The 55,809-nt window shown below is 71.8% G+C and carries 53 protein-coding genes, 1 pseudogene and 1 riboswitch (3 of these 55 cut by a window edge); of the genes and pseudogenes, 25 read left to right on the top strand and 29 right to left on the bottom strand.

Annotated features, from left to right (window positions below):
* Nucleotides 1–357, top strand: the final stretch of a protein-coding gene (locus ACIHCL_RS21095; RefSeq protein ID WP_399863891.1) for an aminoglycoside N(3)-acetyltransferase. Its footprint begins 504 nt before the window's first position; the window shows 357 of its 861 coding nt (coding positions 505–861); its start codon lies beyond the left edge, outside the window; the stop codon is at nt 355–357.
* Between the two features lie 136 nt (nt 358–493).
* Here ACIHCL_RS21095 and ACIHCL_RS21100 read toward each other — a convergent pair whose 3' ends face one another.
* Complete coding sequence (locus ACIHCL_RS21100; RefSeq protein WP_399863892.1) at nt 494–1,249, bottom strand: acyltransferase; 756 nt, start codon at nt 1,247–1,249, stop codon at nt 494–496.
* A 151-nt stretch (nt 1,250–1,400) separates the two neighbouring features.
* Between ACIHCL_RS21100 and ACIHCL_RS21105 the strand changes: the two genes are divergently transcribed.
* Entirely contained in the window at nt 1,401–1,943 is a 543-nt protein-coding gene (locus ACIHCL_RS21105) for a gamma carbonic anhydrase family protein (protein ID WP_399863894.1), read from the top strand.
* A gap of 220 nt (nt 1,944–2,163) precedes the next feature.
* Here the strand turns inward: ACIHCL_RS21105 and ACIHCL_RS21110 are convergent, their stop codons facing one another.
* Nucleotides 2,164–2,616 carry a DUF4442 domain-containing protein gene (locus ACIHCL_RS21110; protein ID WP_399863895.1) on the bottom strand — a complete coding sequence of 151 codons (453 nt, stop codon included), beginning with the start codon at nt 2,614–2,616 and terminating at the stop codon, nt 2,164–2,166.
* Nucleotides 2,617–2,781: 165 nt separating this feature from the next.
* Here ACIHCL_RS21110 and ACIHCL_RS21115 point away from each other — a divergent pair, with 165 nt between their 5' ends.
* Complete coding sequence (locus tag ACIHCL_RS21115; RefSeq protein WP_399863896.1) at nt 2,782–3,849, top strand: hypothetical protein; 1,068 nt, start codon at nt 2,782–2,784, stop codon at nt 3,847–3,849.
* Nucleotides 3,850–3,960: 111 nt separating this feature from the next.
* The gene (locus ACIHCL_RS21120; RefSeq protein WP_399863898.1) at nt 3,961–5,271 is read left to right on the top strand and encodes an MFS transporter; all 1,311 of its coding nucleotides are present in this window, start codon (nt 3,961–3,963) and stop codon (nt 5,269–5,271) included.
* On the opposite strand, the gene ACIHCL_RS21125 is transcribed toward ACIHCL_RS21120, so the two are convergent.
* From ACIHCL_RS21125 to ACIHCL_RS21140, 4 genes are all read right to left on the bottom strand, one after another.
* The gene (locus ACIHCL_RS21125) at nt 5,233–6,078 is read right to left on the bottom strand and encodes a spermidine synthase (RefSeq protein ID WP_399863899.1); all 846 of its coding nucleotides are present in this window, start codon (nt 6,076–6,078) and stop codon (nt 5,233–5,235) included. The two genes, ACIHCL_RS21120 and ACIHCL_RS21125, sit on opposite strands and share 39 nt — an antisense overlap.
* A gap of 22 nt (nt 6,079–6,100) precedes the next feature.
* The gene (locus ACIHCL_RS21130) at nt 6,101–6,946 is read right to left on the bottom strand and encodes a patatin-like phospholipase family protein (RefSeq protein ID WP_399863901.1); all 846 of its coding nucleotides are present in this window, start codon (nt 6,944–6,946) and stop codon (nt 6,101–6,103) included.
* Between the two features lie 74 nt (nt 6,947–7,020).
* Nucleotides 7,021–8,190, bottom strand: a complete 1,170-nt coding sequence (tuf, locus tag ACIHCL_RS21135; protein ID WP_399863903.1) for an elongation factor Tu — start codon at nt 8,188–8,190, stop codon at nt 7,021–7,023.
* Nucleotides 8,191–8,281: 91 nt separating this feature from the next.
* Nucleotides 8,282–8,638 carry a hypothetical protein gene (locus ACIHCL_RS21140; RefSeq protein ID WP_399863904.1) on the bottom strand — a complete coding sequence of 119 codons (357 nt, stop codon included), beginning with the start codon at nt 8,636–8,638 and terminating at the stop codon, nt 8,282–8,284.
* A 161-nt stretch (nt 8,639–8,799) separates the two neighbouring features.
* On the opposite strand from ACIHCL_RS21140, the gene ACIHCL_RS21145 reads away from it, so the two are divergent.
* Together ACIHCL_RS21145 and ACIHCL_RS21150 are read left to right on the top strand one after the other, a co-directional pair.
* On the top strand, nt 8,800–9,513 hold the full coding sequence (locus ACIHCL_RS21145; protein WP_399863905.1) for a TVP38/TMEM64 family protein: 714 nt from the start codon (nt 8,800–8,802) through the stop codon (nt 9,511–9,513).
* 270 nt (nt 9,514–9,783) lie between these two features.
* Complete coding sequence (locus ACIHCL_RS21150; RefSeq protein WP_399863906.1) at nt 9,784–10,656, top strand: undecaprenyl-diphosphate phosphatase; 873 nt, start codon at nt 9,784–9,786, stop codon at nt 10,654–10,656.
* Between the two features lie 139 nt (nt 10,657–10,795).
* On the opposite strand, the gene ACIHCL_RS21155 is transcribed toward ACIHCL_RS21150, so the two are convergent.
* On the bottom strand, nt 10,796–11,050 hold the full coding sequence (locus tag ACIHCL_RS21155) for a LapA family protein (protein ID WP_399863907.1): 255 nt from the start codon (nt 11,048–11,050) through the stop codon (nt 10,796–10,798).
* Nucleotides 11,051–11,256: 206 nt separating this feature from the next.
* Here ACIHCL_RS21155 and ACIHCL_RS21160 point away from each other — a divergent pair, with 206 nt between their 5' ends.
* Nucleotides 11,257–12,093 (top strand): universal stress protein, encoded by an 837-nt coding sequence (locus tag ACIHCL_RS21160; protein ID WP_399863908.1) that lies wholly within the window; start codon nt 11,257–11,259, stop codon nt 12,091–12,093.
* Nucleotides 12,094–12,184: 91 nt separating this feature from the next.
* Nucleotides 12,185–13,789, top strand: coding sequence for an apolipoprotein N-acyltransferase (gene lnt / locus ACIHCL_RS21165; protein ID WP_399863909.1), 1,605 nt, complete (start codon nt 12,185–12,187; stop codon nt 13,787–13,789).
* A gap of 38 nt (nt 13,790–13,827) precedes the next feature.
* Here the strand turns inward: lnt and ACIHCL_RS21170 are convergent, their stop codons facing one another.
* Nucleotides 13,828–14,727 carry a Gfo/Idh/MocA family protein gene (locus ACIHCL_RS21170; RefSeq protein WP_399863910.1) on the bottom strand — a complete coding sequence of 300 codons (900 nt, stop codon included), beginning with the start codon at nt 14,725–14,727 and terminating at the stop codon, nt 13,828–13,830.
* Nucleotides 14,728–15,126: 399 nt separating this feature from the next.
* On the opposite strand from ACIHCL_RS21170, the gene ACIHCL_RS21175 reads away from it, so the two are divergent.
* Complete coding sequence (locus ACIHCL_RS21175; protein WP_399863912.1) at nt 15,127–15,579, top strand: hypothetical protein; 453 nt, start codon at nt 15,127–15,129, stop codon at nt 15,577–15,579.
* Between the two features lie 54 nt (nt 15,580–15,633).
* Here ACIHCL_RS21175 and ACIHCL_RS21180 read toward each other — a convergent pair whose 3' ends face one another.
* From ACIHCL_RS21180 to ACIHCL_RS21215, 8 genes are all read right to left on the bottom strand, one after another.
* The gene (locus ACIHCL_RS21180; protein ID WP_399863913.1) at nt 15,634–16,119 is read right to left on the bottom strand and encodes a hypothetical protein; all 486 of its coding nucleotides are present in this window, start codon (nt 16,117–16,119) and stop codon (nt 15,634–15,636) included.
* Nucleotides 16,120–16,399: 280 nt separating this feature from the next.
* Complete coding sequence (locus ACIHCL_RS21185; protein WP_399863914.1) at nt 16,400–17,083, bottom strand: uracil-DNA glycosylase; 684 nt, start codon at nt 17,081–17,083, stop codon at nt 16,400–16,402.
* Nucleotides 17,084–17,171: 88 nt separating this feature from the next.
* Nucleotides 17,172–18,752 (bottom strand): ABC transporter substrate-binding protein, encoded by a 1,581-nt coding sequence (locus ACIHCL_RS21190; protein ID WP_399863916.1) that lies wholly within the window; start codon nt 18,750–18,752, stop codon nt 17,172–17,174.
* 116 nt (nt 18,753–18,868) lie between these two features.
* The gene (locus ACIHCL_RS21195) at nt 18,869–19,624 is read right to left on the bottom strand and encodes an SDR family oxidoreductase (protein WP_399863917.1); all 756 of its coding nucleotides are present in this window, start codon (nt 19,622–19,624) and stop codon (nt 18,869–18,871) included.
* A gap of 19 nt (nt 19,625–19,643) precedes the next feature.
* Complete coding sequence (gene fabG, locus ACIHCL_RS21200; protein ID WP_399863919.1) at nt 19,644–20,405, bottom strand: 3-oxoacyl-ACP reductase FabG; 762 nt, start codon at nt 20,403–20,405, stop codon at nt 19,644–19,646.
* Between the two features lie 297 nt (nt 20,406–20,702).
* A complete protein-coding gene (locus ACIHCL_RS21205) occupies nt 20,703–21,086 on the bottom strand; it encodes a DUF3037 domain-containing protein (RefSeq protein ID WP_399863921.1) in 384 nt (127 codons plus the stop codon).
* The gene (locus ACIHCL_RS21210; protein ID WP_399863922.1) at nt 21,083–21,955 is read right to left on the bottom strand and encodes a HipA family kinase; all 873 of its coding nucleotides are present in this window, start codon (nt 21,953–21,955) and stop codon (nt 21,083–21,085) included. Before ACIHCL_RS21210 ends, ACIHCL_RS21205 begins: the two co-directional genes overlap by 4 nt.
* Nucleotides 21,956–22,767: 812 nt before the next feature.
* Nucleotides 22,768–23,481 carry an SDR family NAD(P)-dependent oxidoreductase gene (locus tag ACIHCL_RS21215; RefSeq protein WP_399863924.1) on the bottom strand — a complete coding sequence of 238 codons (714 nt, stop codon included), beginning with the start codon at nt 23,479–23,481 and terminating at the stop codon, nt 22,768–22,770.
* Nucleotides 23,482–24,160: 679 nt separating this feature from the next.
* On the opposite strand from ACIHCL_RS21215, the gene ACIHCL_RS21220 reads away from it, so the two are divergent.
* Both ACIHCL_RS21220 and ACIHCL_RS21225 read left to right on the top strand, forming a co-directional pair.
* A complete protein-coding gene (locus tag ACIHCL_RS21220; protein WP_399863925.1) occupies nt 24,161–24,619 on the top strand; it encodes a hypothetical protein in 459 nt (152 codons plus the stop codon).
* Between the two features lie 70 nt (nt 24,620–24,689).
* Nucleotides 24,690–25,106: an SsgA family sporulation/cell division regulator gene (locus ACIHCL_RS21225; RefSeq protein ID WP_399863927.1), complete on the top strand. Its 417-nt coding sequence runs from the start codon at nt 24,690–24,692 to the stop codon at nt 25,104–25,106.
* A 341-nt stretch (nt 25,107–25,447) separates the two neighbouring features.
* Here ACIHCL_RS21225 and ACIHCL_RS21230 read toward each other — a convergent pair whose 3' ends face one another.
* Nucleotides 25,448–25,606: a hypothetical protein gene (locus ACIHCL_RS21230; protein WP_399863929.1), complete on the bottom strand. Its 159-nt coding sequence runs from the start codon at nt 25,604–25,606 to the stop codon at nt 25,448–25,450.
* A gap of 1,672 nt (nt 25,607–27,278) precedes the next feature.
* On the opposite strand from ACIHCL_RS21230, the gene ACIHCL_RS21235 reads away from it, so the two are divergent.
* From ACIHCL_RS21235 to ACIHCL_RS21255, 5 genes are all read left to right on the top strand, one after another.
* Complete coding sequence (locus tag ACIHCL_RS21235) at nt 27,279–28,118, top strand: M17 family peptidase N-terminal domain-containing protein (protein ID WP_399863930.1); 840 nt, start codon at nt 27,279–27,281, stop codon at nt 28,116–28,118.
* Between the two features lie 68 nt (nt 28,119–28,186).
* The gene (locus tag ACIHCL_RS21240; RefSeq protein WP_399863932.1) at nt 28,187–30,091 is read left to right on the top strand and encodes an amidohydrolase; all 1,905 of its coding nucleotides are present in this window, start codon (nt 28,187–28,189) and stop codon (nt 30,089–30,091) included.
* A 294-nt stretch (nt 30,092–30,385) separates the two neighbouring features.
* Nucleotides 30,386–32,029, top strand: a complete 1,644-nt coding sequence (locus ACIHCL_RS21245; RefSeq protein ID WP_399863933.1) for an MFS transporter — start codon at nt 30,386–30,388, stop codon at nt 32,027–32,029.
* A gap of 55 nt (nt 32,030–32,084) precedes the next feature.
* Complete coding sequence (locus ACIHCL_RS21250; protein ID WP_399863935.1) at nt 32,085–32,912, top strand: MIP/aquaporin family protein; 828 nt, start codon at nt 32,085–32,087, stop codon at nt 32,910–32,912.
* 360 nt (nt 32,913–33,272) lie between these two features.
* Entirely contained in the window at nt 33,273–34,250 is a 978-nt protein-coding gene (locus tag ACIHCL_RS21255; RefSeq protein ID WP_399863936.1) for a zinc-binding alcohol dehydrogenase family protein, read from the top strand.
* Nucleotides 34,251–34,902: 652 nt separating this feature from the next.
* Here ACIHCL_RS21255 and ACIHCL_RS21260 read toward each other — a convergent pair.
* From ACIHCL_RS21260 to ACIHCL_RS21270, 3 genes are all read right to left on the bottom strand, one after another.
* Nucleotides 34,903–35,505, bottom strand: coding sequence for a hypothetical protein (locus ACIHCL_RS21260; protein WP_399863937.1), 603 nt, complete (start codon nt 35,503–35,505; stop codon nt 34,903–34,905).
* 766 nt (nt 35,506–36,271) lie between these two features.
* Complete coding sequence (locus ACIHCL_RS21265; protein ID WP_399863938.1) at nt 36,272–36,613, bottom strand: PadR family transcriptional regulator; 342 nt, start codon at nt 36,611–36,613, stop codon at nt 36,272–36,274.
* 220 nt (nt 36,614–36,833) lie between these two features.
* Complete coding sequence (locus ACIHCL_RS21270; protein WP_399863939.1) at nt 36,834–37,214, bottom strand: hypothetical protein; 381 nt, start codon at nt 37,212–37,214, stop codon at nt 36,834–36,836.
* Between the two features lie 328 nt (nt 37,215–37,542).
* Between ACIHCL_RS21270 and ACIHCL_RS21275 the strand changes: the two genes are divergently transcribed.
* Nucleotides 37,543–38,016: a Rieske (2Fe-2S) protein gene (locus ACIHCL_RS21275; protein ID WP_399863940.1), complete on the top strand. Its 474-nt coding sequence runs from the start codon at nt 37,543–37,545 to the stop codon at nt 38,014–38,016.
* 336 nt (nt 38,017–38,352) lie between these two features.
* Here ACIHCL_RS21275 and ACIHCL_RS21280 read toward each other — a convergent pair.
* Nucleotides 38,353–38,958 (bottom strand): annotated as a pseudogene (locus tag ACIHCL_RS21280) (cysteine hydrolase family protein); the annotation flags it as partial.
* Between the two features lie 286 nt (nt 38,959–39,244).
* On the opposite strand from ACIHCL_RS21280, the gene ACIHCL_RS21285 reads away from it, so the two are divergent.
* Nucleotides 39,245–39,715, top strand: coding sequence for a pyridoxamine 5'-phosphate oxidase family protein (locus ACIHCL_RS21285; RefSeq protein ID WP_399863941.1), 471 nt, complete (start codon nt 39,245–39,247; stop codon nt 39,713–39,715).
* 216 nt (nt 39,716–39,931) lie between these two features.
* On the opposite strand, the gene ACIHCL_RS21290 is transcribed toward ACIHCL_RS21285, so the two are convergent.
* A complete protein-coding gene (locus ACIHCL_RS21290; RefSeq protein ID WP_399863942.1) occupies nt 39,932–40,846 on the bottom strand; it encodes a LysR family transcriptional regulator in 915 nt (304 codons plus the stop codon).
* Between the two features lie 73 nt (nt 40,847–40,919).
* Between ACIHCL_RS21290 and ACIHCL_RS21295 the strand changes: the two genes are divergently transcribed.
* On the top strand, nt 40,920–42,050 hold the full coding sequence (locus ACIHCL_RS21295; RefSeq protein WP_399863943.1) for an EamA family transporter: 1,131 nt from the start codon (nt 40,920–40,922) through the stop codon (nt 42,048–42,050).
* A gap of 339 nt (nt 42,051–42,389) precedes the next feature.
* Here the strand turns inward: ACIHCL_RS21295 and ACIHCL_RS21300 are convergent, their stop codons facing one another.
* From ACIHCL_RS21300 to ACIHCL_RS21310, 3 genes are all read right to left on the bottom strand, one after another.
* Nucleotides 42,390–43,343, bottom strand: a complete 954-nt coding sequence (locus ACIHCL_RS21300; protein ID WP_399863944.1) for a DMT family transporter — start codon at nt 43,341–43,343, stop codon at nt 42,390–42,392.
* A 159-nt stretch (nt 43,344–43,502) separates the two neighbouring features.
* Nucleotides 43,503–44,528: an EamA family transporter gene (locus ACIHCL_RS21305; RefSeq protein WP_399863945.1), complete on the bottom strand. Its 1,026-nt coding sequence runs from the start codon at nt 44,526–44,528 to the stop codon at nt 43,503–43,505.
* Between the two features lie 299 nt (nt 44,529–44,827).
* Complete coding sequence (locus tag ACIHCL_RS21310) at nt 44,828–45,379, bottom strand: Clp protease N-terminal domain-containing protein (RefSeq protein WP_399863946.1); 552 nt, start codon at nt 45,377–45,379, stop codon at nt 44,828–44,830.
* A 247-nt stretch (nt 45,380–45,626) separates the two neighbouring features.
* On the opposite strand from ACIHCL_RS21310, the gene ACIHCL_RS21315 reads away from it, so the two are divergent.
* From ACIHCL_RS21315 to ACIHCL_RS21325, 3 genes are all read left to right on the top strand, one after another.
* Nucleotides 45,627–45,830: a hypothetical protein gene (locus tag ACIHCL_RS21315; RefSeq protein WP_399863948.1), complete on the top strand. Its 204-nt coding sequence runs from the start codon at nt 45,627–45,629 to the stop codon at nt 45,828–45,830.
* A 78-nt stretch (nt 45,831–45,908) separates the two neighbouring features.
* Entirely contained in the window at nt 45,909–46,340 is a 432-nt protein-coding gene (locus ACIHCL_RS21320) for an SRPBCC family protein (RefSeq protein WP_399863949.1), read from the top strand.
* Between the two features lie 345 nt (nt 46,341–46,685).
* A complete protein-coding gene (locus ACIHCL_RS21325; RefSeq protein WP_399863951.1) occupies nt 46,686–47,504 on the top strand; it encodes a PhzF family phenazine biosynthesis protein in 819 nt (272 codons plus the stop codon).
* On the opposite strand, the gene ACIHCL_RS21330 is transcribed toward ACIHCL_RS21325, so the two are convergent.
* Nucleotides 47,494–48,273 carry a CPBP family intramembrane glutamic endopeptidase gene (locus ACIHCL_RS21330; protein ID WP_399863973.1) on the bottom strand — a complete coding sequence of 260 codons (780 nt, stop codon included), beginning with the start codon at nt 48,271–48,273 and terminating at the stop codon, nt 47,494–47,496. The two genes, ACIHCL_RS21325 and ACIHCL_RS21330, sit on opposite strands and share 11 nt — an antisense overlap.
* Nucleotides 48,274–48,677: 404 nt before the next feature.
* Entirely contained in the window at nt 48,678–50,183 is a 1,506-nt protein-coding gene (locus ACIHCL_RS21335; RefSeq protein WP_399863952.1) for a glutamate-cysteine ligase family protein, read from the bottom strand.
* Between the two features lie 482 nt (nt 50,184–50,665).
* Here ACIHCL_RS21335 and ACIHCL_RS21340 point away from each other — a divergent pair, with 482 nt between their 5' ends.
* Together ACIHCL_RS21340 and ACIHCL_RS21345 are read left to right on the top strand one after the other, a co-directional pair.
* The gene (locus ACIHCL_RS21340) at nt 50,666–51,259 is read left to right on the top strand and encodes a hypothetical protein (protein ID WP_399863954.1); all 594 of its coding nucleotides are present in this window, start codon (nt 50,666–50,668) and stop codon (nt 51,257–51,259) included.
* Between the two features lie 609 nt (nt 51,260–51,868).
* Nucleotides 51,869–52,075, top strand: coding sequence for a DUF5999 family protein (locus ACIHCL_RS21345; protein WP_399863955.1), 207 nt, complete (start codon nt 51,869–51,871; stop codon nt 52,073–52,075).
* Nucleotides 52,076–52,173: 98 nt separating this feature from the next.
* On the opposite strand, the gene gcvP is transcribed toward ACIHCL_RS21345, so the two are convergent.
* Nucleotides 52,174–55,059, bottom strand: a complete 2,886-nt coding sequence (gene gcvP, locus ACIHCL_RS21350) for an aminomethyl-transferring glycine dehydrogenase (protein WP_399863956.1) — start codon at nt 55,057–55,059, stop codon at nt 52,174–52,176.
* A gap of 193 nt (nt 55,060–55,252) precedes the next feature.
* A riboswitch (glycine riboswitch) is annotated at nt 55,253–55,347 on the bottom strand.
* Nucleotides 55,348–55,478: 131 nt separating this feature from the next.
* Between gcvP and ACIHCL_RS21355 the strand changes: the two genes are divergently transcribed.
* A protein-coding gene (locus tag ACIHCL_RS21355) for a PRC-barrel domain-containing protein (protein ID WP_399863957.1) crosses the window boundary here: on the top strand, nt 55,479–55,809 show its 5' portion. It continues 38 nt past the right edge of the window; 331 of the gene's 369 nt are visible here — the first part of the coding sequence; it begins with the start codon at nt 55,479–55,481; the stop codon falls past the right edge of the window.
* Nucleotides 55,772–55,809 carry the 3' end of a DNA polymerase IV gene (locus ACIHCL_RS21360; RefSeq protein WP_399863958.1) on the bottom strand. It continues 1,423 nt past the right edge of the window, so 38 of the gene's 1,461 nt are visible here — the last part of the coding sequence; the start codon falls outside the window, past its right edge; it ends in the stop codon at nt 55,772–55,774. The genes ACIHCL_RS21355 and ACIHCL_RS21360 overlap by 76 nt on opposite strands.

The raw sequence follows: 55,809 nt of genomic DNA on the forward strand, positions 1-55,809 counted from the left end.
CGGGCCCAGGTACTGCTGTTGGGCACCGGGTTCGACACGTGTACGGCGTTCCATCTCGGCGAGTACCGGATGCCGTCGCCGCCCCGCCGTCGCTACCGCTGTGTGGTAGGGGCCGGTGGCGGGCGCCGGTGGTGGGGATACGAGGACGTCGCGCTGGACGACGGCGATTTCGCCGCTCTGGGAGCGGACTTCGCGCGTGCGGACGGTGGTGCGGCGGTGCGGAGCGGCCCGGTCGGTTCGTCGGCCGGCCGGCTCTTCCGCCTGGACGCCGCCGTCGATTTCGCCGCCCACTGGCTGCCCTCGCACCGGACCGGTGCCCGTGCGCCGGGCCCCGTGCCCGGCGGAGGAACCCGGTGACACGGGTCTTCGGCGTACCGGCCCGCTTCACCGCCGCACCGGCGCCCTGACCGGTGCGGGCCGCGTTCGCTCCGGCAGGGGTGGTGCCACCGCCGTACCGCCGCCGTCGGACGGCCGTGTACGGGGGTGTGCGGCCTCAGTCGCCGGACGGGTGGGACGCCTCGCCGGATTCCGCCAACGCCAGCAGTTGCTCGGGCGTGACGTCCGAGGGGATCGGCACCGGGGCGGGAGTGCGCAGCGGCGGCTGCCAGCCCTTCTCCGGGTCCCAGCTGCGCACGACGCGGGCGGGGGCACCTGCCACCACCGCGTGGTCGGGCACGTGGCCCCGCACCACGGCGCCCGCGGCCACCACCACGTTGCGTCCGAGGGTGGCCCCCGGGAGGATCACCGATCCGGTGCCGATCCAGCAGCCGGGACCTATGGCGACCGGCTCCATGCGGGGCCACTGCCGGCCGATCGGCTCGTGCGGATCGTCGTAACTGTGGTTGGTGGACGTGATGTAGACGTAGGGCCCGCAGTAGGTGTCGGAGCCGATGGTGACGCTGGTGTCGGCGACGACATGGCTGCCCCGGCCGAGCACCACACCGTCGCCGAGGGTCAGGATCGGTTCGGGCCCGAGGTCCAGATCGGGCATGAGCCCGGCGGTCAGCGTGACCTGTTCCGCTATCACGCAGTGGGCGCCGAGTTCGATCCACGGCTCGCCGAAGACGGTGCCCTGCGGGAAGGCGAGCCGGGTACCGGCGCCGATCCGGCCGAACCGCAGTCCGCCGGGGTGCTCCGCGGTGATCGCCCCCCACTGCCGTACCCGGCGCCAGCCGTGGTGGACGGCGTGGGAGAGGACGCGCCGCCGCCAGGCGGCGAGGGAGGAGAACGCGTTCCTGTTCTTCGGCACCCGCTCACGGTAATCCGCGTCGTCCGGCCCGATGAGCGCGACCGCCTGTGATGTTCACCCCACTCGGCGGCCGACCGCCGGTCGCATACCGTTCCTTGGACGCGGTCGGAGATCCCCGAGCGCGCACCGGCCGAGCACACGGGAGCGGGCGATGACAGAACGGGCATGGGTGACGGAAGTCGGCGGCAAGCGGCCGGAGGTCGACGCGGACGCCTTCACCGCGCCGACCTCCGTCGTGGTCGGCGAGGTCACGTTGGAGGCGGGGTCCAGTGTCTGGTACCACGCCGTACTGCGCGCCGACTGCGGCCCCATCGTGATCGGCTCGGACAGCAACATCCAGGACAACTGCAGCGTCCACACCGACCCCGGTTTCCCGGTCACCGTCGGCGAGCGCGTCTCGGTCGGGCACAACGCGGTGCTCCACGGCTGCACCGTCGAGGACGACGTCCTGGTCGGCATGGGAGCCACCGTCCTCAACGGCGCCCACATCGGGGCCGGTTCACTGATCGCGGCGCAGGCGCTGGTACCGCAGGGCATGCGGGTACCGCCTGGTTCCCTGGTCGCGGGAGTGCCCGCCAAGGTCAAGCGGCACGTGACCGAGGAGGAGCGCGAAGGCATCCGGTTCAACGCGGCGGGCTACATCGAACTGGCCAAGGCGCACCGCCGGGCGCACGAGGACCGCCAGGAGGGCTGAGCGGGAGGACGGAGCGGCCTCGGTCCCTCCCCTCGGCCCGCTCTCCCGGACCGCTTCTTCGAACCGGCGTCGTCCGCCCGGAGGCCGGGCTGTGCGGCATCCGGCACTGCGGTCGCACAGCGGGGATGCGCCAGGTTCCGGCCTCCGGGCGGACGACGCGAAGAGCTGCCGCTCCCCTGTGGGCCGGGGGTGCGGCAGCCCGGTGCAGGCGGTCCTGGGATCAGGCGTTGGGGCGGAGCGTCCAGATGACGGTCATCTCACCGGTCACCGCGCCGTCCGCGCGCCGGATCTCGATGGCCACGGGGAATTCGGGCCGCTCCCCGCGGTCCAGTTCCGCAACCACGTCGGCCACCGGACGGCCCAGCGTCGCCGTCGCCGTGACCTCGCCCATGGCCAGCTTCTTGTAGCCGATCTCCGCCCGCACGGCCAGCGGTACGGCACGCGACAACTGGTCGCCGAAGGCGGCAAGGACGATCGCGCCGCTCGCCGACTCCGCCAGCGTGAACATCGCTCCGGCGTGGGGGCCGCCGATGTGGTTGTGGTATTCGGCCTGGTCCGGCAGTCGCACCACCGCACGTTCGGCGGTCGTCTCCAGGAACTCCAGGCGCAGGGTGCGGGCCATGGGGACCGTGGCGGCGAGCATCTCGCCGACGGTCGTCTGTTCAGCGCTCATGACCAGATGTTACTCACGGGTAGGACCGCTTGGCCATCCCCGGCACCTCGCCCCCGTTCCGCCCCGTTCCTCCCGGCCCCACAGCCCTCCCCTCCGCTTCTTTCACCATCCGCTCACGGGGGCGGGCGTAGCTGACCGGAGGACGCCCCCTTATCGTTACTCGGCATGTGGCCAGGACAGCAGCCGCCCGGGGGCGAGCAGAACCCGCAGGACCAGAACCAGAACCCGTATCAGCAGCCGGGGTACCAGCAGCAGAACCCCTATCAGCAGCCGGGGTACCAGCAGCAGGGACAACCTGGACAGCACCCGGGTCATCCGCAGCACGGGCAGCAGCCCGGCTACCCGCAGCCGAACCCGTACCAGCAGCCGACCGTTCCGCAGTACGCGGTCTCCGGTCCGCCCGGCGCGCCGAAGCCCGGTGACGACAAGAAGAAGACGGTGGCCGTGGCGATCGTCGCGGCCACCGCGGTCGTGGTGGCGGCCGTCGTCACCGGCGTCGTCGTGATGAACAAGGACGGGGACAAGGGGGAGAACGTCGCCGACGACAAGAAGTCCTCGGCCCCGGCCGAACCGTCCGAGTCCGCGGCCTCGCCGGAGGCGAACCCGCGCGCGGACGGCGAGGACGACAAGCCCCTCGTCGCGGGCTGGAAGGTGGTCACCAACCCCAAGTGGGGCACGCAGTTCGACGTGCCCGGGGACTGGGAGGTCGGCGCTCCCGGCACGTCCTCGTACTTCGAGGACGAGAAGAAGGGCGACCACTCGCCCTTGATCGGGTTCTCCGCTCCCTCGTACTTCAAGAAGCGGTGGTGCGTGGACGACTCCGACAAGGACGGCAACGAGGAGACCTCCAGCCTGGCCAGCGCCGGTACCAGGGGCGCCCAGGGCGCCACCGACGCCGCCAAGAACGCCCACAGCGAAGCCGGCACCTGGGTGTGGGGCGCGTTTGCGCAGCACATGCCGCAAAGCACCATCAAGTTCACCCCGGCCCGGCAGTTCACCACCAAGTCGGGACTCACCGGCCAGGTCGTCACCGCCACCGCCCCCGGTGTCACGAAGAAGAAGAAGTGCGACAGCGACGGCAAGTCGATCGCCTTCACCTTCAAGAACAAGAAGGGCGAGTTCGCGTCCTGGGTGCTGTACGCGGCCGCCGACGTCCCTGACGAACTCCCGGACGCCACGATCGAGAAGATCCTGAGCACCGTACGGCTCGTGGACGTCACGCCGTCCACCTGACCCGCCGGCCTTCCCCGGGGCCGGCGCGTGCGTCCGCCGGCCGGCCCGACTCCGCCGACCGGCCCCGGTTAATCCGTTGCGCGGCGGGAGAGCGGCCACCATAGTCCCGGGGTGACGACCGATTCCCTCCCTGACGCCCCCGCACTTCCCGCGCGCCGTTCCGGCCGCAACTACCGTCTGCTGACCGCCGCCGCGATCATCACGGGCCTGGGCACCCATGGCGCGCTGATCGCGGCGGCGTTCGCCGTTCTGCAGTCCGGCGGGGACGGAGGCGACGTCGGCCTGGTGGCCGCCGCCAGGGCCGCCCCGCTGCTGCTGTTCCTGCTGGTCGGCGGGGCGGTCGCGGACCGGTTGCCGCGCCACCGGGTGATGGTGGCGGCGAACGCCCTGAACTGCGTCTCCCAGGCCGCGTTCGCCTGGCTCGTCCTGTCCGGCGAGGCGGAACTGTGGCAGATGATGCTGCTCACCGCCCTCTGCGGAACCGGGCAGGCGTTCTTCAGCCCGGCGGCCGAGGGCATGCTGATGTCGAGCGTCGACCGGGAGCAGGCGAGCCGCGCCTTCGCCCTCTTCCGGATGGCCATGCAGGGGGCGACGATCGGCGGCGCCGCGCTCGGCGGCGCCATGATCGCGGCGATGGACCCGGGATGGGTGCTGGCAGTCGACGCCGCGGCCTTCGCGGTGGCCGGCGCGCTGCGCGCCTTCCTGGACGTCAGCCACATCCCGGAGCGCGAACCCGGTGGCGGGCTGCTCTCCGATCTGCGGGACGGCTGGCGGGAGTTCATCGGCCGACCGTGGCTGTGGAGCATCGTGGCGCAGTTCTCGGTGGTGGTCGCCGCCGTGGGGGCGGCCGAGTCGGTGTACGGTCCGCTGGTCGCCCGCGACGAACTGGGCGGCGCCCGGCCCTGGGGGTTCGCGCTCGCCGCGTTCGGGGCGGGCACGCTGGGCGGAGGGCTCCTGATGACGCGCTGGAAGCCCCGGCGGATGCTGCTGGCCGGAACGCTCTGCGTCTTCCCGCTGGCCCTTCCCCCGGCGGCGCTCGCGGTACCGCTGCCGGTGACCGGCCTCTGCTTGGTGATGCTCCTCAGTGGCGTCGCCATCGAGGTGTTCGGGGTCGCGTGGATGACGGCCATGCACCAGGAGATCCCGGAGGAGAAGCTGTCACGGGTCTCGGCGTACGACTGGTTCGGTTCAGTGGCGATGATGCCACTGGCCACCGCGCTCGCCGGTCCGGTGGAGACGCTGGTCGGGCGAAGCCAGGCACTGTGGGGCTGTGCAGCGCTGATCGTGCTGGTCACCGCGGCCGTGCTCTTCGTACCCGACGTACGCCGTCTGACCCGGGCCACCGACGGGACAAAGGTGGCGCTGGAGCCGCAGGAGCGGGTCTCAGCCGATCCCGAAGGCTCCGTCGGGCGGCTCGGGTGAGTCGGCCGCCTCGCCGTCCCCGACCGGCCGGGCGGCCCCGGTGAACCGGGCGAGCGCCTGTCCGTGCTCGACCCGGGCGGGAAAGGCGTCGGCGGCGCAGAGCCGGGTCAGCGCCGCGGTGTCGATCGGGTACCGGGAGGCCACGAGCACGGCGTTGCCGAAGCGCCTGCCGCGCAGCACCGCGGGCTCGGCGATGAGCGCGAGTTCCTCGAACACCGCCCCGAAAGTGGCCAGTTGGGAGCGGAGGAAGTCGAAGGGGGCACCGTCCGCCAGGTTGGCCGCGTAGGTTCCGCGCTCGCGCAGTGCCCGTCGGGCGGCCCGCGCGTACTCGACGGTGGTGAGATGGGCAGGCACCCGGGTGCCGCCGAAGACATCCGCGATCAGGAGGTCGACGGAGCCGGGCGGGACCCGCTCCACCAGGCCGCGGGCGTCGGTGCCGTGCACGGTGATCCCGGCGTCGTCGGGGACCGGGAGGTGTTCGGCGACCAGGGCGAGGAGACCGAGGTCGGCCTCGGCGACGTCCTGGCGGGAGCCGGGCCTGGTCGCGGCGAGGTAGCGGGGCAGGGTGAGGGCGCCGCCACCGAGGTGGAGCACGTCGAGCGGCGCGCCCGGTGCCGCGGCGCGGTCCGCGACATGGGCGAGCCGCTGCGCGTACTCGAACTCGAGGTGTTCCGGCGCGTCGAGGTCGACGTACGACTGGGGTGCGCCGTCGACGGTGAGCAGCCAGGCCCTGTCCCGGTCCACGTCGGGGAGGAGTCTGGCGGTGCCCTGGTCCACGTCCCGGACGACGGGTATCGGCTCGTTCACCCTTCCATTGTGCGGTGCCGGATCAACCGCTCACGACCGCGGCGACGGCGTCGGCGTGTGCCGCCGCCTGGACCAGTCCGGCGCGGGCCGCCGCGGCCCTGCGGCTCGGGTCGAGGGGGTTGCGGCCGAAGGCGCGCCGTGCCGCCGGGTCCGGGGTGATGACCTGGACGCGGGAGCCCCGCGCGGCGAGCCGGGCCGCCTGCGCGCGCGGCGAGGCGATGACCTTGCTGCCGCTCGCCGTCGGGGCGATGACGACGACGCGTCGGCAGCCCTCGGCGAGATGGGCGTTGGCCGGGGAGTGCACTCCGCCGTCGATCCAGGACCGTCCGCCTGCGGTGGCGACGGGCCAGACGGCCGGGACGGCGCAGCTCGCGGTGACGGCGTCCACGAGCGGCACCCCGCCGCTCCCGTCGAAGGCGTGGAGCTCGCCGGTGGCCGCGTCGACGGCGGTGATGAGCAGCGGGCGTTCGGGCCAGTCGGAGGAAGGAAGGCGGTCGGCGATCGCGGCGCGTCGCTCCTGCGGCGTGACGCCGGTCCGGGCCCGGCGGGCGATCCCCGCCAGTTTGCGGCCGTAAGCCTCGGGCGTGCGCGCGGACAGCAGGGCTCCCGCATAGCGCAGCAGGGCCGCCGCGCCGAGCCGTCCGCCGGACATGCCGTGCGGATCGGTGAGCTGGAGTTCGTGGAGTTCCGCCAGGGCGAGTGCCCCGGAGGCCAGTTGCGCGCCGACCATCGCGCCCGCCGAACTGCCGACGATCAGGTCGGCGGTGGTCAGGTCGATTCCCGTCTGTGCCAGCCCGTGCAGAATTCCGGTCTCCCAGGCGCTGCCGGTGACGCCGCCGGCTCCGAGTACCAGTGCTGTGTCTGCCATGGCGCCAGTCTTGCCCACGGCACGGGGCCCGCCCCCTCCCGGGTGGGGGGCGGGCCCCGGCCGAACGCCGGGCGTCAGAGCACCGCGGTGACGGTCCCGGCGCCGACGGTGCGGCCGCCCTCGCGGATCGCGAAGCCGAGCCCGGTCTCCAGGGGCACGTCACGGCCCAGTTCGACGGTCACGTCGACCGTGTCCCCGGGACGGGCCACCGCCACCGGGCCGAGGTCGACGTCTCCGACGACGTCCGCGGTGCGGATGTAGAACTGCGGCCGGTAGCCGGTGCCGACCGGGGTGTTCCGGCCGCCTTCACGCGCCGTCAGGACATACACCTGCGCCCTGAAGTGGCGACGGGGCGTCACACTGCCGGGGGCCGCGACGACATGTCCCCGACGGACCCGGTCGCGCTCCACCCCGCGCAGCAGCAGGGCCACGTTGTCACCGGCCTGGGCGGACTCCATCGGCTTGCCGAAGGTCTCCAGGCCGGTGACGACCGTTTCGACGTCCGGCCCGAGCACCGTGACCCGGTCGCCGATCCGTACGGTGCCGCGCTCGACGGCTCCGGTGACGACGGTGCCCCGGCCGGTGATGGTCAGGACGTTCTCCACCGGCAGCAGGAACGGCGCGTCCGTGTAGCGCACCGGCATCGGGACGTAGGTGTCGACCGCGTCCAGCAGCGCCTCGACGGCCGAGGTCCACCGCGGGTCGCCCTCCAGGGCCTTCAGGCCCGACACCCGTACGACGGGGACGGAGTCGCCTGCGTAGCCGTGCGCGGTGAGCAGCTCGCGGACCTCCAGCTCGACCAGGTCGGTCAGTTCGGGGTCGCCCGCGTCCGCCTTGTTGAGGGCGACCACGATGTGGTCGACGCCCACCTGACGGGCCAGCAGGACGTGCTCGGCGGTCTGCGGCATGATCCCGTCGAGCGCGGAGACGACGAGGATCGCGCCGTCGAGCTGGGCGGCTCCGGTGACCATGTTCTTGATGTAGTCGGCGTGTCCGGGCATGTCGACGTGGGCGTAGTGGCGGGTGTCGGTCTCGTACTCGACGTGCGCGATGTTGATGGTGATGCCCCGCCGGCTCTCCTCCGGCGCCCGGTCGATCCGGTCGAACGGGACGAACGTGCCGGTGCCGCGGTCGCTGAGGACCTTGGTGATCGCGGCGGTCAGCGTGGTCTTGCCGTGGTCGACGTGGCCCATGGTGCCGATGTTGAGGTGCGGCTTGGTGCGGACGAATGCCGTCTTGGACATGGCTCATTCCTGTGGGATGCGAAGCTGGGAGAAGACCCCGGAGTCCTGCCGACCCTCCCCTTGCGGGGCCCGCCGGACTGTGGGGGGAGGGTCAGCTTCGGGCGCCGTCGACGAACGCCGCCGCGACGACTGCCGCTGCGACGACTGCCGCTGCGATGAGGGCGTTCACGGCAGCCTTCGGCGCGTCCGCGACGGCGGACGACGCTGCGAGGAAGGCGTACCGGACCATGGCCCCGATGATGGCGGGGATGGTGCGGCGGCGTCGACCGGTTTTCCCGGCGGTCCGTCCGGTGGTCGTTCCGGCGGGGCGGCGGTCCGGGGGCGCGCTGGTCCCTCCGGTCCGCACGCGGTCGGTGCGCGGCACGGTCCATGCAGGGGCGGTCCGTGCCGGGGGCGATCCGTACGCAGGATCGTCACCGCGTGTCCGGGGCAGGATCGTCGCGCGCATCCGCGCACCGTGCGTGCGCGGGCCCGGGTCCATGACCGGACACCGGGTGTTCAGGGCTGAGATGCCCGTTCGCTGGTCCGGGTCCACCCGCCTTCGCGCGCCCGGTGCTTTCACGGGAGTTCGGCCCGCCGTCGCGCACGGAGGTCGGCTAGTCTCCCCGCATGCTCGACCCCGCCACCGACGTCCGGCCCGCCGACGGCCTCGCCGTGCGCTGCACGAGGGCGCTGCTCTCGCCGTGGACCCGGTTCTCGCTTCTCGTGATGGTGCTGCTGGCGGCCGCGATGACGATGCTGCTGTTCGAGCCCCAGCGGCTGCTCACCACCGGGTGGCCGGGCCGAGCGGGCGCGGGCGGCACCGCGGTGGTGCTGTTCGGTGTCGGTTACGGGGCCTGCACGGTGGCCTTCGTCCCGCGCCCCTTGCTCAATGTCGCCGCCGGGGCGCTGTTCGGTGCGCAGGCGGGGCTGGCCGCCGCGCTGGCGGGCACGGTGCTGGGCGCGGGCGTCTCGTTCGCGCTGGGCCGGGTGCTCGGGCAGGACGCGCTGCGCAGGCTGCTGCGGGGGCGCTGGCTGAGGGCGGCGGACGGTCAGCTGAGCCGGTACGGTTTCCGCTCGATGCTGGCGCTGCGGCTGTTCCCCGGTGTGCCGTTCGCGGCGGCGAACTACTGCGCGGCGGTCTCCCGGATGGGGTACCCGGCGTTCCTGGCGGCGACCGGACTGGGTTCGGTGCCGAACACCGCCGCGTACGTCATCGCGGGCAGCGAGGCCGCCTCACCGGCGTCGCCCGCCTTCCTGGCGGCGACGGGCTTCATCGTGCTGACGGGGCTGGGCGCGGCCGTCGTCGCCTGGCGCAGGCGGCACCGTCTCTCCGACGAGTGAGTCCGGGCGCCTCGCGACAGGCGGTCCGGGCCCGTTTCCACCGGGTGGACCGGGGCCCGGCGCGACGGTGCCGTGCCGGGCCCCGGTCCGCAGCCGCGGCAGGGGTACACGTCATCCTGTTCATCCAGGGGCGATACCCTGCCCGCAACCGACCGCATTCATCCGGGCCTGGTACGACCCTGCCCGCATCTGACCTCGAATCCGCATGTTTCCGACGGCCATCACGTCTGTCGGCGGATGCACGATCACTTCCGGGATGGCCAAAGCCCCATGAGCTGGTTCGAATCCTTCGTCCTGGGCCTCGTTCAGGGACTGACCGAGTTCCTGCCGATCTCCTCCAGCGCGCATCTGCGGCTCACCGCGGCGTTCGCCGGGTGGCACGATCCGGGTGCGGCGTTCACCGCGATCACCCAGATCGGCACGGAGGCGGCGGTCCTCATCTACTTCCGCAAGGACATCGCCCGGATCATCTCGGCCTGGTCCCGTTCACTGTTCGACCGGTCGATGCGCGGCGATCACGACGCCAAGATGGGCTGGCTGGTCATCGTGGGTTCCATCCCCATCGGCGTGCTCGGGGTGACGCTCAAGGACCAGATCGAGGGGCCGTTCCGCGATCTGCGGCTGACCGCCACCATGCTCATCGTGATGGGCCTCGTCCTCGGCTTCGCCGACCGTCTCGCCGCCCGTGACGAGGTGGGCGGGAGGCACCGGGCCAGCAAGCAGCGCAAGACGCTCCGGGAACTCGGCGTCAAGGACGGTCTGATCTTCGGCTTCTGCCAGGCGATGGCCCTGGTCCCGGGCGTCTCCCGCTCCGGCGCCACCATCAGCGGCGGTCTGCTGATGGGCTACACGCGCGAGGCGGCGGCGCGTTACTCGTTCCTGCTGGCGATTCCGGCGGTGCTCGCCTCGGGCGTCTTCGAGCTGAAGGACGCGGGCGAGGGACACGTCTCGTGGGGGCCGACGATCTTCGCGACGGTCATCGCGTTCGGCGTGGGGTACGCGGTCATCGCCTGGTTCATGAAGTTCATCACGACCAAGAGCTTCATGCCGTTCGTCGTCTACCGCGTTCTCCTCGGGGTGGTGCTCATCGTCCTGGTCGCGACGGGCGTCCTGAGCCCCCACGCGGGCGAGTCCGCGGGGTAGCCGGCGCCGGGACGGCCACGGTCCGCGGCCGCGTCGGCTCAGCCGCTCGGGGCCGCTCGGGGCCGCTCGGGCACGGTCCCTCCCGCATCCGGCGCGGGCGTCCCGATGGTTCGGGATCCTGCTTCCCGCAGGTCCGGCGTCAGCGCGTGGACCTGCGACGGGTGAGGAACACGCCGAGGGCCAGACCGGCCAGCAGGGTCACCGCCAGCACCGCCCAGAGCGGCAGGGTGACGAGGGGAATCCACAGCCGGATGGTCACGGTCTCGGTGTTCACGGCGATGAACCAGATCGAGACGGCCGTCAGCAGCACGATCCCGAGCGTGCGCATCCGTATGTCGCGGCCCTTGACAGTGAGAGTCGCCGGGGCGTGCGGCGGGGATGTTTTCTGTGTCATGGTCCCAGTATCAAGCCGTTCAGGTATTTGGTCCCGAAGGGCCCGTTCCGGGCTCCGCGAGGCCGTGTCCGGCGTCCGGGCGGCAGGGCCCGGTCCTCCGCCCGGCCGGTTGGGGCCGGAAGTCCCTGCCGTACGGTGCGGGCACGTACCACCCTGGGACGGGTACCGCAGATGGACGGGTACCGCAGATGTTGGAGGGAAACACCATGGCCACCGAGCCTCCCGTGATCGCAGCCGTCGACGGCTCGTCGCACAGCCTCGAAGCCCTCGACTGGGCCACCCGCGAGGCCGTGCGGCGGGGGCTCGCGCTCGTCGTCGTCCATGTCCGGACACCGGCCCCGCAGGCCGTCCAGGAGGCGCAGCGCCGCGAGGCGGAGGAGTTGCTCACCCAGTGCACGCGGAGGGTCTCCCGGATCGCGCCGGATCTGCACCCGACGACGCTCACGCCGATGGACTTCCCGGCGGCGGCTCTCACCTCGCTCAGCCGTGACGCATCCTTGGTCGTCGTCGGCTCGCGCGGGCTGGGGGGCTTCCGGTCGCTGCTGCTCGGGTCCGACAGCATGGCGGTCGCGTCGATGGCCGGGTGCCCCGTGGTCGTCGTCCACGGCGCGGCCCCGGAGGAGGCGCGGGATGTCGTCGCGGGCGTCGCCGCCGACGAGAGCAGTGAGGCGGTGCTGGACTTCGCCTTCGCGGCGGCCGCCGCCCGGCCGGGTGCGCGGCTGCGGATCGTGCACGGCTGGACGATGATCTCGTCGATGCTGTCCGGCGGTCCCGTCTTCGACCGGGAGGCCGCGGCGTCCTCGGCCGAGCGGACCCTCGCCGAACTCACCGCGGGCCGGCGGGAGCGGTTCCCGCAGGTCGAGGTCGTCAGGGAAGCGGTCGGTGGGTCGGCCTCGCGCGCCCTGGTCACCGCCTCCGCCACGGCGGAGCTGACCGTGATCGGCCGGCGCAAGGGCGGCGAGTCGCTGGGGCTCGGACTCTCCCCCGTCGCCCAGACCACGCTCAGCCACGCGCTCGGCCCGGTGGCCGTGGTGCCCTGCTGACCGCGCTTCGTCGCTCCGGCGCCGGGGAAGAACTGCGGAACGGGGGCGCCGGGGCGACACTGCTGATCGGGCGGGACTGAGGAGGCGCGGGATGCGGAGTCCGGCCGGTCGGCACGAACGGTACGGGCGCGCGGTGCCGCGGTCCGGTCCGTGGCGCGGGTGCCTGGCGCTGCTCGCCGGCGCGCTGCCCGCGCTCGCGTTCCCCGCTCCTTCGCTCTGGTGGTTCGCCTACGTGGCGCTGGTGCCGTGGCTGTCGCTGATCCGGACGGCCCGCACCGCGCGCCGGGCCGCGCTCGACGGCTGGCTCGGCGGCGCGGGGTTCCTGCTCGCCGTCCACCACTGGCTGTTGCCGAGCCTGCATGTGTTCCTCGTGCTCCTGGCGGCTCTGCTCGGGCTGCTGTGGGCACCCTGGGGCCTGCTGGTCCACCGGCTGCTGCACGGGGCGGTGTCCGCCGCGGCCGGCGCGGCGGCGGTCGTCGTGGTGCCGTGCGGCTGGCTGCTGATCGAGACGGTCCGCTCCTGGCAGGGGCTCGGGGGCCCCTGGGGGCTGCTCGGGGCGAGCCAGTGGGAGGTGGCTCCGGCGCTCCGTCTGGCCTCGGTCGGCGGCGTGTGGCTGGTGAGCCTGCTGGTGGTCGCGGTGAACACGGCCGTTGTGCTGCTGTTCGCGGCCGGCACCGTGCGGGCGGCCGGGGTCGTCGCCCTCGTGGTGTGCGTCCTGTCGACGGGGGCGGCGTCGAGGTGGGCGCCGCGGCCCGAGCGGTCGGGCGTGGCGAGGGTCGCCGTGGTGCAGCCGGGTGTGATCGCGGGCCCGCACAGCGTCGAGCGGCGGCTCGCGGCCGGTGAACGGCTGACCGGATCGCTGGCGGCACGCGGTCTCGACCTGGTGGTGTGGGGCGAGAGCAGCGTCGGTGTGGATCCGGCGCGGCATCCGGACGTCACCACTCGGATCGCGGCGCTGTCGCGCCGGGTGGGCGCGGATGTCCTGATCAACGCGGACGCCCGCCAGAACGACGGATCGGGTCGCAGCGGGATCTTCAAGTCCGCGATGCTGGTGGGGCCGGACGGGCTGACCGGGGGGCGTTACGACAAGATGCGGCTGGTGCCGTTCGGCGAGTACGTCCCGGCGCGCTCGCTGCTCGGCTGGGTCACGTCCGTGGGACGGGCGGCGGGAGAGGACCGGCTGCGGGGCACCCGGCCCGTGACGATGCGGCTGCCCGGCGCGGTCGGCGGGAAGGGGCTGCGGTTCGGGCCGCTGATCTGCTTCGAGTCCGCCTTCCCCGACATGAGCCGACGACTGGCCCGGGACGGTGCGCAGCTGCTGGTCGTCCAGTCGTCGACCTCGACGTTCCAGCACAGCTGGGCGCCGGAACAGCACGCCTCGCTGGGGGCGCTGCGGGCCGCCGAGACCGGCCGCCCGGTGGTGCACGCGACGCTCACCGGCGTCAGCACGGCGTACGGCCCGGCAGGCGAACGGATCGGTGCGCCGCTGGGTACGGGCACCAGCGGGGCCGCGGTGTTCGACGTGCCGCTGGCCTCCGGTAGCACCCTCTACCTGCGGTGGGGCGACTGGCCGGTGGCGGGGGCCGCGGTGGTGTCGGCCCTGTTCTGCGCGTACGAGGGCGTGCGGGCCGTGCGACGGCGCGACCGGGACGGGCGGGGCGGCGCGTCCGCGGTGGCTCCGGAGTCCGGGCCGTAGCCGGGGAGGTGGGGGGACGCTCCGCCGGGCCCGGCCCGTCAGGCGCAGCCGAGGTCGCGCAGGACCCGCTCGCACAGCTCGTGCGTCAGCAGGGCGTCCCGGGCGCTGAGCACCGTCCCGGACCGCACGGCGTCCAGGAACGCCAGCACGCACTGCTCGATGCCGCGCTGCCGGGCCACGGGGACCCAGTCGCCCCGCCGCCGCACGCTCGGCTGCCCCTTGTGGTCGATCACCTCCGCGAGGTTGAGGACCTCCCGCTTGGCGTCCCGGCCCGAGACCTCCAGGCGTTCCTCGGCCGAGCCGCTGAGCCGGTTCATCGTGCCGACGGCGGTGAACCCCTCGCCGGACAGGTGCAGCACGACATGGTGCATCAGGCCGTCCACGATCCGGGCGTGCGCGACGGTGTGGTCGATCGTTCCCGGCGCCAGGAAGCGCAGGGTGTCGACGACGTGGATGAAGTCGTCGAGCACCATGGTGCGCGGGTCCTCGGGCAGGCCGACCCGGTTCTTCTGCATGAGGATCAGTTCGCGCGGGTGCTCGGCGCATTGCGCGTAACCGGGTGCGACCCGGCGGTTGAAGCCGACGGCGAGGCTCGTCCCGCGCTCCTCGGCGAGGCTCACCAGCCTTTCGGAATCGGCGAGTTCGTACGCCAGCGGCTTGTCGACATACGTGGCGACGCCCGCCTCCAGCAGGCGGGCGGCGATCTCCGGGTGGGCGGCGGTGGGCGCGTGCACGAACGCCGCGTCGAGCCCCTGGGCCAGTAGCGGACCGAGGTCCGTGTGGCACTGCCGTTCCGGGATCCGATGGGCCTCGGCGACCGCGGCCAGGGTGGCCGGAGTGCGGGTCTGCAAGTGCAGTTCGATTCCCGGAAGAGCGGTCAGAACCGGCAGGTACGCCTTCTGCGCGATGTCGCCGAGCCCGATGCATCCGACCTTCACGGGGGACTTCCTCTCAGTGTCCGGCACCGACCCGCGCGGAGTGCACCCGGTGAATCCGGCGGACCCGGTGGCCGTGGCGGACCGGACGGCCCGTCACGCCCCGTCCGCCGGGCCGGTATCCGCCGCGGTCGGTGGCGCGCGTGCTTCGTCCGGGCAGCATACGTGCGCCGTGGCGGCCGCCGGTCGGCCGTGCCGTCCAAGGTGCGCGCGGGAGCACGGGAGGCGGCGGTCATCGGGGCGTCGCGCACCCCCGCCCCATGACGCGCCGGACGGGGCGGGACCCGACCGGGTGACTTCCCGGTGCGTGCCCGGTCGTTGCGCCGACCGGAGTCACTCGTGCGGGCCAATCCCGGCTTCCGGGCTCACTCGGCACCGGGTCGGCACAGCAGAGTTGACCGGGTGCAACGAACCAGAACCATCGTGAAGCTCCTGGCCGGTGTGGCGGTCGCGACCCTGTCCGGCTGCGTGTCCGTGACGCCGCAGCCGGACGTCCCGACCCGGCCCGGGCACAGCAGGCCCACGCCGGACCTGGCGCCCCAGATCGCGCGGCCACCGGTCCACGACAGCCTGGACGTCGTGCCGGGCGCGGATCCGCCGGCCGCGTCGTCCGCCCCCGCGCACGGCTCGCCGCCGGACACCCGCCGGGCCGTGCCTCGCCCTCCCCGGCGGCACCAGCACTCCGGCACGGTGCTTCCTCGCCCGCGGCAGGCCCCGCCCGTCGTGACCGCGCCCGTACCGGCCCTGCCGGCGCCCGTCACCGGACGGGACGTCTGCGCGCTGGGTCGGGGGTACGGGCACTGGCCGGCGGGCAGCCCGCAGTCCCGCATCTGCGACCAGACCTACGGCCGCTGACCTCGACGGGGAACGAGGAGCGGGTGGCCCCTCCGGTCCGGACGGGCCACCCGCTCACAGCTCGCGCAGTCTCAGCTCCAGCCGCGCGATCGCCGCACGGATCCCTCCCCCGTACCCGTCGTCCGCGCCGTCCTCCGCGAGCACCCCGGAGGCGGCGCGCGCCCGGTCCAGATGGGTGCGGGCCTCGTCGGGCCGCTGGAGCTTCACATAGTCCGCCGCGAGATTGAGGTGGAGCGACGGGTACAGGACCCGCACCGCGAGGGCGTCGGAGTGCTGTGCCATGCGTTCGCCGGTCAGGCTGTCGGCCGCGGTCAGGGCCCTGAGATCCCAGGCCAGCTCGTCGCCGGGATCGTCCTGGGTGTCGGCCATGTAGTGGGCGAGCGTGCAGCGGTGCAGCGCGTCGCCGCCCTCGCCGATCTCCGACCAGAGGGTGCCGAAGCGGTTGCGGGCCTCCTCCCGGTCACCGGCGTGCAGCAGCATGATCGCCTGGCCGATCCTGGTCATGACGGCGTCCGACGACGCCTCCCGCTGCTCGGTCACCGCGGCCTCCTTGTCCGGTCCACCCGTTCCCCGTCGACGCTAGGGCCTGTCCGGCGGATCTTCGCGGATCTCCGTGGATCAGCGCGCGCGGCGTGCGGCGCGTGCGCCCCCGGCCCTCCGCCGCGCTGCCGAGGACCGGCTCCCTCCGGGGCCGAACCGGGCGGGTCGTCCGGGGGCGCGGGGGGCGCCCCCGCCGAACTGCGTACGGGCTCCGGGACGGCCGGGCACCGGCGGCCCGTCCACCGGACGGCCGTCTCCGGCCCGGGCGGGAGCAGGGAACTCAGCCGAGGTCGGGGATGCGCCAGTCGATGGCCTCGTGCCCCTGCGCCGCGATCGCCTCGTTGATCTGGGTGAAGGGACGGGAGCCGAAGAACTTCTTGGCCGAGAGGGGCGACGGGTGGGCACCCTTCACCACCACGTGACGGGTCTCGTCGATCAACGTCAGCTTCTTCTGGGCGTAGTTGCCCCACAGCACGAAGACCGCCGGGTCGGGGCGCGAGACGACGGCGCGGATCACCGCGTCGGTGAACTTCTCCCAGCCCTTGCCCTTGTGCGAGTTGGCCTCGCCCGCGCGCACCGTCAGCACCGCGTTGAGCAGGAGCACCCCCTGCTCGGCCCACGGCATCAGATACCCGTTGTCCGGGATCGGCAGGCCGAGCTCCTCCTTCATCTCCTTGTAGATGTTCCGCAGGGAGGGCGGCGTCTTCACTCCCGGCCGCACGGAGAAGCACAGACCATGTCCCTGTCCCTCGCCGTGGTACGGGTCCTGGCCGAGGACCAGAACCTTCACCTTCTCGTACGGCGTGGCTTCCAGGGCGGCGAACACCTGGTCACGCGGCGGGTAGACCGGCCCCTTGGCCCGCTCCTCCTCGACGAACTCGGTGAGCTCCTTGAAGTACGGCTTCTCCAGCTCCTCGCCGAGGACGCCGCGCCAGGACTCGGGCAGCAGGTCGGTGTCGGTCATGTCAACAACCTCCGGTAAGTAATACGTTCTCCATCCGAGAACCTACCGGGGGGCACTGACAACGGGCCGGGCGAGCCCCCGAGCCGGGCTACCAGCTCGCCTTGCGGTAGAACTCCCACATCTGCATGACCACCTGCGGGTCGAGGACGCGCTCGCCGCCGCCGATGTCATCGCCCGATGCCACGTACAACTTGCCCTGCCACAGCGGCAGCAGCCGGACGTCCTCCACCAGGATCTGCTGAGCCCGTTCGAACTGCTTGCTCACCGCGCCGCGGTCGCTCTGCTTGCGGGTCTGGGGCAGCAGCCGGCCGGTGATCTCGCTCTTCATGTACGGCGTCCCGGTGACGCTGTCCTCGCCCACGAAGGGAGCGATGAAGTTGTCCGGATCCGGGAAGTCCGGGAACCAGCCGCGGCCGAAGGCGGGGTACTCACCCTTGGTGAAGCCCTCCTGGAACTCTTTCCAGGGCTTGCTCTTCAAGGTGATCCTGAACAGCCCGGAGGTCTCCAGCTGTCGCTTCAGTTCCGTGAACTCCGCGGCCGTGGAGGAGCCGTAGCGGTCGGTGGTGTACCAGAGTGTCAGCGCGACCGGCTCGGTGATGCCCGCGCGCTCCAGGATCCGCTTGGCCTTGGCCGGGTCCGGGTCCCCATAGGCGTCGAAGAAGCTGGTGGTGTGTCCGGCGATGCCCTTGGGGACCATGGAGTACAGGGGCTCGGCGGTGCCCCGGTAGACCTTGGCCACGAGGGCGTCGCGATCGACGAGCTGGGCGATGGCACGCCGCACGGCCACATTTCCGGCGGCCGGATCCTCGGGGTTGAAGACCAGGAACCGGATGTCCGCGCCGACCGTCTCGACGATCTTCAGTTCGTCCTTCCGGCCCCTGCGCGCCTCCAGGTCGACGACGTCGTCGGCGGTCAGACCGCGGTAGATCGCGTCGATCTCGTTCTTCTTCAGCGCCGCGACCACGGGGGCGGACGCCGTGAAGTAGCGGATGGTCACGGCGTCGTTCTTCCGGTCGGCGAACCCTCTGTAGTCCGGGTTCTTGACCAGCTCGGCACGTTTCCCCGGCTTGTACGAGTCCAGCAGGTAGGGGCCGGAACCGATCACCTTGCCGTCGTCGCGGATCTTGTACTTCGAGTACTCGCTCGGCGCCACCAACGACATCGCGGGCGTGGCGAGGATGAACGGGAAGGTCGCGTCCGGCTTGGCGAGGTGGAAGACGACGGTGTCGTCCCCCTTGGTCTCGATCCGGTCGAGGGAACCGAGCATGCCGACGGGCCCTCCCTTGACCTTGATGGCCGAAATCCGGTCGATGGAGTACTTCACGGCCTCGGCATCGAGAGCGTCACCGTTGGAGAACTTCAGCCCTTTGCGCAGTTCGCAGCGGTAGGCCGTGCTACTGCTGTCGGTAAACCGGCACGACTTCGCGGCGTCCGGCACGGGCCGGGTGCTTCCGGTGGGGAAACTCACCAGGGTCTGGAAGACATTCCGCATCAGTTCCCAGGAGTTGTCCCACGCCGCCGCAGGATCGAGTGTGGAGGGTTCACTGGTCGTACCGACGACTATCTTCTGCTCCACTTTCGATCCGCTGTCGGCAAGAAGTCCGCAGCCTGCCAGCAGGGACAGGGAGACAAGGACTGCAGCGGCCTGCAGACTGGCCCGGTAGAACACGTGAACGCTCCTCGATCAGCCATGGGACGGCAGACCCTACCGCAGTGCCCTGTCGGGTGAATTCACAGGTCCGACAGGGCACTTGATTCAAACGGGCGATATCCGCTCAGGCCGTCTCAGCCCACACCGGCATTCAGGAACAACCCGCCGTCGACCACCAGAGTCTGTCCCGTGATCCAGTCGGCCTGACTCGACGTGAGAAATGCGGCGGCACCGCCGATGTCCTCGGGTACCCCGAGACGCCCGAGCGGATAGGACGCCGCCGCCTCGGCCTCCCGGCCCTCGTACAGCGCCTGTGCGAACTTCGTCTTCACGACCGCGGGCGCGATCGCGTTCACCCGGACGGCAGGGGCGAACTCGTGCGCCATCTGGAGGGTCAGATTGACCATGGCAGCCTTGCTCATTCCGTATGCGCCGATGAACGGCGACGCGGACACCCCGGCGATCGAGGCGATGTTCACGATCGCCCCGCCGTTCTCCTTCTGCCACGCCTTCCAGGTCTGCTGGGCGAAGCCGAGCGCCGAGACCACGTTCGTCTCGAAGACCTTGCGGGCGACGTCGAGGTCGAGGTCCGCGATGGGGCCGAACACCGGGTTGGTGCCGGCGTTGTTGACCAGGAAGTCGATCCGGCCGAACGCCTCCATCGTGCGTTCAACGGCCGCGGCCCGGTGCGCCTCGTCGTGCGCCTTGCCCGGCATCGCGATCGCCCGGTCCGCGCCGAGCCGCTCCACGGCCTCCTTCAGTGCGTCCTCGCCGCGCCCGGTGATGCACACCCGGTCCCCACGGGCCACGAACGCCTCGGCGATGCCGTATCCGATGCCTCGGCTCGCGCCCGTGATGAGCGCGACCTTCCCACTGTCCCGCACAGCCATGTTCTCCTCCTCCCCCGTGTCAGTTGAGCGGTCCGCCGGCGACGTACAGGACCTGACCGGAGACGAAGCCGGCGTCGTCACCCGCGAAGAAGGCGATGGCCCGCGCGACGTCCTCGGGACGCCCGACGCGCTGGACCGGGATCTGGCCGGCGGCGGCGGCCTGGAACTCCTCGAAGCCCATGCCGATCCGGGCCGCGGTCTGCGCGGTCATCTCGGTGACGATGAAACCGGGGGCGACGGCGTTGGCGGTGATGCCGAACTTGCCGAGTTCCTTGGCGAGCGTCTTGGTGAGGCCCTGCAGTCCGGCCTTGACGGCCGAGTAGTTGGCCTGGCCACGGTTGCCGAGGGCGGAGGAGGAGGACAGTGAGACGATCCGGCCGAACTCGGCGTCCACCATGTGCTTCTGAACGGCCTTGGCCATCAGGAACGCGCCCTTCAGGTGCACGTTCATCACGATGTCCCAGTCGGACTCGGACATCTTGAAGAGCAGGTTGTCGCGGAGCACGCCCGCGTTGTTGACGAGGATCGTCGGAGCCCCCAGTTCGGCGGCGACGCGCGCGACCGCGGCTTCGACCTGGGCGGCGTCCGACACATCGCAGCCGACGGCGAGCGCGGTGCCCCCGGCGGCGGTGATCTCGTCGACCGTGTCCTTGCAGGCCGCCTCGTCCAGGTCGAGTACGGCGACAGCCCGGCCCTCGGCCGCCAGGCGTACCGCGGTGGCGGCGCCGATGCCCCGCGCCGCTCCGGTCACGATGGCGACACGCTGCTCGGTGGTGGACATGCTTGGTTCTCCTCGCCCTTGGATCGCCGCTCAGCGAACATGGGGGCGGTCCGGCGCGGAACCTCGTACCGCACCGGACCCCACTGGCTGAGCGACCGCTTAGTACCTTCAGCAGACGAGACGCTAGAAGCCCTGGCACCCGGTGTCAACGGCACACGGCCGCAGGGGCGCATGTCACATGCCCCCGGCGGCACGGCGCAGTGGCGCGGAGCTGTCTCGAACGCCGGTCCCTGGACGGCTCGCGCCGGGCTCGGTGGGGGTCCGGACGGCAGTACAGGCGGCGGCGCAAAACGGCGGTCAGCGCACCAGCAGTTGGAACAGCCGCTCCACCTCGGCCTCCGGATCGACGGTGAGTCCGCTGTGCACCGGCCCCGGCTGGACCACGGTGGAGCGCGGCGCGATCAGCCAGCGGAAGCGCCGCCCCGGGTCGTCACCGGCGGCCTGGCCGGCGTACGTGCCGCCCTGGCAGACGCCCTCGACGGCGTGCAGCGCGGCCCGCGTCCCGACCACGTCGGCAGCGGGGTCCAGCACCCTCAACTTGGCCTCGTCCAGGTGGGTGCGGGCGGCGACGAAACCACGTGCACGGCAGTAGACGACCACGCCGGCGTTGAAGCACTCGCCACGCTGTACCCGCGGCACCACGCGCAGCAGGGCGTACTCGAAGACATCGCGCTCGCTCACCGGTGGCCGTCCTCGTCGTTCGTCTCGGTTCCGTCGCCGTTCTTCCCGGTGGGGTGCGGCCACGGGGCACGCTCGGTCAGCCAGCCGGGCGCCTGCGACGGCCTGGGGGCTGTGGGCGCACCCATCGCGATCCGCTCGTGAATGGTGGCGGCGCGCGGGAGCAGCGCCGCCACGTAGGCGCGGCGCAGCTCGTCGGTGGAGTCGAACCCCGGCTCGTCCACCAGCCACTCGTCGGGGACATCGGCCGTGATCTCGGTGAGCAGTTGCTCGGTGACCAGCGGCGCGAGTTCGGCGGCCGCCGCGGCGATGTCGGGGGCGAACGGGGCGAGCGCGTGGTCCGAGGCGTCGTACGGCTTGGCGGCGGACGTCTGGGCGCCGGGCCAGTTGTGGTGCCAGATCATGGTGGCGCCGTGGTCGATGAGCCACAGGTCGCCGTGCCAGATCAGCATGTTCGGATTGCGCCAGGACCGGTCGACGTTGTTGATCAGCGCGTCGAACCAGACCACTCGTCCGGCTTCCTGGGAGTCCACCTGGTAGGCGAGCGCGTCGAATCCGATGGATCCGGGCAGGAAGTCCATCCCGAGGTTGAGTCCGCCGCTGGCCTTCAGGAGCTCCTGCACCTCCTGGTCGGGTTCGGCGAGCCCGATGACGGGGTCGAGCTGGATCCGCACGAGTTCGGGGACGCGCAGTCCGAGCCGCTGACCGAGCCGGCCGCAGATGACCTCCGCGACCAGTGTCTTGCGGCCCTGTCCGGCGCCGGTGAACTTCATGACGTACGTGCCGAGATCGTCGGCCTCGACGATCCCCGGTAGTGATCCACCCTCCCGCAAGGGGGTGACATAGCGAGTCGCGGTGACTTCTTTCAGCATGTTCCCAGGCAGCCCATCTCTTCAGCCTTGCAATCCACGAACGCACTCGGAGAGACGCAGCAGCAGGAATCGCCCGCCAACGGCCCTGGGGAGAACCCCGCCAACGGCCCTGGGAGAATCTGGGGAGTTTCGAACGGCATTCGGATTCCCCTGCCTCCCCGGCTAAGGGCTGTCCCGTCCGTCAATGACCGTTCGCCCCTTGCTTCCGGCCTCCGGCGTGAAGTGAGCATAGTAACCGAGGGTGATCGACGGCGAGGAGGGCCCGAGCCACCGCACCGAGGTCACGACGGACTCCCCCGCCTCCGGCATGACCGGGGCGCAGGTGTGCCGCGGCACAGGGAAGCCGTCCTTCGGCGCCACCGTCGATGGCCCAGGGCCCCGCCCCCTTGGCACGTGGCGGGACGGCATCGGCTTCTGACGGAGCCGGTTTCCGGTCTGTGCGCGTTCCACGTGTTCACGGCCACGGCCACGGCCACGGCGTTACCGAATCGCGTGATGAGCGCAGAAGGGAGACCTTCCTCCGCGGGCTGCCCGCTCCGGCCCTTCCGCGGAGGCTCGGCCACGACCGGGGGAACCCTTCGGCGTGACGCTTCCCACGTCTCGCGCCCGCCCGCCGGCCAACCACCTCGCCCATCAGCCGTCCACGGCCTTGTGCGTGAGCCGGAACGCTGCCGCGGCATCCCCGCGAGTCCGGCCCGCCACCGACGCCGCGACCGCCCGCAGCCGAAGGATCTCGCGCACGACACCGGCGCCATCCGACTGCCCTCCCGGATCACCGCCGTCGGGTCACCACCGCCGGCAACGCCGGTAGTTCAGTGCCCGGCGGCCTGACCACCGTCGACGTGCAGGATCTCCCCGGTGACGAACGAGGCGTTCTCGAGGTAGAGGATCGCTTGGACGACGTCGTCGGTCTCCCCCATCCGGCCGAGCGGCTGGAGCTCGGCAAGGGCCTCGTGCGTCTCCGGCGGGTGCATCGGGGTACTGATGACGCCGAGCGCGACGGTGTTGACCCGGATGCCATGGGCCGCGTACTCGATCGCCAGTGCTTTGGTGACCGCGTTCAGGCCGCCTTTGGTCAGCGACGCGAGTGCCGAGGGCGACTCCGACCTGGCGTGGTCGACCAGGCTCGTGGATACGTTCACCAGATGGCCGCCGCCGGCCCGGGAGAGCATCGCCGCGATGGCGCTGCGGGAGACTTCGAAGAAGCCGCGCAGGTTCACCCCGGCGACGAGGTCGTAGTCCTCGTCGGTGTAGTCGGTGAACGGTTTGGCGACGAAGACCCCGGCGTTGTTGACCAGGGTGTCGATCCGGCCGAACCGGGCGAGAGCTGCGTCGACGATACGGGCTCCCATGCCCGGCACGGCCACATCGCCCCGGACGGTCAGCACACCGGGATCGCCGGATTCACCGATGGAGCGGGACGTCGCGACGACTGCGTAGCCGAGCTCGCGGTAGGCCGTGACGAGCGCGGCTCCGATCCCTTGGGAGGCGCCGGTGATGATCGCGACCCTCTGCAACGTGTTCATGAGCGGATCATCGCCCGCATTCCTCTCATCGGCATGTGCGACTTGACCGGCGGCAGGTGGCGACCACTCCGCAGAGTGCGCAGTTCCCTCGCCCGGAGCACTCCGGTGCGGGATGACCGGTCCCGTCCCCTGGTGACCCGCCGTCGGCGACGATGCTCGCCCGGCCGGCCACGGCCTTCCGTGTCCCGGGGGAGCCTCGCCCCCTGCCCCGCGATCGCTGCGGGTGCCTGGGATCTTCTCCAGCGGGACGGCTGCGGCAGGCTTCCGATCGCCGCCCGGACGGCCCAGCCGGACGGGCGAGCCCCCGAACGCGAACACCGCAGCCGCGCGCGGCCGAGACGCGCATTCCCCTGGGCGGCCCCGCAGGCCCCCGGGCCCGGCCGAACCGGCGGCGCGCCCCTCTGCGCGCCCACGCGCGCCGCAACGGGAGCGGGCGGGTCGCGATCACCGACACCCCGGCCACCACCGCCTCGCGGCACCTGCTCCAAGGGCCGCCCCCGCCCTTCGACGCCTTCCGTTTGTTCCCCGCCCGGCCTTGTCGATCAGGTGAAATACCTCACGAACAAGAAGTTCAATATTCAACCAGAGCTCGCATAGGGTCTCGGATATACCCGGACAACCCGGCATGAGTTCCGTGACCGCCGACCCAGCGGCCACGGAAGAAGCAAGGAGCAATGCAATGTCGAACCGCATGATCGGACGGCGGATCGCCGCCACGGCCGTCGCCGCTGCCATTGCCGGCGGTGCGCTGCTGGCAAGCACGGGCGCAGCCTCGGCGGCGCCGCGTCCCGCAGCCGAGCGAGCGGCGAACGCCACTCACTCCGTGAGCACCGGCCACCGCGGCCAGTGGGACGACCACCGCGGCGACCGCGACCACCGCCGGGACCGCAACGACCACCGCGGCCACGACTACCGCGGCGACCGTGACCACCGCTGGGACCGCAACGACCACCGCTTGGACCGCGACCACCGCTGGGACGGCTACCGCACCTGGTACCGCACCGGCAGCAGCTGGTACAGCTACGACCACGGCCACCACTACCGCTACGACGGCCACCGTTTCTACCACTCGGTCCACGGCACGTGGATCGTGGTGACCAGCCTCCCGAACGGCTTCGGCCACCACGTCTTCCGCTGATCCCGGGCACGGGCTGCACCGCCGCACGGCGGTGCAGCCGCCCGTCCGGTGCCCAGGAGCTGATCAAGCCATGGCCTACCACTTGGACACGTCACTCGACATGGAGCTCGTGCTCGCCCCTCACGAGCGCGTCGCGGTGCCCGCTCGTCTGTGTTACGGATCCGACGATCCGTACGCCGTCACCTTCGCCTTCCACACCGGTTCCGAAGAGCCGGTGACATGGACCTTCGCCCGCGACCTCCTGGCCGACAGCGTCCTGCGGCCGACCGGTGACGGGGACATACGTCTGTGGCCGAGCGGCACCGGACACCACATGGTGCTCAACCTCGCCCTTTCCTCCCCGGCGGGCCGGGCCCGGCTCGCCGCCCCGCTCCGCGCGGTGACGGACTGGCTCACCCACACCTACCGGCTGGTCCCGGCCGGACGGGAGACGGACGGCCTCGACGTGGACGCCGCATTGTCGCGCCTGCTGCACGGTACGGGCTGACACGCACCTCCCGACGCCCCCGACCGGCACCCCACCCGGCACTCGGGTGGAGACGGATCCGAGCGGCAGCCATCCACCGCGAACCGGAAGGGCGGGTACACCGCCCGGTGCACCAGTCGGGTGAAGCTGCAACGAGTGGGTCGCGGGAGACCGGGGTGCGCGGCACGGACGGCCATGCGCCGACGACGATCAGCGCTCCGGCGATGCCGGTCAGGACGTGTGAGTTCCCTCCCTCCGCCGCGAAGAACGCACCGCACGCGGCGGCGGAACGGACGGGGGGAGACCGCAGTCGTGAGCGGCGCGGCCCCTCCGGTTCCCGGTCCCCCGCCGCGTACAGCGCGTCAGTGGTGCGGGGCCTTCTCGCATCTGTGCAAGGAGTCGAAGAGCCTGCGGAGCGTGTACGTCGCGAGTCCGCCCGACAGGAACGCGACCGCGACGATCGCGAACAGGCCGACGTTGTCCTGCCGACCATAGTAGTCGCCCGGGCGCGACGCTCCCATGGGCGGCGCCTCGGGCCACGAGCCGTGCGGCCAATACGGGTTGGGCGGAAACGGAGGGGTGGTGGGACCCGGCGGGCCACTGGGGCCGGGCGGTCCCGAGGGGCCCTCCGACCCCGGCGGGCCGGACGGCCCCGTTTCGCCGGCGGGGCCGGTGAGGCCCGGTTCGCCGCCCTTGCCGTCCGCTCCGTCCCGCCCGACCTCGCCGCGCGGGCCCTTCGCGGCCGGCTCGCCCAACGGTTCCGCGAGTCCCGCAGGCCCCGCCGGACCGTCGGGCCCCTCCGGCCCCACAGGTCCTCGCGCATCCTGGAAACCTTCCGGCCCCCGAGGATCCGAGGGGCCGGACGGACCGGAGGGTGCGGCTTGTTCGATGCTCGCGGCTCCGGCATGGGCCATCGGTTCGATGAGATCGACGGCACGCGGCATCTCCCCCGGGTCGAGCACCGGCCCCGCCGGGCCGTCGGGGTGGGGCCGGTGCGCCGGGTGTGCGGTCTCCCTCGGGTGGGTCGTCAGCCTGTTCAGGGTGATTCCGTCGCTCCGCACCGTCACAAAGCCGCTCCGGTGCAGGGTGAGCAGGACGGCGCACAGCAGCACGGGGATTCCCATGAGCACGGCGATGACGGCCTTGAGACGTCTCAGATGGGATCTGCGGCAGCGGGTATGGCGGTCGCGAGCGTACATTCGGCAGGACTTCCGCGTGGGTGACGAGGGCATCGGGGCGACTGGCCGCTGACATGCGGGACTCCTGCGGACCGGATCCGCTCGCATGACTGGCCGTGAACGGGAGTGATCAGCCACGTCATAGGAGAGCACGATTAACTTGATTATCCCGGTAACCAATTGAGTGATTGTGCAGGACCGGTCTCCCCGAAGGCCGCGGTTCCCGACAGCCGGCGGCATGGAATCGGACCCACGGCGCACACGTGGAGCACGGGGCGTTCTCGCATCCGTCGACGGCGCGGCGTCGCACGTTCCACGGGGTACGGCGGGCTCTCCGCGTGTGCGAGAGCGCCGACGCGCCCGGAGTTCCGCAATCACCCGGTCGAGTGCCGTCACCCGTACGCCTGTTGGTGATCCCGGCACATCCGTCACCCGACCGGGCCTCGTCGCCCCGGACTTGACCGCATGGGCGACCGCTCCCGTGGCCCCTGCCCCACCCGTTCACCGCGTGGCCCGGCGGGCGTGCCCCGTTGAACGGCGGACGCGCCGCCGTACGGTCCGGCGACGGCGCGGGCCTCTCCCGGCACCCGGGGCTCTCACCTGACCGGCCCTGCCCGCACGGCCCATCCGCACCCCGCGCCGCACCCGCCCCGCGCCACGGGCCGGGCGAAGCCGTCGTCGGCGCGTCCCCCCGCCCGCGACCGTCTTCCCGCACGCCGCGACGGGGCCACCACCGCGCACGGGACCGCCCCGCACGGCCCCCGGCCCAACACCGGGGCCGCGCCCCCGCCGCCCAGGTACGGGCAGAAGCCCGGAGACGGGTTCGCTCGACCGAGGGCCGGGCGAGATCGAGATGCCGCCGCAGGAGGGCGTCACTAGCCTCCGAACGGGGACGAACCACGCCCGTCTTCGTGGCCCGGGTCTCTCTCAGACCTGGCTTCGGCCTCTCTCGAACCTGGCTTCGGCCTCTCTCAGACCCCGGCTTCGGCCTCTCCCGGACTCAGTCGGAGATCCCATGGACTACCCGCTCGAACGGTGCCGCGCGATACTGATAGCCGCCTGCCTCGCCCTTGTCACCGCGGGGTGCTCTTCTTCCGCGCCCGACACCCCCGACGCGCCGGCTGCTCCGGCGGCACCCGGTACCAGTCGGCAGGCCACGACGGAACCGCCCACGGGCCAGGCATCCCCGCCGCCGCAGAGGACCTTCACGGCGGCGCACCGTCTCCCCGTCACGGTCAAGGAGATCGGCCCCTCCGAGGAGGCTGCCGACCTACAGGTCGTCACCCTCTTCGACAAGGCGTCGAACCAGCGGTTCGCCGGGTCTATGGTCGACCTGGACCGCCGCCTCGGCGGCTTCGTCACCAAGGTGCGCGACAGCGGACAGTTCCGGGCCAACGCCCTGGAGACACTGGTGATCAGCCCGCCCCCGGGTTCGATCGCCGCCCGGCGGCTGCTCATCATCGGCCTCGGCGACTCCGGCAAGGCGTCGCTGGACCTGATGGACCAGGTGGGCGCGGTCGCCGCCCGTGAGGCGGTCCGGCTCCGCGCCGCCACGGTGGCGTTCGCCCCCACCCTGCGCGACCAGAGCTTCGACACCCTGGACACCGGGCAGGTGGGCGCCAGGGTCATGGCGGGCGCGATCCGCGGCTACGACACCGAGCTGCGGCTGCAACAGCAGGGCCTGGACTCCTGTTTCGCGCTGAAGCACTGGTACTACGAGGCCGGTGCCTCCTACTTCGCCGACGTCTCGTCGAAGATCGGCCCCGCCGTGAAGGCGGCCACCGCTGAAGTGAACCGCCGCAGCGACCGGCCCTTCGGCAGGACCGGCCCGCAGGCCGGCACGTGCCGTGTCTGACCCAGCCGAGTACCGACCGGCCGCCGGGCAGGAGCAGACCTCCCGGCCAGGAGCCATGGAGCGTTCACATGATCAACGTCATGCCGGTGGACGGTGTCTCCCCCGTCCCCGACGCGCGGGAGCCGGCCGACCTCGTCGTCCGCAATGGCCGTGTGTACACCGGGGACCGCGCACGTCCCGCCGTATCGGCGCTCGCCATCCGCGGCGGCCGCATCACCGCCCGGGGGGACGACTCGGACGTCGCCCCCTTCGTGGGACCGCGGACCCGGGTGGTCGACGCCCTCAACCGCCGGATCATCCCCGGACTCAACGACTCCCATCTGCATGTGATCCGCGGTGGTCTGAACTACCTGCTGGAGCTGCGCTGGGACGGCGTCCCCTCGCTGCGGACCGGCTTGTGGATGCTCCGCGAGCAGGCGGCGCGCACCCCCAGGGGCCAGTGGGTACGGGTGGTGGGCGGCTGGACCGGCGAGCAGTTCGCCGAGCGACGGCTGCCCACCGTGTCGGAGCTGAACGCCGCCGCCCCCGACACCCCCGTGTTCGTGCTGCACCTGTACCAGTCGGCCATCCTCAACCACGCCGCGGTGAAGGCGGTCGGTTTCACCAAGGACAGCGTGGCGCCTCCCGGGGGCCAGATCGTCCGCGACCACTCGGGCGAGCCCACGGGCATGCTCCTGGCCGCCCCCGCCGCCGGGCTGCTGTACGCCACGCTCGGCAAGGGGCCGAAGCTGTCGGACGAGGAACAGCTCGGTTCCACCCGGCATTTCCTGCACGAACTGAACCGGTTCGGTCTGACCAGCGCCATCGACGCCGGCGGCGGTTTCCAGAACTTCCCCGAGAACTACGGGGCCGTGATGAAGCTGGCCGAGCAGGGCCTGCTGACCATGCGCATCGCCTACCACCTCTTCCCGCAGACCGCGGGGCAGGAACTCGACGATCTGCGACGGTGGATCGGTATGGTGCGGCCCGGGGACGGCGACGCGTGGCTGCGGCTGAACGGCGCGGGCGAGAACCTCGCCTGGTCGCCCGCCGACTACGAGAACTTCACCGAGCCCCGACCGACGCGCCCCGAGCAGGCGGACCGCGAACTCGAGGCGGCGGTACGCCTGTTGCTCGACAACGGCTGGGGCTTCCGGCTGCACGCCACCTACGACGAGACGATCCGTGCCAACCTCGACGTCTTCGCGAAGATCGCGGCGGACGGCGGATTCCCCCGTGGTGTGCCGTGGTTCTTCGACCATGCCGAGACCGTGTCCGAAGCCGGCCTCGACCGGATCGCGAAGATGGGCGGCGCCCTGTCCATCCAGAACCGCATGATGTTCCAGGGAAGCGCGTTCACCGAACGCTACGGAGCAGCGCGCGCCGCCGACGCTCCGCCGATCCGCCGGATGCTCGACTCCGGCCTGACGGTCGCCGCCGGCACCGACGCCACCCGGGTCTCCAGCTACAACCCCTGGCTGTCCCTGGAGTGGCTGGTCCGCGGACGCAGCATCGGCGGGCGGCTGCTGGCGTCCCCGGAGAACCGGGTCGACCGGGCCACCGCGCTGCGCATGTACACCGTGGCCGGTGCCGAACTCACCGGTGAGGGCGACGTCAAGGGGATCCTCAAGGAGGGCTGCTACGCCGATCTGGCGGTGCTCTCCGAGGACTTCTTCTCGGTGCCCGAGGAGGACATCTCTCACATCGAGTCCCTGCTGACCATCGTCGGCGGCCGCGTCGTCCACGCCGCCGGGGAGTTCGAGGGTCTCGCCGCACCGCTGCCAGAGGTGGAGCCGTCCTGGAGTCCGGTCGCCCACTACGGCGGCTACCACCGGACGGCGGCCCCCACCCCGCCCTCCGGGGTGCGTCAGGCGCAGGCGCTGGTCGAGGCCGCGGCCGAATCGGAGGAGCACCGGCAGTGGCGGATCACCCGGGGCTTCGCCCAGGACGGCGCCCACCCCACCGAGATCTTCGACGCTTGCTTCGTCCTGTGACCGGCGGGCCCTCCCGCCCGACGGCCTCAGGTCCTCAGCGCCGCGGCAGACCCCCTCACCGCCGGTCGAAAGGTTCAGCATCGTGGTGAACACCGAGAACGTGAAGGCCGAACCGGCAACCGCCGGCGCGTACGGAGTGGGGGTGGCCTACGCCCGCGCCATGCTGTCCGGGCACTGAGCCGGACACGGCCCCGGGTCCGGGTCCGGGCCCGGGCCCGGGCCCGGCCCCGAAGAAGGCCACCGGGCCCGTGCGTCCGGAATCATTCCCCCTCACCATGCAGGGAGCGACAACGGATGACACCTCCTGTGGGCGGGGGAACGACGACCGGTGCCCAACCGCCGGTTCCGTACTCCGATGTGTCGACGTGGCAGCCGCTGCGACTGCGCGTGTTCCGGACGCTGTGGATCGCGCAGTTCGTCTCCAACGTCGGCGGCTGGATGCAGACGGTCGGTGCGCAGTGGCTGATCACCCAGGAGTCGGGCTCGGCCGGGCTGATCGCTCTGGTCCAGACGGCGGCCAGCCTGCCCGTTCTCCTGCTCGGCATCCCGGCCGGTGCCCTGGCGGACATCGTCGACCGCCGCAAGCTGCTGCTCGCCGCGCAGGTCCTGATGTTCACGGCCGCCGGGCTGCTCGCCGCGCTGACCGCGCTGGGACGGATGGACGCCTACGGAGTCCTGACCCTGACCTTCGTCCTCGGCTGCGGCACCGCCCTGATGAACCCGGCGTGGCAGGCCATCCAGCCCGAACTGGTGCCGCGGGAACAGATTCCCGCGGCCGCCGCCCTCGGCGGCGTGAACATGAACCTCGCCCGGGCCATCGGCCCCGCCGTGGGCGGCGTGGTGGTCGCACTGGCCGGCACCGCCACGGTCTTCGCGGTCAACGCGGCGTCGTTCCTCGTCACCCTGGGCGCGCTCGCCACCTGGCACCGCCAGGCCCGACCCGACCCGATGGGGGCCGAACGGATCCTCCCGGCCCTGAGAGCCGGCAACCGCTACGTACGGAACGCGCCCCGGGTGCGCCGGGTGCTCGGCCGGTCGCTGCTGTTCGTTCCCTGCGCCGCCGCGCTGTGGGCCCTGCTGCCCGTCGTCGCCCGGAAGCAACTGGGCATGGGTGCCGGGGGCTACGGCGTCCTCCTCGGTGCGGTCGGCGTGGGCGCGGTCGGCGGGGCCGCCCTCCTGCCACAGGTACGCAAACGCTGGTCGAGCAACACCGCGCTGGCGGCCGGTGGGATCCTCTTCGCGGTCACCCTGGCGCTGCTGGCGGTGGTGCGCGTCTCCTGGCTCGTCGGCGTGGTGCTCTTGTTCTCCGGGATCGCCTGGGTGGGCGTGCTGTCCATGCTCAACGCCCAGATGCAGGTGACGTCGCCCGGCTGGGTGCGGGCCCGGTCCCTGGCCTTCTACCTCACCATCTTCCAGGGCGGCATGGCGATCGGCGCCGCCGTCTGGGGCAAGGTCGCCGACGGAATCGGCCTGGTGCCGACGCTGCTGGTGGCCGCCGCCGTCCTCGCGGCCGCGTCGCTGGCCGGGCTGATGCTCGCCGTGCCCGACACGCCTCTGGACCGGTCGGTGTCGATGCACTGGGCGGCCCCGACCATGGTGCTGGAACCCTCGGAGGACGACGAACAGGTCCTCGTGACCATCGAGTACGTCGTACGCGCGCACAACGCCGACCGCTTCATCGCGGCCATGCGGGCCGAAGGCCGCTCACGGCTGCGCACCGGCGCGGTGAGCTGGGACCTCTACCGGGACGGCACCGATCCCGACACCTATCTGGAGGTCTTCGTGGTGGCCTCCTGGAAGGAACACCTGCGCCAGCACAGCGGCCGGCTGACCGGCTTCGACCGGGAGACCGAGGAACGCGCACGGGCCCTGGTGGACCCCGACCACCCCTTCCGGGTCACCCACTACCTGCCCGCCCGACGGTCTTCCCCTCCCTGACGCGTATGCCGCCCCCGCCACCCCGACCCGACCACGTCCAGAGGTGCTCGCGGCCATGACCTCCGAACCCGCTCCGTCCAACGCACCGGCTCCCCCCGCCGCTCCCGGAAACCGCACCGCGACGCCGTCGGCCATCGCGGTGCGCAGCGCTCTCGAGTTCCTCCTGACCCTCGTCCTGCTCTTCGGCGTCACCACGATCGTGCGCTGGGTCCTGGGCCCGTCCGCCCTCTCCGACGCGGTTCCCGGGATCCACCTCAAGTTGCTGGTCGTCGGTGCGGCCGTCGGACTGCTCCTCGCCGGGCTGATCCTCAGCCGGCCAGGACGGCTTTCCGGCGGGCACATCAATCCGGCGATCTCCCTCGCCATGTGGCGCTTCGGCGTCTTCCCCGGCGTGTCCGTGGTGCCGTACGTCCTGGCGCAGCTCGCCGGGTCGGTCCTGGGCGTGCTCGCGGCCCGGGCCGTCTGGGGTCCGGTGGTCGCGCGGTCCCCGGTCGTCTACGCCGCGCTGCGGCCCGCCTCCGGCTGGACGGACGGCTGGCTGTTCGCGGCCGAGGCGGCCGGCATGGGCGTCATCGTGTACCTGGTCGGTTACTTCCTGCAGAACCGCCGTCTGGCACCCGCCGTTCCATGGCTCGTCGGATTCCTGATCGGTGCGGCCATCGCCCTGCTCGGGACCAGCACCGGGGGCAGTGTCAACCCGGCCCGGCAGTTCGGCCCGGCGGTGGTCTCGGGCGAGCTCGCCTTCCTGTGGGTGTACCTGGTGGCACCCATGGTGGGCGCGGTGATCGCGGCGTTCGTCCTGGACCGCCTGCACGCCCGCCGGACCGTGCTCACCCACCGGCTGTGCGGCACCCGGGCGGACGGCACCCCGCTTCCGCCGTGACGGTACGACGACGCCCGGCGCATACGAGTTGGTACGGGCAGCGACGGGCCGGCCGTTGCATGGATTTCCCGCGGCCGGAATTTCTCCGTGCCCACGGTCGCCAGGTATGGACCGATGGCACTCCTCCCTATGCGAAGCGAAATCAGACAGGGATAGGCACTGCCCCGACAGGAATCGAGTTGCTCGGGCATGAGGACCGAAAAAGGAAAGGCCCACAAGAATCAAAAGCTCGAAGAAATCGGCACGCCTTCACCGCTCTCGCACCGACATCCGCAAGGAATGGGACGGAAACATCCATTCCGGCTTTACAGCACACCACACCTCACTGGCCATTTGAGTGAACATCTGGAAAGGCTCACGATGCGTGCTCTGCGTTTCAGTCGTTTCGGAGACCCCGATGTCCTGCATGTCACCGACCGTCCCGACCCGGTGGCGCGGCATCACTGCGAAGCGGTCATCGCCGTCAAAGCCGCCTCGGTGAACCCCTCGGACCTGAAGAACGTCGCCGGCCGGATGGAGGGAACGTCCCTTCCCCGCACGCCCGGACGCGACTTCTCCGGTGTCGTGGTCGACGGACCACCCGATTGGCGGGGTGCGGAGGTCTGGGGGACGGGAGGGGACATCGGATTCTCACGCGACGGCTCGCACGCGGAGTTGCTCGCGATTCCGACGACGGCCCTGGCACGCAAACCCGAACGGCTGAGTTTCGAGGAGGCATCGGTCGTGGGCGTCAACTTCGTCGTCGGCTGGCTCGGGGCCGTCGAGGCCGCGCGGCTGAACGCGTGGGAGTCCATCGCGGTGTTCGGTGTCTCGGGCGGGGTCGGAGGTGCCGTGGCCCAGATCGGCCGCGCTCTCGGCGCCCGGGTCATCGGCGTCGACCGGGTCCGGCCCGCCGACGACTCGCCCGCCGCGTCCGTCATCGACGGGTTCGTCGCCCTCGGCGGCGAACCGCAGGACGTCGGAGCCCAGGTCGGACGGCTTACGGCGGGCCGGGGCGCCGATGTGGTGTACGACGCCGTCGGAGGCGTCACCACACCGGCGGCGCTGGCCTCGCTGGCCCACGGCGGCCGACTGGTGGTGATCTCGTCGGTCGGCACACGGACCGTGGAGATCGACCTGGTCGGCCTCTACCACAACGAGACCCGGATCCTGGGCTGCGACAGCCGGCGGCTCGACGTCACCCGGAGCAGTGAGCGCCTCGACCTGCTCAGGCCGTTCTTCGATCGCGGCGCATTCCGGCCGCTCCCCATCACCGCCCGATACGGACTGGAGAACGGAAAGGACGCCTATGCCGCCCTCGCACGGGGCGCTCGGGGCCGCGTGGTCCTGTGCCCATGAGGAGGGGCACGGATCACGTCTCCCTGCCCGGCCGGCCCAGGAACACAGGAACACAAACATAGGAACACAGCGACGTCGTCGCCGCCCGTTCGCCGAATCGCCGTACGGGCGGCGAAGCCACGTTTCCGACGCGTCGCCAGAAAAGGCAATTCACCCGGATGCCGCGATCCCTCCGGGCTTCTTCGAAAATGTCATCGACCCCTTCAGCAGCGGGAATCGGGAAATGACCGCGCGTTATCCATGTAAAAAGAAGAAACCCGATGCGGATTGTGGCTCCCACGAGTTGTTGACCGCAGGGGGTCGTCGTAGTGTCGGTAGTGCCGCTGAAGGAGCAAGGAGCGGCACCCTTAAAATCCTACGAAGGAGGCGAAGATGAAGATTCAGGGCATCTTCGACCACAGGGGCAGGGGCCACGGTGGACGCGACCGCGGACGCGGACGAGGCCACGGCCGTAACCACGGGCGTCGTCATGGCCGTAACCGCGGGCGTGGCGGACGCTACTGACGGCCCCCTCGACTTCATCCCCGAGCAAGAGGCCGGCCCGCGCTTCGGCGCGGGCCCGTCTCGCGTTTTCCGTGGTGTACGCACGGAGTTGATCCACAACTCCTGAGCCGAGCGATGTGCCCCTCGTGCCGCGCCGCGGGTGTGCGGCTCACGACCGGTTCGCGAGCCCCTCCGCGAGCGGGGCGAACAGGATGCCCCAGTTGCCGGGCAGGTGCCGCACCGCGGCACCGAGGTGGAGGCGGACCACCGTCCAGTCGTCGGGCCTGGCTCCGACCCCGTGGTCCCGGACCTCCGTCAGGCACTGGTCGATGAACTCCGGGTCCTCATCGTCCAGGCCCAGCCGCTCACACGCGCGCCGCGCCTCCGGCGACTCCCCGAACCAGTCGTCCCATCCGGTGGCCGCTCCCAGCAGATAGAGCAGGTGGCTCCCGGGTTCCGGCAGGTCACCGCGCAGGCCCTCGGTGGTGAACGCGAGGTCGGCGCCCGCCGCCAAGGCCGAGCGCCCGGTCGCCGCGTCGACCAGACCCGCCCAGTGGTCCCGGTCGTGCGCCCCGGTCGTCTGGCGCATGTGCGCGCTCGCGAAGGCCGCCATCGCCGCCGGGTCGCCGATCAGCGGGGAGAGAACGATATCGCTGCCGTAGTCGAAGCCGAAGTAGTAGTGGTGCCCGTCGAACGTGAGCGATTCGATGCCGCCGACATGGCCGGCCCGTCCGGGCAGGGGCTCGAAGCGCTCGGCGTGTTCCCGTTCCATGGTGGGAAAGGTAGCGGAGGCCACCGACATCACCACGCACGACCGGGTTTCCGGAAGTCCCGCACCGCGCCCGACCACCCGCCCCGCACGGTCTCCCGCAGCCCCGGCCTCGGAGCCCCGGTGGCGAACGGACGCGCTGCGGCCTTCCCGGGGCTCGGCGTCCCCATGCACACGCGGGGGCACCTGCTCAGCAGAGCTGACCGGCCGTCACTGCTCCTGATAGCAACGACTCACCCCGCCACACCCGGGGTGCGGTGCTCGACGGCGTTCCGCTCGACGGCGCCCCTCGGGGAGCGCGTCGGCCCTGCCCGGATGTCCGGCGGGGTCACCGGACCCATTCGTACTCGTCGTCCTCCCCGTCGGCGTCCCGGTCCTCGTCGCTGAGGAGGTCGTTCATCTCATCCTCGGTGAGCGTGCGCGTCTCGTCCATGATTCACATGATGCAGATCCGGCCCGGGTCGGCCGGGCGGCCCGGCCGTAGCGTGCGGCAACCAGGTCAACGGGGCGTACGGACGGTTCCCTCGCCCCGCGCGGAAGCGCCGTCGCCCCGCCCCGGCTCCGGCGGTCCGGGCGCGCTTCACCCCGACGGCCGTGCCATGCCGGCGGCGGCAGCGCGCACACGGCTTCGATACCCGCGCACCACTGCGGCCACCTCGCTCGGCGGGGGCCACGAGCGGCCGGGGCACTCCTCGCCCAGGCAGGCCGACTTCTCCCGCCCCGGCCGGGAACGGAAGGACCCGAGGGCAGACGGTGAGCAGCAGACGGTTCACGTCCCGGCCGCCCCGAGCCTCGCCGAGCGCCCAATGACGGCGGCGGCCGCCTGCTGCATGCGCTGTGCCTCTCGGCCGAGCGCCTCGGCGCCGTCGTGGGTGAGCCGGTGGTAGCGGCGCGCCCGCCCGTCCACGATCTCCTCGCGGTCGGTCACGATCAGTCCGGACCGTTCCATCCGCTCCAGTGCCCCGTAGAGGGTTCCGACGGCGATCCTGAGCCGCCCGTCGGTGGCCTGCTCGGCGGCCTTGATGATGCCGTATCCGTGCAGTGGCCCGTCCATGAGTGCGACCAATATGAAGTACTGCGGTTCGGTCAGAATCGGCCGTCGTGTCACCATGCCGATCACGATATATCGCTCTACGAAGTATGACATCCGATCACATCCGGATGGCCGGACCGTCCGGGGGTCTGATCCGGTCGGCCGTGCGGCGGCGGTCGTAGGTGCACCCGTTTCGTGAGCCTCGACGGGCCGCGGACGGCGAGGCCGCGGCTGGTTCCGACTGATCCCGTGCGGCTCCGCACGGGACGTCGTGGAGCGACGGCGTACCAGGCGGCGTCTACGGACGCAGCGCCGCGAGGACCCGGCTGCGGAGGAGTTCGTACTCCTCGCGGAGCCGCACGATCTCCGCGGGCCGTTCGATCACCTCTCCGCCGACGACCTTCTCCTCCGGGCCGAACTGCTCTCGCGTGAGGTCGACTTCGATTCCCATCCCGAACCGGTTCCACCAGTGGAAGTCCACCCGCTCGCCGTTGACGTGGACCTCTCCGCGTATCAGGTCACCGCCCATCAGATCGTGCACCACCAGGGCGGTGACCCCGCACTGGTCGCGGGCCGGGTTGTCGGGGGTCCAGTGCGGGCGGTGATCCGGTGTCGCCGTGTCCGCTCCCCAGCCATTACGGATCGCCCGCTCGATGTCGTCGAAGCCGCTCAGCGTCATGGCCCCAGCCTCGCACACGGGTCCGGCGTTCGTGGCGCCACGCTGCCCGCACGGCCCACGACAGCCGGTCATCCCGCGTCACCCATCGGGCGCAACGCCGCCTCGGCCACCCGGAGTAATTCCGTTGCGATACGCGCCATTTCACCGCGCTCGGGCGCCATGGGCCCGGAGGACCCGCTCATGCCGATGCCCGGACGTGCCGATGACGACGAGGTCCCCGGGCCCCGCACCAGGCGGCTCCGCCGCCGCGCACCCGGGCGCGCACACCACTCATCAGCACGAAGTCGCGAGCACCGGCGGCTGGGGCCGTCGCGGAAGGAGAACCGGCGTGAGCACGTCGCAGGAACACGGGGTCGGTCCCGGTCGTCGGACCGTTGTCACAGCGGTCGGGGCGGCATCGGTGGCCGCCGTACTCGCCGCATGCGCCGGCAAGGAGGAGCCCGAGGCGGAGGTGGAAGCGGCGACGGGCTCGACCAAGGCCGCGGGGAGCACCACCGCGATGGACAGTACCGAGGACGTCCTGGCGAAGACGGCCGACATCCCGCAGGGCGGGGGCAAGGTCTTCGCCGGTCGGGGCGTGGTGGTGACGCAGCCCAAGCCCGGTGAGTTCAAGGCGTTCTCGTCGAAATGCACGCACCAGGGATGCGCCGTGTCGAGCGTGTCGGACGGCGCCATCCACTGTCCCTGCCATGGCAGCAGGTTCGACGTCGCGACGGGGGACGCGACAGCGGGGCCGGCGACACAGCCGCTGCCCGCACGGCCGATCAAGGTGGCGAACGGCTCGATCACGCTCAGTTCCTAGCGCCGTGACCGGCCATGTCTGCCCGGCAGGAGCGTCGTCCGGTGCGTACGACCGCAAGGCGGCCGGAAGTGCTCGGCCGGGGTCTCCCTGCTCGAACGAAGTCGAGAGCTCGGGGAAGGGCTACGTGGGCTCTTGGCCAGCGCCGCGAGCGTGCGTGCCGGACGACTCGACGGGGCGAACGGCGCCGGGAGCAGCACCAGTGCCGTGACCGGCGCCGGTCGAGAGGCCGGTGCCGGGAGAGACTCCGGTGCCGGGCTCGGCGCCGGCACCGGCAGGAGCCCCGGTACCGGCACGCGCACCGGCGGCGGGAGCGGTGGCGCCCGGCCCCGCTCCCGTTCCGCCACCGGACGAGGGACCGGCGCGTCCACGGCTCCGCCAGCAGCCGATCACCGCGTCGGTGGTCGTGACGGTGGCGACGAGGGCGAGCGTGTGACGGATCATCGCGGGGGTGTAGTCGGCCGGCACCCCCGCGACGGCGTCGGAGGGCACCACGACCGTGTAACCGAGGTTCACCGCGTCGAACACGGCGTTGGGAACGGCCACGTTGGCCGAGACCCCGGTGACGACGAGCGTCCGACGGCCGAGGTTGCGGAGCAGGGCGTCGACTTCCGTTCCGGCGATCGGCGAGAGGCCGTGCAGCCGGCGCACGACGAGATCCTCGTCCGCCACCTCGACGGGCGCGGCGATCCGGACCGCCGCGCTGCCCGGGTGCTGTTGCACGGGCAGTCGTCGGGCGGCCCGGAACAGCCGGGCGTTGTCGTTGGCGCCCCTTCCGTCGGGTCGGCGCTCGGCCACCGCGTGCAGCACCTGGACCCCGGCCTCGTGGGCGGCCGCCACGAGCCGGGCGACGCGGTGGAGCATGCCGGACGACCTGGCCTCCTCCGCCAGCTCGGGCAGTGCGCTGCCGGGGCCCACGACACCCTCCTGGCATTCGACCGTCATGAGCGCGCAGATGGCCGGATCGAGCTGCCGGACGAGTCGACCGGGGTGCCCGACGAACGGTTCGACGCGTTCTACGGCCGGACGTTCGGCCACTGGCTCCCTCGGCGGCACGGCAGGCCCTTTCGCTGGAGGATCGGCTCCGTCGGTGACAGGACGGCGCCGTCGGCGGGAGGTATCCGTTCCCTCACCGACGGACCGGGCGCGGAGGCTAGCCGCCCTTGCGTGATGGGGGAAGAGCCCCTCATGATTTCTGACATCTAGTCAGGAATATGGGAGGGGTGCCCCCATGGCCGTCACACAACGACGGGGCCGCCGGATCATGATGACCGAGTCGGAACGCCACGCCTATCTCGCCGGACAGCGCACCTGCCGGGTCGCCACGGTGTCCTCCGACGGCCGACCGCACGTCGGTGCCCTGTGGTACGCCTGGGACGGCACCTCGCTCTGGCTGTACTCGATCACCCGCAGTCTCCGCTGGTCGCAGCTGCGCACCGACCCGAGGATCGCGGTGATCGTGGACGACGGGGTGGAATACGGGGAACTCCGCGGAGTCGAACTCCGCGGGCGGGCCGTGCCGGTCGGCGAGGCGCCCCGCACGGGTGGCCCCTGCGCCGAACTCGACGTACCGGAGTGCCTGTTCGCCGAGAAGTACTTCGGGCTGGACACCATGCCGCACGACGGCCGGCATGCCTGGCTGCGCCTCACCCCGGAGTCCGTCACCTCCTGGGACTTCCGGAAGCTGGGGGCTGTCCCGTAGTCCGCGGTGGACCGGCGCGCGGCGTCGGATGTGGCGCGATGCAGGGTGGAGGGGCACCCGTACGCCGGAAGGACGCGGGCGTTCCGACTACGCGGGAAGGCGCCGCGGCCGTCGTCGGGCTTCCACCGGGTACGAGGGGGCAGCCCCTGGCCGGACCGCACCGCGCCTGAGCGCTCCCCCGCCGCACCGCGCCCGGTCCCGGCGTGCGGAAGCGTCCTACGCCGACGCCTCGCCCGCCTCCCGGGCGGCCTCCCTCAGCGCGGCCACCGTCGCCCGGACCGACGGGCGCCGGTCCGCGTCGGTGCGCCACACCGCGTAGACGTGCCGTCGCATCCTCTGCCGTACGGGCACGAGCCGCACCCCGTCGGGCACCGGGCCGCGCCCCAGCCGAGGGGCGACACAGACCCCCACTCCCGCGGCGATCAGGGCGAGTTGGGTGTGGTGCTCGCCCACCAGATGCGCGATGCGCGGTTCGAAGCCCTTCGAGCGCAGCGTGAACACCAGCCAGTCGTGGCAGAACTCACCCTCGGGCCAGGAGACCCATGCGTCGTCGGCGAACTCCTCCAGGTCCACCTCGGCCCGGCCGGCGAGGCGATGACCGGCCGGCATCGCGATGTCCGGCAGGTCGTCGAGGAGTTCCACCCTGGTCAGACCGCCGGGGACGGGCAGCCGCTTGTTGCTCCAGTCCAGCGCGACCGCCAGGTCGATGTCGCCTCTGAGGACGCCCAGGATGCCGTCCTCGGGCTCCAGTTCACGTGTTCTCACACGGAGTTCGGGATGGTCGGCGTGCATCGCCCGGAGCGCGGCGGGAAAGAGCCCGCGCGCCGCCGTGGGAAAGGCGGAGACCAGGATCTCTCCCACCACCTCTCCACGCTGCGCCTCGATGTCGGACTGTGCCAGTTCTACCTGGGAGAGGATGCGCGCCGCGTGGTCGGCGAGCAGCCGACCGGCATCCGTGAGCCGGACCCCCCGGCCGTTCCTGGCGAGGAGCCGCTGCCCCACTTCCCGTTCCAGCTTCGCCAGCTGCTGGGAGACGGCCGAGGTGGTGACGTGCAGCCCGGCGGCGGCGCCGCTCACCGAACCATGCCGCGCGAGAGCGTCCAGGGTGCGCAGGCGCTCCAGATTCAACATGTAAGGAACACTACGAGAATCCCCGCAGGAAGTCTCGCTTGTTCTACGTGATTGAGCTCGCCATCGTTGATGTATGAGTGCCACCGCAACGCCGGAACCCCCTCCGGTCTCCGCATCCGCCACCGCCGTCCGTCCCGCTCCGGTCACCGCAACCGCCCCCACCACCGGGAACCGCGCCGCGCAGTCGCGTCCCGATGCGGTGCCGGATCCGCGTCCGGACCGCAGGACGCGCGCCGTCCCGGCCGGGAGCACCTCACCGGCCCCGGCGTCCGCCCCGCCGAGACGACGGCTGGACTGGCGGATACGTTTCGGTGCTCTCGCGCTCATCTGGGGCTTCAGCTTCCTTCTCATCAAGGTCGGCACCTACGGCTACGCCCCGTTCCAGGTCACCCTCGGCCGCCTCCTGGCGGGGACGGCCGTGCTGGCCGTCGCGATGGCCGTGCGGCGGGTGCGGCTGCCGCGCTCCGGCCGCACCTGGGCTCATCTGGCCGTCGCCGCGCTCTTCCTGAACGCGCTGCCGTTCTCGCTCTTCGCCTATGCCGAGTTGAGCATTCCGTCGACCCTGGCGGGCATCTGCAACGCGACGTCCCCGCTGTGGGGCATGGCGCTGTCGCTGGTGGCCCTCTCCGAGGACCGGCCGACCCGGCGCCGGGTGGCGGGGCTCGGGCTCGGATTCCTCGGCGTACTGACCGTGCTGGGCGGCTGGCAGGGCTTTTCCGGGCTGGACCTCACCGGTACGGCCATGGCCCTGCTCGCCTCCCTCTGCTATCCGATCGGCTGGATCCACGTCCGCAGGACGCTGTCGGGGACCGGTGACTCGGCGCTCGCCCTGACAGGTGCTCAGCTGCTCCTCGGGACGGCGCAACTCGCCGTGGTCACCCCGCTGTTCACCTCCGCCCCCGAGGAGTTCCCGCTGCTCCCGACCCTCGCGGTGGCCGCCCTGGGCGCGCTCGGCACGGGCTTCGCGATGCTGGTGCAGTTCGGCCTGGTGGAGGAGGTCGGGCCGACGACCGCGCAGATGGTGACCTACTTCATCCCGGTGGTCGCCACCGCGGCCGGAGTCGTCGTGCTCGGCGAACAACTGGACTGGAACACTCCGGTCGGCGCCCTGGTGGTCCTCGCGGGTGCCGCTCTCACCCGGAGCAGGGCCCGCACCACAACGTCCGCCGCGGAATCCCGACCGTCCGCGGCCCGCCGGCCGTAGGGCGCCGCCGGCCGGAGCGGCCGACCGCGCCCGCGAGCCGTTCCCCCAGCCGTGGTTCAGCGTGCTCCGGCGCGGAACCTGCTCCGGGGCCCGAGGTCGGCGGCCGGGACCGGCCGCCCAGGCGACGGCGGCGGGCCAGGGGCGTGCGGTGTCCGGGCCGAAACGGCCGGGCGGCGCCCGGACCGCATCGGCCCCTGCCGCGGTCGGCCCCCTTCCGCAGGACCGGAACGGCCCTCGGCCGTGCGCCCGGCCCGGACCCCGGCCGCCCGGACCGAAGCGGACCCCGGTGGGTGCTCCGGGACCGGCGGGCCGCGGGCGCTCCGGGGCGGACGAGCGGGGTCAGACCGGAACGGACGCGCGACGGACCCGCGCGGCGCCGCGCGCCTCGGCCAGGGCCGGCCCGGCCACGGCCGCCAGGAGGAGCAGCGTCCCGACGACGGTGGCCGGGGTGAGCCGTTCGTGGAACAGGGCGACGGCGATGACCGCCGCGGAGACCGGTTCGAGCAGCATGATCACGGACACGGTCGCCGCGCGCACCGCCGCGGCCCCCGCGAAGTAGAGCGCGTAGGCGAGCGCGGTCGGCACCGCCGCCACGTACACCAGCAGGGCCAGCACCTGTGCCGCCTGGGCGGTCTGCGGCACGAGCCCCTCGGCCGCGGCCATCGGCAGCAGCCCGAGGGCACCGACCCCGAAGGCCCAGGCGCTGGTGGCGAGCGGATCGCAGGCCCCGCCGTCGCGGCCGAGCCACCGCGTGAGCAGGGTCATCGTGGCGTAGCCGACCGCGGAGAGCAGCGCCAGGGCGACACCGGCGGGCCGCACGGTCGCCCCGTCGCCGCCGAGCACCAGTACGCCCAGTCCGGCCAGCCCGCCGGCCACCGCGGCGACTCCCCCGCGCCCCAGCCGCTCCCCCATGGCCAGCCGCGCGCCGACCGCGATGAACACGGGGCCCGCCCCGAGCGTGACGACGGTCCCGACGGCGAGCCCCGTCGCCTCCACGGCCGCGAAGTAGGCGCTCTGGAACACGACGAGGGCGAGCCCGTTCCCCAGGATGCGCAGCAGCCGGCGGCCACGCGGTTCGGGGGGCGTGGCCTCGCGTCGGCGCCGTAGTGCCAGGACGGCCAGCAACAGCACGAGCCCGCCCGCGCAGCGCCAGAACGACAGGGCGATCGGGCCCATGTCACTGATCTCGAAGACCAGTGAGGCGGCTGCGCCGGCGGTGCCCCAGGCGACGCCGGCGACGATCAGGAAGACGAGGCTCCGCCCGACGGGCAGGCCGACAGCAGTGTTCGACACGTGTTCTCTCCGGATGAAGAAGCGGGACGCTGGTCGTCGTCTCCGCGCGGGCAGCGGCCAGCCGCTCGGCGACTGCCCGAGCCCGGTCCACGTCAGGAGGGGCTGCCCGCGCCTCAGGCGGCGGGCGGTGAAAGCACGGTCCTCTGCATGGTTGCCACCCTACGAGGCGGCTCGGCCGGTGGACAACGGCGCGTCGGTGCCCGCGGGACCGGTGCCCGGCCCTGCGGCCCGGCTCCCACCCGGACCGGACGCGACCGGACCGGAGGGCCTTCGTGAGGTCGCCGACTGCGCGATCAGAGAACCGATCAGCACGACGGCGCCGCCGATGAGCTGCGGCGCCGACAGGTGCTCACCGAGCATCACCCAGGCCAGTACCGTGGCGACGACCGCTTCCAGGCAGGCCACGACGCCTGCCACCGCCGGGGAGAGCAGCCGCACCGACACCACCCCGGTGGCGTAGGCGAGCACGGTAGCGATCAGCACGATCCAGGCGAGCAGCAGCCAGGCGGGCACATCCGTTCCGTCCATGACGGCGCTGCCGCCGAGGGCCGCCCAGTCCATGGTCCAGGGACGTGCGACGACGGTGAGAACGCACGCGCCGATCAGCAGTCCGTACGCGATGACACCGACGGGGTTCGGCGGCTCGGCGCCCGGGCTCGCGTCCGAGCTCCCCTGGTCCGACAGCACGAAGTAGCCGACCTGGCAGCATGCCGCGCCGAGCGCGAGCAACAGCCCGAGCGCGTCGAAGCCCAGCCCGGACCAGACCTCGACCACACAGGCGAGTCCGCCGACCGCGAGCACCACACCGACCGCGGCACGGCGGGTGACCGGCCGGCGCTGGACGAATCTGACCCACCCGAGGACGAGCGCGGGCGACAGGTACTCGACCAGCAGCGCCACTCCGACGGGGATGCGGGAGATCGCGGCGAAGTAGAACGCCTGCACGCCCGCGACGGCCAGCAGCCCGAACCCGAGCAGAAGAATCGGACGCCTGCTTACCAGCCCCCGATGGCGCCACGCGACGGGCAGCATGACGAGAGCGGCGCCCGCCACCCTCAGCCAGACCACATGGAGCGGATCGACACCCGCCTCGATGAGCGGCTTGGCCGCAACCCCTGAACCACCGAAGGCGAACGCCGAGACCAGGGCGAGTCCCAGGCCGCTTCTTCCTCGCGACGCGTGCATCGGCACATCATGGCAGGCGCCTGTCAGGAGCGTCATCTCGGTGACCCCTGACAGGCACGCCGACCCGTCGCTCATCGCGCCGGAGCCGCACGCCCGGCCCGGACCTGGGCCGCTCTCCCCGCCGAGACCCGGACCGTTCGCGCCCGGCGAGCCGCACGGGCGGTTCCCTCGCGGTACGCATCGGCGCGCCCTGCACGCAGCACCGGGTCCCGCGTCAGGCATCGACCGTCACGGCACCGGCCGCCCTGCGGTGCGCACCGGGCATCGGCGTCACGGGCACGGCGCGAGGACGGCGGCGCTCACGGCCAGCCCGTCGCCCGCACGATGCGAGCCGCGAGCCGTCGGGTGTCGACGCCGGCCCGCTCCAGCACCTCCACGGCCCGGCACTCCCGGTCCATGGACAGGGCCGTGAGCAGGTCGAGGCCGCCGGCGCGCACGTCCCCGCGCCGCCGCGCCCGCTCTCGGGCTTCTGCCAGCACCGAGGCGGCCGAGGGCGACCAGCCCTCCACGCCCGTGTCCCGCGGCCGCTTCCCCGGGGTGGTGACGACCGGTACGGCTCCGGAGTCCTCCACCGAACCCTGCCAGCGCAGCCCGTACCCGATGCTGCGCTGGACGAGATAGCCGAGCACCTTGGCCAATTGCTGCCCCTCGTCGAGGGCGGTTCGCACCTCGGGGTCCGCTTCGATGAGGGAATGCAGCAGATGCGCCGTGTCGATGTACCGATCACCGTCGCGCAGTGCGCGCCTGCGGGCACCCGTCACCACGGCGGCCAACTCGACGGAGAGTCCGGCTTCGAGATCGGCACGGTTCAGTGCGGGCTGCTGAGGGATCCGCGACGTCCGGTTTTGCACACCTCTCACCCCATCACTCCCATGGCGCGGAATCATCGGCGGAGGGACCCATTACGGCATCCCGCGTAAGTTGGGCACGCCAGAGCGGTTCCTCCTCCTTACGGATGAGATCTCGCCACTTCGGGATCACATCCGTAAGAACGCCGCGCGCCGCCTTGCACCCGCGCCCCGAAGCAACCACGAACCGCCCCCAGCACGTCCCACAGGCAACAACACCCACACAGCAGCCGGAAAGGGGTCTGCGGACGTGTCCTGGCTGGTCGCCCTGCCGGCACTCGACGGACGGGAGTACGTGTACCGGATCCAGGCACCGGCGGACGCGTTGCGCGCCGACCTCTTCTGGGCGGCGTTCCACTGCCACGACGACGGCCCGCACCCACGCGCCTCCGACCGCTTCGACGCCGCGTCGATCTGGCGCGCGGGCCCGGACGGGATGGATCCACGCATCTGACTTTTCGTCAGTATTGAATGTTCATGCCGCTGCGGCTACGTTCCGCGACACCGTAACCCGCCGGGAAGGGGTGGTCGCATGGCCGAGGTCAGCGCGGAGGCACACATCAAGGCACCGGCCGAGAAGGTCTGGGCCCAGCTGACGGACTTCACCGTGTACGGCCGGTGGAACGCGACCCACACGAATTTCCCGAAGGGCGGCCCGGCCGTGCTCGAACGCGGGACCACCTATGAGGAGAACATGAAGCTCATGGGCTTCCCGGCCGAGGTGACCTGGACCGTGACGGAACTGGAGCCCGCGCATCTGCTGGCCACCCGGGGCAAGGGGCCGATGGGGGTCGTTCTCGCCATGCGCTATTCCCTGACACCGGACGGGGACACGACCACCGTCCGTGTCGACGGGGAGTTCACCGGTGCCGCGGTCTCCTTGATGGCGGGCAGGCTCAAGGACTCGGCGACCGCCGCGCTCGTCGAGTCGCTGCGTGAACTGGGCGGTCTCGTCACCGCCTGAGGCCCCGGCCTGATCACGGCGTACCCGGCGGTGTGGCCGGAAAGGATGCGCCGGCTCGCGACGCCCGGCTTCCCCTCCCGGCCACACCATCGGCAGGACCGGGAGCGCCGTTGTCCGACGTCGCCCCGCCCCGGGAACGACCGGGCTCGCTCTGCGGGCGTCTCCGCGTCCGGCTGTCGCCCTGCGATCGATGACCGCGCCGGCCCCGGACCCCGTGACGGCCGGCCGGCGTGCCCCGCCGGACGCAGGCACCCGCGGCCCGGTCCACCGAGGACGACATCTTTCGGTCCATCAGCCGCGGATTGGCCTTGGCCGACGGCTCCCCGTTCCGCGTACGGTCACGCCATGAGAATCCGCATCGTCGACGCGTTCACCGACCGCCCTTTCTCCGGCAACCCCGCCGCCGTCGTGCTGCTGGACGCGGATGCCGTGCCCGACACCGCGCGGTTCCAGCTCATCGCCATGGAGATGAACCTCTCCGAGACCGCGTTCGCCCGCCCGGCGGCTCCGGGCGGACCGGCCGACTGGGAGCTGCGCTGGTTCACCCCGGCCACCGAGGTCGACATGTGCGGGCACGCCACCCTCGCCACCGCCCATGTCCTGCACACCACGGGAACGGCGAGCGGAACCGTCCGTTTCACCGCCCGGTGCGGCATCCTCACCACGACCGCCCACCCGGACGGCTCGATCACACTCGACTTCCCCACCGCCCCGCTCACCCCCGCGACCGCCCCGGCCGAGCTGGCCGCCGCTCTCGGCGCGAAGCCCCTCTCCGTCCACGACACCGGCCCGCAGGTCGGTGATCTGCTCGTCGAACTCGCCGACGAGGCGACGGTGCGCGCGCTGGTCCCGGACCTGGCGGCGCTGGCCCGGGTCTCCCGGCGGGGCGTCATCGCCACGGCCGCCGCGGAGGACCCCGCCCACGGCTACGACTTCGTCTCCCGCGGCTTCTTCCCCAACGTCGGCATCCCCGAGGACCCGGTCACCGGCAGCGCCCACACCGCGCTGGCGCCCTTCTGGTCGGCCCGGTTCGGCCGCGAGGAGCTGACCGGACTACAGGCCTCCGCCCGGTCCGGCCTGGTCCGCACCTCATGGCGCGGCGACCGCACCCTGCTGACCGGGAACGCCGTGACGGTCGTCGAGGGAGAACTGCTCACGCCGTAGGGAGCCACCCCACCTTCCCCGCCAGCAGCGCGTACCCGACGAACGCCCCGATGTCGAGCAGGGCGTGCGCGGCCACCAGCGGGCCGACCCTCCCCCAGCGCCGGTACAGCAGCACGAAGACCACGCCCATCACCACGTTGCCGATGAACCCGCCGATGCCCTGGTACAGGTGGTACGAGCCGCGCAGCACCGAACTCGCCGCCAGGGCCGCCATCGGCGTCCACCCCAAGCGGTCGAGTCGGCGCAGCAGATAGCCGACGACGATCACTTCCTCCAGCACGGCGTTCTGGAGTGCCGAGAGAACGAGGACCGGGAACTTCCACCACACGTCCGGCAGTGATTCGGCCACCACGGTGAGATTGAATCCAGTGGCGCGCGCGACCAGGTAGAAGGCAAGCCCGGCGCTTCCGATGCCCGCCGCGACCGCGGTGCCCCGCCCCAGGTCCCCCCAGGGGCGCGTACGGTCGAAGCCGATGGCGCGCAGCCCGGCGCCCTCCCTGCTCAGCAGGTGGGCGACGAGCGCGACGGGCACCAGGACCGTGGTGATGCCGAAGAGCTGCCAGGCCAGATCCAGCCAGGGGCGTCCCGGCGCGTACGAGCCGTTCAGCGTCGCGACCTGCTCCTTCAGGCCCCCTGGTTTCGTCAGCGATCCGCTGAAGCTGATCAGGGCCGACACCGCACTGGCGCCCAGTGAGAGGGCCAGCACCAGCAATGTCTCGTTCCGCGTGTCCCGTCGCGACAGCACCTCTCGCGGATATGAACCGGCCATGTACCCCGCCTCCACCTGTGCACCTGCCTTGAGTCGTGCCTTCACGCCCCCGCACCCCTCACCGCCCCGCCACGGACTCGCATGCGCGTACGCGGATCGTGCGCGACGGTCGGGGGACGACCATCTTCGGCGATGGTGCGGTTCTTTCCCTCTTCCGTCCTCGGAGAGGGACACCACCGACCTGGGACGACACAGCTTGCCCGACCGTCATGCGGCCGGTGCACCCGGGGACGCCCTCCGCGCCGCCGCCGGCCTTCGGGCGCGGGCCGTCATGGTGGCCGCCCGGAGCGGTCGCACCGCCCGGCAGCGGCCGCGCACCTCGTCGCGCGTCGTCGCGAACACCGTGCTCGAAGGCCCGAAGGAAACGGGACGCCCGGAAGAAACGGGGCTCCCGAAGGAGGGGCTCACACCGGGTCGACGCCCGTGGGCCAGTTGTGCACGGGGTCCCCGCCGTGCATCAGCCGGGCGTACCTGCGGGCGGTCGCGGCCAGCGCCTCGTGCCGGCCGAGCCCCGCATCCCGTGCCCGGTGGTAGGTGTCCGCCTGCCAGGACGCGCCGTTCACCCGCCTTCTGCAGCGCCCCTCGATGACGCCGAGATAGAAGTCGCGGTCGGCGGGAGCGACGTTCCAGGCGTCGAGCCCGGCGGCGGCCAGCGGCAGCAGTTCGTCCCGGACGAGGTCGACCGCCGGCACCCGGGCCAGCCCTCCCGACCTGCCCGGCCGCGGCCAGACCAGGTGTGCGTCGATGCCGTGGCGGCAGGCCGTGTCGAAGTTCTCCTCCGCCGCCGCGAACGGCATCCGGGTCCACACCGGACGGGACTCCTCGGCGAGGGCCCGCACGAGCCCGTAGTACAGCGCGGCGTTGGCGATGACATCGGTGACGGTGGGGCCCGCGGGCAGGACCCGGTTCTCCACCCGCAGATGAGGCACGCCGTCGGCCACCCCGTACACCGGCCGGTTCCAGCGGTAGACCGTGCCGTTGTGCAGCACGAGTTCCTGGAGTCCCGGCACCCCGCCCGCGTCGATCACCGCCAACGGGTCCTCCTCGCCGCAGATCGGCAGCAGCGGCGGGTAGTAGCGCAGGTTCTCCTGGAAGAGCTCGGACACCGACCCGACCCACCGCTCCCCGAACCAGGTCCGGGGCCGTACGCCCTGGTTCCGGAGTTCGGGCGGCCTGGTGTCCGTGGCCTGCTGGAAGAGCGGCGGCCGCGATTCGCGCCACAGCTCCCTGCCGAACAGGAAGGGGGAGTTGGCGCCGAGGGCGATCTGCACACCGGCGACGGCCTGGGCCGCGTTCCACACCGCGGCGAAGCGGGGTGGCGTCACCTGGAGATGCAACTGGACCGAGGTGCAGGCCGCCTCCGGGGTGATCGAAGACGATGTGGAGACCAGATGCTCCACGCCCTGGATATCGAGAGAGAAATCCTCGCCGCGCGCGGCCACGATTTGATCGTTCAGCAGTGTGTACCGGTCTGCTTCCGAGAGGTTCTTCGCCACGAGATCCGCACGGCGGAGAGTGGGGAGAATTCCGATCATCATGATCCCGGCCTCCACTTCGCCCGCCTTCCGGTGGGCATATCCGAGACCGGTCCTGAGCTCCTCGGCCAGCTGATCGAAAACGCGGCCTTCCAGATGGTGCGGGACTATGTTCACTTCCAAATTGAAGAGCCCGAGTTCGGTCTGGAAATCCCGGCTCGCGATACGTTGGAGCACCTCTCCATTCATCATCCTCGGCATGCCGTCGGCACCGGCCAGGTTCAGCTCGATCTCCATCCCCATGAGATTGCGGGGACGGTCGAACCTCCGCTCCGCCAGAAGCCTCTCCAGGCCCTCCAGGCACTGGTGGAGCTTCCTCCGGTAACTCTGCCGATCGGACAACTCAAAGGCGCCCGCCACGACCTTCTCCCCCATCGAAGTGTCCCTCCCTCAATTGGGCAGCCCGCGGCCCAGGCCACTCACGTCACGGTCGATAATGCCCAGGCCGCTGAACCCTCACGCCCTCCTGAACACCGCGCACCCAGTAACCTGAGACCTGCGGCCGGAGGCACATTCCTTCGGCATGACGCTGTGTGCGGTTTCCGTTCCCGGAGCGCGCTGACGGAACAGCGCGTTTCAGCCGTCCATGCCGGGATAAAAACTCCTGGCGGCGACTGCGCCGTTGACGGCAAATCAACAGAAATACCGCATAATAAAGTCCTGATGCCGCCTTGCCGGCAATATCCGGGACGGCTAGGGGAAACACTGTGTGAACACCGGTCGTATAAACTTTGCTGACGAGGCAGAGAGTTGACGCGCCGGTCCGGTCACCGGCTCCCTCTGACCCCGTACGCCGACAGAGACGTCTGCACCCGCCCACGCATCACCGTGTCTCCCGAGTGAGAGGCGACCCAACTATGCCGCTGCATGTACCCCCGGCCCCCGCGCCCGCTCTGCGCAGCGTTCTTGCGGCACTCGGTTCACCCACCGCAGTCCGTGAAGCCCGCACGCCCGCTCTCCGGTCCGCCCAGGGGCCGCTCAGCCCCGAACTCCCGCTGCCCGTCCATGTGCTGGACAGGATCGGGCCGGGCGGGGTCGCCCCCGTCACCCGGCTCGCCGCGTGGCGGTTCCTGATCCATGACGCGGATCGGGCCGTCGCCGCGGCGGACACGATGCTCACGCCGGACGGATGGGCCTTCTCCCACTTCTTCGAGGGGCCGTACGTCCCCGCGACCGAACTCGCCCTGCGTCAGGCCGAGACGGTGACGACGTCCTACCAGCCGCGGCTGCTGTCCATTCCGGCGCTCTACATGCTGGCGCTGTGGCTGCACGCCGACGCCGAGGCCGACGCCGCCGGCGGCTCGCTCGCTCCCGCCGATCTCCTGGTGCCGCTGGCCCCCGCGCCCCCGGGCATCGCGGCCCACCGCGTCCACCGGGTCGCCGATCTGCTCCGTCTGATGACCCGGCGTATCACCCCGGGCCCCGGCCCCCTGCTCGGCTCGCCCGCCTGACCGCGACCGCCTTCCCACCGCGAAGCCCTGTGCCCCGTCACCGCGTCCCGGGTGACGGGGCACAGGGCTTCGTCCGTGGCCGCGTACCCGCAATCGCGTCCGTACGAAGGGCGTCGCAGGCCCCGGCGTCGGTGCACGGACGCCGCCGGTTCGAAGACGCCGCCGAGTGCCGCGGCGGGAAAGGCTCATCGTCCCGGCAGACATCGCCGGAGCGGCACTGGTGCCGCGGCAGGCGACGTTTGCCCGTCAAGGAGCGCGTCCGGTGCGTGCTCTCGGTGTGCCGGCCGGAAACCCTCGTACTGGACGTACTCGGGTTTTCGGCCGGTGCGGCGAGAGGGCGTGCCGGACGTCGCGACGGGGCGAACGTTGCCTGATACGGCACTAGCCCGTTCCGGCCACCCCGAACCACCCGAAAGGGCAGTGCGATTGCGGTGAGCCGTCCGGCCGGGTGACACGCCATCCGGGTAACGGGAAGTGCTGCCGCGAAATCCCTGCGGAACGACGCCCATGGGGCAACACTGGGACCAGACCTGTCGATACGGGGGAGCGGCCGTGAACACCCCGTCGAGCCGCGGGACATCAGCCATGACTCAGCGAAAGAACCCATCCATGTGCCAGCACCAGCCACCCTGCCCCACCGCCGACGCAGCCGGCCGGGAAGCCGCCCGACTCGTGGCGCACCACCCGGAACAGGGCTGGAGCCTGCTGTGCAACGGCGTCCTCCTCTTCGAGGACACCGGCGAGCTGCTCCCGGACGGGCAGATCATCGCCCCCCATCGGTCTCTGGCGACCGACCGGGTGATGCCGGCCGCCTGACCGCGGCCCGACACGAACGGGGGCCGGCCCGGAGATGTCTCCGCACCGGCCCCGACGCGCGTCCGCGTCGTTCCGCGTCCTGCACAAACGTTCGCGCGTCAGTTGTCGTACTCGTCGAGCGGCGGGCAGGAGCAGACGAGGTTGCGGTCACCGAAGGCACCGTCGAGCCGGCGCACCGGCGGCCAGTACTTGTCGGCGGCACGGACGCCGGCCGGGAAGACGGCCTCCTCACGGCTGTAGGCGTGCTCCCACTCCCCGCCCAGCATCGCCGCCGTGTGCGGCGCGTTGCGCAGCGGGTTGTCGTCCGCGCTCCACTCCCCCGAGGCGACCTTCTCGATCTCGCCGCGGATGGCGATCATCGTGTCGCAGAAGCGGTCGAGCTCCGCGAGGTCCTCGCTCTCGGTCGGCTCGATCATCAGCGTCCCGGCCACCGGGAACGACATGGTCGGCGCGTGGAAGCCGTAGTCGATCAGCCGCTTGGCGACGTCGTCGACGCTGACGCCGGTGGCCTTGGAGATCGGCCGGAGGTCCACGATGCACTCGTGCGCGACCAGCCCCGCCGGGCCGCTGTACAGGATCGGGAAGTGCGGCTCCAGCCGCTTGGCGATGTAGTTGGCCGCGAGCACGGCGGTCTGCGTCGCGCGCTTCAGCCCCTCGCCGCCCATCAGGCGGACGTACGCCCAGGAGATGGGCAGGATGCCGGCCGAGCCCCACGGGGCGGCCGAGACCGGGCCGACCCCGGTCTCGGGGCCCGCGGCGGGCTGCAGCGGGTGGTTGGGCAGGTACGGCGCAAGGTGTGCCCCGACGGCGACCGGGCCGACGCCGGGGCCGCCGCCACCGTGCGGGATGCAGAAGGTCTTGTGCAGGTTCAGGTGCGACACGTCGCCGCCGAACCGGCCCGGCCTCGCCAGGCCGACCAGGGCGTTGAGGTTGGCGCCGTCGACGTACACCTGGCCGCCGGCGTCGTGCACCTCGGCGCAGATGTCCGCGACGTGCTCCTCGAACACGCCGTGCGTCGACGGGTAGGTGATCATGAGCACGGCGAGCTCGTCACGGTGCTTCTCGATCTTGGCCCGCAGGTCCTCGACGTCGATCTCGCCGTTCTCGGCGGTCTTCACCACGACGACCTTCATGCCGGCCATCACCGCACTGGCGGCGTTGGTCCCGTGCGCGGAGGACGGGATGAGGCAGACGGTCCGCTGCTCGTCGCCGTTGGCCCGGTGGTAGGCGCGGACGGCCAGCAGACCCGCGAACTCGCCCTGCGAGCCGGCGTTCGGCTGGAGCGACACCGTGTCGTACCCGGTGACCTCGGCCAGGCGCTCCTCCAGCTCATGGATGAGGGAGAGGAAGCCCTGCGCCTGCTCAGCCGGGGCGAAGGGGTGCAGCCCGCCGAACTCGGGCCAGGTGACCGGCTCCATCTCGGTCGTCGCGTTCAGCTTCATGGTGCAGGAGCCGAGCGGGATCATGCCGCGGTCCAGAGCGTAGTCCCGGTCGGCGAGCCTGCGCAGGTAGCGCAGCATGGCCGTCTCGGAACGGTGCTGGTGGAAGACCGGGTGGGTGAGGAACGCGTCGGTGCGCAGCAGGTCCTCGGGGAGCGCGTCGGCGGCCCCGGAGTCCAGCGCGTCGATGTCGCCCTCGGCGCCGAAGGCGGCCCAGACGGTGGCGATCTGCGTACGCGTGGTGGTCTCGTCGCAGGCGACGGAGACCAGGTCGGCGTCGACGAGACGCAGGTTGACCCCGCGCTCGCGGGCCCCGGCCACGACATCGGCGGCCTTCCCCGGGACACGCACGGTGACGGTGTCGAAGAAACCGTCGGTGACCACGTCGGCGCCGGAGGCCCGCAGACCGGCGGCGAGGACCGCGGCGTAGCGGTGGGTGCGCCGGGCGATCAGGCGCAGCCCGTCGGGGCCGTGGTAGACGGCGTACATCCCGGCCATGACGGCGAGCAGCACCTGGGCGGTGCAGATGTTGCTGGTGGCCTTCTCCCGGCGGATGTGCTGCTCACGGGTCTGCAGGGCCAGCCGGTACGCCTTGTCGCCGTCCGCGTCGACGGAGACGCCGACCAGGCGTCCGGGCAGGTTGCGGGCGAACTTCTCGCGCACGGCCATGTAGCCGGCGTGCGGCCCGCCGAAGCCCATGGGGACGCCGAAGCGCTGAGTGGTGCCGACGGCGATGTCGGCGCCCAGGCCGCCCGGCGAGGTGAGCAGGGTGAGGGCGAGCAGATCGGCGGCGACGGTGACGATCGCGCCGAGCTCATGGGCCTGCTCGATGAGGGCACGCGGGTCGCGGACCGCGCCGGACGCACCGGGGTACTGCACCAGCACGCCGAAGACACCGCGCTCGGCGATCTCGGCAGGGATGCCGTCGGTGAGGTCGGCGACGACGACCTCGACGCCGGTCGGTTCGGCGCGTGTCTCGATGACGGCGATCGTCTGCGGCAGGGCGTCGGCGTCGACCAGGAAGACGCCGTCCTTGACCTTGCCGATCCGCCGCGAGAGCGCCATGGCCTCGGCAGCCGCGGTGCCCTCGTCGAGCAGGGAGGCGCCGGAGGTGGGCAGACCGGTGAGGTCGGCGACCATCGTCTGGAAGTTGAGCAGCGCCTCCAGCCGGCCCTGCGAGATCTCCGGCTGGTACGGCGTGTAGGCCGTGTACCACGCGGGGTTCTCCATGACGTTGCGGAGGATCACCGGCGGGGTGAAGGTGCCGTAGTAGCCGAGCCCGATCATCGGGGCCAGGATCTGGTTGCGGTCGGCCAGGGAACGGAGCTCGGCGAGGACCTCGGCCTCGGTGCGGGCACCTGGCAGCCCGAGTGCCTCGGCGCTCTTGATCACGTCGGGCACCGCGGCGGCGGTCAGCTCGTCCAGCGATCCGTAACCGACCTGGGCGAGCATCTTCGACTGCGCCTCGGCATCGGGACCGATGTGGCGCTGTTCGAACGGAATGCCCTGCTCCAGCTCGGCGAGCGGAGTGCGACGGGGGGTCATGGTGGAGGCCTCCTGGTCTGTCAGGACCTGCGAGGGGCACCGCGGCGCGGGTGCCCGAACGGCCTCCCCCTCTGTCATCTCGACCTGAGAGCTTCACCGGCACGCCTACGGCGTACCGGCTTTCACCGTCGGTGAGGACGGGAACCGTACCGGCACTCGGCCGCACGGGACCCGCCCTGCTTTCCAGAGTGACCTCGTCCGCGCGGTACGGGGGCCTGAGAGATTCCGGGGAGGATTTGCTCCTTCGGCGCCTACGGACGGTTCCGGAGGCTCTCCCGCACGGGGTCAGCGGCCGTCACCAGCCTACCAGCGGGGCCCGTGACGGAATTCTCGAGTGGCCAACCCCCCGATTGTGCCCTTCTGTAGTGCTTGTGGAGTAGTCAGTGCTTGTGGAGTAGTCGCGACCTGTGGGAGGGATCGTGCAGACCGACATCGATCCGCGCAGCCTGATCGGCCGCAAGGCGTTCGACCGCAAGGGCACCAAGATCGGAACCGTGGACGAGGTGTACCTCGACGACGCGACCGGCGTGCCCGAGTGGGCGGCCGTACGTACCGGACTCTTCAGCCGGGACGCTTTCGTCCCGTTGGAACCCAGCGAATTCGTGGACGACACCCTGCGCGTCCCCTTCGACCGCGCCCTGATCAAGGAAGCGCCCGACTTCGGTGTCGGCCGTCATCTCTCGCCGGAGCAGGAGCTTCAGCTGTACCGGCACTACGGCCTCGACTCCTCGCCCGGGCAGACCGCCCCGG

Origin of the sequence: Streptomyces sp. NPDC052042, assembly GCF_044548345.1 — a bacterium.
Classification (GTDB): Bacteria; Actinomycetota; Actinomycetes; order Streptomycetales; family Streptomycetaceae; genus Streptomyces.

Excerpts from the sequence above, each read along its gene's own strand:
- ACIHCL_RS21235 (WP_399863930.1), top strand. The coding sequence starts at position 27,279 with ATGGACTACCCGCTCGAACGGTGCCGCGCGATACTGATAGCCGCCTGC.
- ACIHCL_RS21105 (WP_399863894.1), top strand. The coding sequence starts at position 1,401 with ATGACAGAACGGGCATGGGTGACGGAAGTCGGCGGCAAGCGGCCGGAG.
- ACIHCL_RS21260 (WP_399863937.1), bottom strand. The coding sequence starts at position 35,505 with ATGGAACGGGAACACGCCGAGCGCTTCGAGCCCCTGCCCGGACGGGCC.
- ACIHCL_RS21270 (WP_399863939.1), bottom strand. The coding sequence starts at position 37,214 with ATGACGCTGAGCGGCTTCGACGACATCGAGCGGGCGATCCGTAATGGC.
- ACIHCL_RS21115 (WP_399863896.1), top strand. The coding sequence starts at position 2,782 with ATGTGGCCAGGACAGCAGCCGCCCGGGGGCGAGCAGAACCCGCAGGAC.
- ACIHCL_RS21225 (WP_399863927.1), top strand. The coding sequence starts at position 24,690 with ATGGCCTACCACTTGGACACGTCACTCGACATGGAGCTCGTGCTCGCC.
- ACIHCL_RS21305 (WP_399863945.1), bottom strand. The coding sequence starts at position 44,528 with ATGCACGCGTCGCGAGGAAGAAGCGGCCTGGGACTCGCCCTGGTCTCG.
- ACIHCL_RS21195 (WP_399863917.1), bottom strand. The coding sequence starts at position 19,624 with ATGGCTGTGCGGGACAGTGGGAAGGTCGCGCTCATCACGGGCGCGAGC.
- ACIHCL_RS21255 (WP_399863936.1), top strand. The coding sequence starts at position 33,273 with ATGCGTGCTCTGCGTTTCAGTCGTTTCGGAGACCCCGATGTCCTGCAT.
- gcvP (WP_399863956.1), bottom strand. The coding sequence starts at position 55,059 with ATGACCCCCCGTCGCACTCCGCTCGCCGAGCTGGAGCAGGGCATTCCG.
- ACIHCL_RS21220 (WP_399863925.1), top strand. The coding sequence starts at position 24,161 with ATGTCGAACCGCATGATCGGACGGCGGATCGCCGCCACGGCCGTCGCC.
- ACIHCL_RS21140 (WP_399863904.1), bottom strand. The coding sequence starts at position 8,638 with ATGCGCGCGACGATCCTGCCCCGGACACGCGGTGACGATCCTGCGTAC.
- ACIHCL_RS21150 (WP_399863906.1), top strand. The coding sequence starts at position 9,784 with ATGAGCTGGTTCGAATCCTTCGTCCTGGGCCTCGTTCAGGGACTGACC.
- ACIHCL_RS21145 (WP_399863905.1), top strand. The coding sequence starts at position 8,800 with ATGCTCGACCCCGCCACCGACGTCCGGCCCGCCGACGGCCTCGCCGTG.
- fabG (WP_399863919.1), bottom strand. The coding sequence starts at position 20,405 with ATGTCCACCACCGAGCAGCGTGTCGCCATCGTGACCGGAGCGGCGCGG.
- ACIHCL_RS21340 (WP_399863954.1), top strand. The coding sequence starts at position 50,666 with ATGCCGCTGCATGTACCCCCGGCCCCCGCGCCCGCTCTGCGCAGCGTT.
- ACIHCL_RS21245 (WP_399863933.1), top strand. The coding sequence starts at position 30,386 with ATGACACCTCCTGTGGGCGGGGGAACGACGACCGGTGCCCAACCGCCG.
- ACIHCL_RS21215 (WP_399863924.1), bottom strand. The coding sequence starts at position 23,481 with ATGAACACGTTGCAGAGGGTCGCGATCATCACCGGCGCCTCCCAAGGG.
- ACIHCL_RS21295 (WP_399863943.1), top strand. The coding sequence starts at position 40,920 with ATGAGTGCCACCGCAACGCCGGAACCCCCTCCGGTCTCCGCATCCGCC.
- ACIHCL_RS21230 (WP_399863929.1), bottom strand. The coding sequence starts at position 25,606 with ATGGGAGCGTCGCGCCCGGGCGACTACTATGGTCGGCAGGACAACGTC.
- ACIHCL_RS21250 (WP_399863935.1), top strand. The coding sequence starts at position 32,085 with ATGACCTCCGAACCCGCTCCGTCCAACGCACCGGCTCCCCCCGCCGCT.
- ACIHCL_RS21325 (WP_399863951.1), top strand. The coding sequence starts at position 46,686 with ATGAGAATCCGCATCGTCGACGCGTTCACCGACCGCCCTTTCTCCGGC.
- ACIHCL_RS21285 (WP_399863941.1), top strand. The coding sequence starts at position 39,245 with ATGGCCGTCACACAACGACGGGGCCGCCGGATCATGATGACCGAGTCG.
- ACIHCL_RS21330 (WP_399863973.1), bottom strand. The coding sequence starts at position 48,273 with ATGGCCGGTTCATATCCGCGAGAGGTGCTGTCGCGACGGGACACGCGG.
- lnt (WP_399863909.1), top strand. The coding sequence starts at position 12,185 with ATGCGGAGTCCGGCCGGTCGGCACGAACGGTACGGGCGCGCGGTGCCG.
- ACIHCL_RS21320 (WP_399863949.1), top strand. The coding sequence starts at position 45,909 with ATGGCCGAGGTCAGCGCGGAGGCACACATCAAGGCACCGGCCGAGAAG.
- ACIHCL_RS21335 (WP_399863952.1), bottom strand. The coding sequence starts at position 50,183 with ATGGGGGAGAAGGTCGTGGCGGGCGCCTTTGAGTTGTCCGATCGGCAG.
- ACIHCL_RS21130 (WP_399863901.1), bottom strand. The coding sequence starts at position 6,946 with ATGGCAGACACAGCACTGGTACTCGGAGCCGGCGGCGTCACCGGCAGC.
- ACIHCL_RS21240 (WP_399863932.1), top strand. The coding sequence starts at position 28,187 with ATGATCAACGTCATGCCGGTGGACGGTGTCTCCCCCGTCCCCGACGCG.
- ACIHCL_RS21110 (WP_399863895.1), bottom strand. The coding sequence starts at position 2,616 with ATGAGCGCTGAACAGACGACCGTCGGCGAGATGCTCGCCGCCACGGTC.
- ACIHCL_RS21290 (WP_399863942.1), bottom strand. The coding sequence starts at position 40,846 with ATGTTGAATCTGGAGCGCCTGCGCACCCTGGACGCTCTCGCGCGGCAT.
- ACIHCL_RS21185 (WP_399863914.1), bottom strand. The coding sequence starts at position 17,083 with ATGACCGACACCGACCTGCTGCCCGAGTCCTGGCGCGGCGTCCTCGGC.
- ACIHCL_RS21345 (WP_399863955.1), top strand. The coding sequence starts at position 51,869 with ATGTGCCAGCACCAGCCACCCTGCCCCACCGCCGACGCAGCCGGCCGG.
- tuf (WP_399863903.1), bottom strand. The coding sequence starts at position 8,190 with ATGTCCAAGACGGCATTCGTCCGCACCAAGCCGCACCTCAACATCGGC.
- ACIHCL_RS21155 (WP_399863907.1), bottom strand. The coding sequence starts at position 11,050 with ATGACACAGAAAACATCCCCGCCGCACGCCCCGGCGACTCTCACTGTC.
- ACIHCL_RS21210 (WP_399863922.1), bottom strand. The coding sequence starts at position 21,955 with ATGCTGAAAGAAGTCACCGCGACTCGCTATGTCACCCCCTTGCGGGAG.
- ACIHCL_RS21265 (WP_399863938.1), bottom strand. The coding sequence starts at position 36,613 with ATGGTGACACGACGGCCGATTCTGACCGAACCGCAGTACTTCATATTG.
- ACIHCL_RS21160 (WP_399863908.1), top strand. The coding sequence starts at position 11,257 with ATGGCCACCGAGCCTCCCGTGATCGCAGCCGTCGACGGCTCGTCGCAC.